Below are 57671 nucleotides of genomic sequence, written 5' to 3' on the forward strand. Positions count from 1 at the left end.
TCGATTTGCTGCATAAAAATTCCAGAGAAATATACGCACTGAATTTATGGAATCGGCAACAAAAATATATCTATCCAATAAACACAAATTATTAACTCAATACAGATAGATTATGAAAACATCAGCAATCGGATTGATTATTTTATCAGGTATATTTATGTTCTCGTGTAATACGAAGACTAAAACAGAATCTCCAAATGAGCAATACACTGTAATAGAAACACAACCCGAACAGTTAACAGAATTAACTCCACCGTCACCACCGATGACAGTCCAACAAAAGTTTGTCCCTCCTACGATAAGTAAGGACGAAGCAGTAAGTAATGATTATATGCTTAGCCAAAACGAAATTCAGGAATCTCAAATGCAAATTTCAGTAGCTGATGTAAAAGGTTCAGACGATAAGCAAGCTGCTGATATTGCCGAACTAAGGGAACACAAAGCGATCGTTGCAGAGGTCCCGGTCGCAAAACCCTTTATTATGGCTGAATCACCTCGCTACGACAGACAGCGCAACGAAGAATACAGCCAGTTTACGGAAAATAAGTTCAAGATGGCAAGAGAAGAACCTCTCTCTACCTTCTCCGTAGACGTAGATGCCGCATCGTACAGTAATATGCGGAGGTTTATAAACAGGGGGGAATTGCCTTATAAAGACGCAGTCCGCATTGAGGAACTTATCAACTATTTTAGTTATGATTATGCCGAACCTGCCGGAAATGATCCTGTAAGAATAACTACCGAAGTGGGTTCTTGCCCGTGGAATTCTCAAAACCGTCTGGTGAAAGTGGGTTTAAAAGCCAAGAGTCTGGCTTCGGACAATCTGCCTGCATCCAACTTTGTATTCCTGATAGATGTTTCTGGCTCGATGAGCGGCCCTACCCGCCTCGACCTGGTGAAATCGTCCCTGAAGCTGTTGGTGAATAACCTCCGGAAGAAAGACCGTGTAGCCATTGTTGTCTACGCAAGTTCTACGGGTGAAGTACTGCCATCCACATCGGGAGAGAATAAGCAAAAGATAAAAGAAGCGCTTAATAACCTTTCGGCAGGAGGCTCTACCGCCGGAGGCGCAGGTATTCAGCTTGCTTATAAAATAGCAAAGCAGAACTTTATAAAAGGAGGGAACAATCGCATCATCCTTTGTACCGACGGCGACTTCAATGTAGGTGTGTCAAGTAACGAGGGATTACAGAGGCTGATAGAAAACGAACGAAAAACGGGTGTATTCCTTTCTATCCTCGGTTATGGCATGGGTAACTATAAAGACAGCAAAATGCAGACACTGGCACAGGCCGGGAACGGAAACCATGCTTATATTGACAATCTACAGGAAGCTAATAAAGTATTGGTAAATGAATTCGGGGCAACAATGTACACTGTAGCCAAAGATGTAAAACTACAAATAGAATTCAATCCGAACAGAGTGCAGGCATACCGTCTTGTTGGCTATGAAACCCGGATGCTGAACAAAGAGGATTTCAATGACGATACAAAGGATGCAGGAGAAATGGGTGCGGGACATACCGTAACGGCTTTCTACGAAGTGGTACCGGTGGGTGTAAAAATGAATATGCAGGGAAACGTAGACCCGTTGAAATATCAAACCGAAGCGAAAAATCCGATACAGAAACGGCTTGGAGAAAGTATGCATCCCGATTTGCTGACTGTGAAACTAAGGTATAAGCAACCGAACGGCAGTACCAGCAAGAAGATTGAAGTACCGCTAATAGATAGTAATACAAATGAAGTATCTGATGATTTCCGTTTTGCGGCGGCTGTTGCGATGTTCGGGCAGGTAATGAAAGGCTCGGAATATAAAGGAGAAGGAACATTTGACAAAGCCATTGAATTAGCACAATCTGGCTATGGAAACGATTCGCAAGGGTATAGGCGGGAATTTGTGCGGCTGATGGAAACTGCAAAAGGCTTAACTAGAAATTAAGGAGGAGGATGTCCTCGCTAAACTACTTATTACTAACTGAAAGCAAGAGAGGATGCAACCACATGGAAGCATCCTCTCTCTTATATATTCTATACCGGATTACCAGATATCCGCGCGTTTTTCTTTTGGTATAAACAACGAATCTTTCTCTGTGATACCGAATGCATCATACCATGCATTGATATGAGGAAGAGTACCGTTTACACGCCATTTTCCCAATGAGTGAGGGTCCATTTTGGTGCGGCGGAGAATTTCCTCGTCACGGATATTGCCAGCCCATACACCTGCATAAGAAAGGAAGAAACGCTGGGCCGGAGTGAAACCGTCAATATCTTTACCAGCTTTGGCTTCATCTGTTTTCTCAAATGCGTTGTATGCAATCTGAAGACCACCGAAGTCACCGATATTTTCACCCAGAGTAAATTCTCCATTGGCAAATACACCCGGTAGAACTTCTATCTTATTGAAATGCTGAACAAGCACTTGTGCTCTTTCAGTAAACTTCTTGGAGTCGTCTGCTGTCCACCAGTTAGCGAGATTACCGACTTTATCGTACTGGCTACCCTGATCGTCGAAGCCGTGAGACATCTCGTGACCGATAACAACGCCGATTGCCCCGTAGTTTACCGCATCATCAGCACCCAGATAGAAGAACGGTGGTTGCAGGATACCCGCAGGGAAACAGATTTCGTTAGTTGTAGGATTATAGTATGCATTGACCATTTGCGGCGGCATATGCCATTCTTCCTTATCCACAGGCTTATTGATTTTCTTAATCATCTCGTTGTAAGAGAACTGTTCAGCCCTGACCATATTGGCCCAATAGCTTTCGTCTTTCCTGATTTCGAGGGATGTATAATCCTTCCATTTGTCAGGATAGCCGATCTTCACATTGAAGGCATTCAGTTTTTCCTGAGCTTTCTCCTTGGTTTCAGGGCTCATCCATGTGAGGTTGTTGATACGCTCACCCAAAGTCACTTGCAGGTTTTTCACCAGTTTCACCATTCTCTCTTTGGCTTCGGCAGGGAAATACTTCGCTACATACATTTGTCCTACAGCTTCGCTCAATGCACCGTCGACAGTACTTACAGTACGTTTCCAGCGGGGTTGTAATGCCTTACGGCCACTTAGTTGCTTACCATAGAAGTCAAAATTGGCATTTACGAAGCTATCGCTCAGATACGAAGCCGCAGCATCGATCACACACCAAGAAAGATATGCTTTCGACTCTTCAAGAGGCAGTGTCTGAATAAGTTTTACGGCTGTAGCAACCGGTTTTACCTGAGCCACATTGATCTCAGTAAAGTCTTTCGCGTCGGCAGCGTCGAAAAATGCTTTCCAGTCGAAGTTGGCAACGGATTTGTTCAGTTCATCAACTTTCATCTTATGATAGTTCAGTTCAGGCTTCCGGGTATCCTCTTTCTTGAAGTGGTCCTGAGCCAAAGCCGTTTCTATTTTAAGAACTGCATCGGCAGCTTTCACCGCATCGGCTTCTGCATACCCTGCATTTACAAACTGTATCCGGATCAGATCGCTATATCCTTTACGGATAGCAACAGAAGTAGAATCGGTAGCAACATAATATTCACGTTCGCCAAGACCAAGTCCACCCTGATATAGCTGAACGATATTCATCGCACTGTTCTTATCGTCAGCACCCACATAAAGAGCAAGGAAAGGGGAGCTTGCATATTTCCTCAATTCGCCGGATAATTTAATGATATCCGCTGTGCTGGCTGCTTTGTTGATCGCATCAAGCTGCTGTTGAATAGGTTTTGCCCCATCTGCATTGAGTTTTGCACTATCCATACCGATAGCGAACAAGTCTCCGATCTTTTGCTCTACAAAACCTTGTTTATGCTCTGTCTTTCCCAGGTCTTCAATCAGACCTTTTACTTGTTTCTGATTCTCTTCTGCCAGCTGGTCGAAAGAGCCGTAACGGGCATATTCATCCTTCATCGGATTGGCTTTTGCCCATCCGCCTGTAGCATACTGATAAAAATCATTGCCGGGGATAGCTGTAGTATCCAGATTGGCAATGTCAAAGTTTTTCACTTCCACGTTCGTCTGAGTATTTGTCTTGTCTTTGCAACTGACGGAAGCAAAGGCGAGAACAGCAATTGGTAAATAGTAGATTGTTCTCATTTGTTATAAATTAATAGATATATGATTCTAATTGTTCTTTCCAAACGGCATAGCCTGCATCATTCAGATGAAGCCCGTCGCCCGTATATCCGGCATTCAGCAATCGTTTCTTTGTAAGAAAAAAGGGGTACAGGTCTATAAATGGGATGGATTCCTCTTTGCAAAACCTGCGTATCTCTTTATTCAGGTCTTCGATTTGTTTTTCCTTTCCCTTCATCCGTTCATATATACACACATCCTTATTCATCGGCAGCACACTCTGTACAAATATCTGTGTATCGGGACTTCCGCTTTTTATCTGATAAATGAGGGATTTGATGCCGACCATTATCTTTTCATTTGGGCGGCCTAACGAAATATCATTGATACCTGCCATTAGAAAGAGTTTCATGGGTTTGGCATCGATTATCTCGCGGAGACGTCCCAGCATACCGAATATATTATCCCCTGCGATACCCCGGTTTGCAACGTTCATTCCGGGAAAGTATTCTTCCCATTTCCCTGCTTGGGTAAGGCTGTTTCCAAGAAAAACGATCTGTCCTTCTTTCAGGGGATTCGCCTTAAACACAGCCATCCGGTCTATATAAATCTGATTATCCAAAATATTCTCTTTTATTTCCTGCCCCATAGCGTGGAACGAAAGTAATAACAAGGATGCCAGTAATATGGTTCTCATATTTGAAGAATTTGTATAGGGTTAGTTATTATTCATATTCTCCAATTCCACTGTCAGTTCCTCCCAGTGTTTCATATCATCCTGTAACTCCTTTGTCAGTTGTCCATGCTTTTCGAATAGCGATGCATCGGCAGCGCCTTCCGGAGAGGTTAACTTAACCTCTATTTCAGCTATATGGCTTTCCTTTTTTTCGATAAGTTGCTCTAACTCCGATATCTGTTTCTCCACCCGTTTAATCTGCCGACTCAGTTCCTTACGTTCTTCATAAGATAGTTTATTGACAGGTTCAGACTCTGGCATACTTTCTGTCTTCGCTGTAGACGGCACAGCAGTTGACACTTCCAGTTCTTTAAGGCTATCCATCTTTTTTCGTTGCAGGAATTCATAAATTCCTCCAAGATGCTCTTTCACCTGCTGATTGCCAAACTCATATACCTTATCCACCAAGCCATTCAGGAAATCACGGTCATGCGATACAACAATCACAGTACCCTCAAATTCCCTCAATGCGTCTTTCAGTACATCTTTCGATTTCATATCGAGGTGGTTGGTAGGCTCATCCAGAATTAGCAGGTTTACAGGTTCGAGCAGCAAGCGGATCATTGCCAGACGGCTACGTTCTCCTCCCGAAAGGACTTTCACCTTCTTATCAGAGGCTTCGCCGCCAAACATAAAAGCGCCAAGTATATCCCGTATTTTAGTACGAATATCGCCGACAGCGACATAGTCTATTGTTTCAAAGACAGTTCTTTCTTCATCCAGCAATTGCGCCTGATTCTGTGCGAAGTATCCGATCTTTACATTATGTCCCAACTCTAATTTTCCTTTAAAGTCGGTTTCACCCATGATACACTTTACGAGTGTAGATTTACCTTCACCGTTCTTACCTACAAAAGCGACTTTGTCTCCCCTGTTGATAGTAAAGGTCACGTCCTTGAATATAAGATGGTTGCCATAGCTTTTCTCCACAGTTTCAGTTATCACGGGATATGAACCGGAACGTGGGGCCGGGGGAAACTTCAGATTCAGCATAGCATTATCTTCATCATCCACCTCGAGCCGCTCTATTTTGTCGAGCTGCTTGATACGCGATTGTACCTGCACGGCTTTCGTAGCCTTATAACGGAAACGTTCGATAAATTCTTCAGTCTTCTGTATCTGTTTCTGCTGATTTTCGAAAGCACGCATCTGATGTTCACGGTGCTCTTTTCGTAATTCTACATATTTGGAATAAGGCGCTTTATAATCATAAATCCTACCAAGGGATATTTCAACAGTCCGCAAAGTAACAGCATCCAGAAAAGCCCTGTCATGCGAAACAAGAATCACTGCATTAGCCCGGGTTGCCAGAAAATTTTCGAGCCATTGGATAGATTCAATATCCAGATGGTTGGTCGGCTCATCGAGGAGTAAAACATCGGGACGCAAAAGTAGTATTTTAGCCAATTCTATACGCATACGCCATCCTCCGCTGAATTCGCTGGTGGGACGGGTAAAATCCGTACGGCTAAAACCTAAGCCCGTCAGAGTCTTCTCTATTTCAGCCTGAAAGTTATTTCCGCCCGACATAAGAAACTGTTCGTTCAGATGGGCTGATTTTTCTATCAAATTGTGATATGCTTCCGATTCGTAATCGGTTCTTTCGGCAAGTTGTTGGTTAACATACTCCAGCTCGGCTTCCATTTTCTGAATATGTTCGAAAGCCAGAGATGCTTCTTCAAAAACCGTATTCCCTTCTTTGAGGGTCATATGCTGTGGCAAATAGCCGATTGTTATATCTTTAGGATATGAGATATTGCCTCGTGTAGGCGGTTGCAATCCTGCAAATATTTTGAGCATGGTAGATTTACCTGCTCCATTTTTTCCTACAAGGGCAATCCTGTCTTTTTTATTCACTACGAACGATATATCGTCAAAGAGGGTAAATCCTCCGAATTCTACCGTAAGTCCTTCTACTGAAATCACAATTAATATATTTTAAATCTATGCAAAAGTAGGGAATTTTGTTGATAGCTAAATAGAAACAAGGCTAAATAAGCAATTTGGGAAAATAAAATTATCTTTGACAAGATAAACATTTATAATATTATGGACTTCAAATTAAGGGAATGGCATAACGATGACTTAGATAGTATGGTCAAGCATGCCAACAATTACAACATAGCCAAATTTCTTACAGATAGGTTTCCGCATCCCTATACCTATGATGATGCAAAAGAATATTTTTCCTCTATTTCAAGGCAATACCCCACTCAGGTCTTTGCAATTTCTATTGACGGCGAAGCTGTGGGGTCAATCGGATTATTCCCTCAAACTGATATCCATGCCAAGAATGCAGAAATGGGCTATTGGTTATCAGAAGAATATTGGGGAAATGGGATAATGCCTGAGGCAATAAAGCAGATTGTGGATTACGGCTTTAAAACATTTGACATAACACGTATCTTCGCTCGTCCATTCGGTACAAATCTTCAATCCCAACGCGTATTGGAAAAAGCCGGCTTTACACTTGAAGCCAGATTTGAAAAAGCCCTATTCAAAAACGGAGTGTTCATTGATGAATTAATATACGCAATAAGAAAAATTTGAAAATAACTCTGAAATAGATTCTCCAATATAAGATTAAGCACCTCCCTTTTCGATAGGACTGATCTGTATTTTCTTATTCATTGTAGAAAACTTCCAACCATATCTTTTATAGAGAAATAATATAAGCAAGGTCCCGGCAATAACCACTTCGATAAGCCCGCCAACCGGATCAACCTCTTTTATACTGAATATCGCATCCGTCTGAAAAGCTGACGAAGCATGCGTTACAAACAGGCTGGCAAATATATTATTTGCAGCATGTATTCCCATAGCCACTTCAATACCATCATCGAGAATACTTACCAGACCTAGTATCAAACCCATAGATAAATAATTAGCCATCATGATGAAAAAGCCAAACTCTTTTACTTCCGGATTAGCTACATGAAGTAAAGCAAAGATTAAAGATGGGATAATCAGCGCAGTCCAACGGTTTTTAGTCAGATTACCTAATCCCTGAGCCAGATATCCGCGAAAGGCAAGTTCTTCGAAACTCGTCTGAAAAGGAATCAATATAAACGATATAAAGACTAATGGTATAAATGAAGTTATATCCAATTGAAAAGTAAAAACCGACGGAGATATAAAATACTGGATGACCAAGGGAATTAACATCAATAATGACCAACAAGCAGCTCCTGTAAAAAAACGGGGCCAGCGAACTTTGGGTGTTCCGTTTATAACTTCCTGAAAACTTTGACCGTTTAATAGTTTTATGAAAAACAATAGAATAAAGAATCCTAATACCAGCGGAAATAGCAGTAATACAAATGCAAAGTTGGATGATATCCCCAAGGCTGTGGGGTCAGACATCATAGCCATCCCCGAAACCATATCCCCTCCGTTCTGAATTATTTTGATTACTGCTACAATCATCAAGGGTACAACACCAACAAAACTAGCGAGTATAAAGGAAATAAACAAAACAACAATATATTTCCAAAAACTGTTCCTTTTGTTTAATGCACTTTCAAGATGTTTCATAATATATAGACTTTTTAGTTTACTTATTCTTATTTACATAAGTCGCAATTACCCTGACAGAATCACAAACTTAAATAGTTTTATCTGTATTCTCGCATACCTTCATTCATTTTTGTCATAGATAAAGGAAAGGCTGCATAATGATATAATCACTATGCAGCCTTTCTAACCACTTACATACAGAACTGAATATTATTTAATAAACAGCCCAACCTAAAACAACCTTACCTTAAAAATAACCAAACCAATCTTTTATTTTTTATGCTTAAACAGCCAGGGAACCAATCCTTCTTCAGCGAAAGCATTCACCCAACTGCCATGATTTACGCCTTTATATTCAGTATATTCTACGTCACACCCGAGAGCCTTTAGCCGTGCATAAATATTTCTGGAATTGTCTACCGGAACCACCGAATCGTCATCCCCGTGAAAAAGCCATACTGCTGTATGCCTGGCATATAACGGCAATTTACTCAAATCAGTACCTCCACATATAGGGAACGCAGCAGCAAAAGTCCCGGGCATGCGCCACAACATTTCCAGCGTACCCATACCACCCATAGACAGGCCCCCGATATACACTCTGCTCACATCTACTTTACCGGACGACAACCAATCCTGAATAAGCCACATAGCCGTCTTCATCGATTGTGTAGGTTCGTCAGACAGTCCGAAAGTCAGGGTCATCTTATCATCGATCTGATGACGGGCTACATTAGACCAATAATTATTGGCAGGACATTGCGGCACAATAACGATAGCCGGATAGGCTGACTGAAAATGTTCTGATAAGAACTGCTTGCCATGCGTCAGTTGCTTTTGGTTATCATCGCCCCGTTCACCTGCACCATGCAACATTACTACCAATGGATATTGTTTAGTTGCATCATAATTTTCCGGGTACATCACCAGATAAGGCAAGGCATATCCGTTTACCATATACGACGCATTCTTAAACTGGGCAAAGCCATACACAGTACATACAAACAAGATAAAAATGAAGATACTTCTTTTCATACTTATATATTTAATATTAGACTTACAAAGATAACTATAATGCCTCTACCCTAACCCATTGTGAAGTCCCGTTTTCATCAATCGCTTCAATCGCGAAATAATAAGGCTTCGTCTTATCCATTCCGGGATAAAAGATATGATCGCGGATCTGTTTACATTCATGTATTTACTTTTTTGTAAGAAAAACTAAAAGGCCGTACCTGAATACAGCCCCTTAGCTAAAAAAAGAGTATTTATTTTAATGCGGATGATTCAAAACCTAATTTTTTCAATCCTCTTTGCACATCAGGATGACTCATAAAGAGATTCCACAACAGTTGTGAACGGTAATTCTCGATCATAACCGCTATAGGCCCCTGATCGATAGCCAGATAACGTTGCGGATACCAATTATCAGTTTCACTATATGCATCATAAAACCCATATTGTCCCCATACTTTATCTCCCATATTATACAGATTCCTCATTACGTTCATCGATTCTTCCGGTGTGTAAACAATAGAAGATAATGCTGCGGTAGGGGATATTACACCACGATCACCGGCTTCATCCGGTTCGTGGGCAGCATATCCTTTTACGGAATAACTGGCGGTCAATCCCCATGCATCTTCACCATATCCCTTATATCCTTTCGGATTGCGGATACAGTAAGCCCGGTTTATCAGTGTATAGTTCTTCATTTCCTGAAAGTAATCGGCATATTCATCTTTCAATCCGGTAGGATTAAGTCCAAGAAAAGAATAATGTGCCCAGAACAAAGGTCCCACTCCACTATTGCTTTGATAACGCATGTTTAATGTATAGCCTTCCAGTTCATGCGGCCCGATGATTTTACCACCTTCGGCCCATCCTTCATGATATACTTCGGCTGGTACGCCATGTGTGGGAGAACAGGCAGCCAGTACATATGTAATCAGACATTCGTTATATCCACGTATAGGAAAGTTCATTTCCCATGAGTGATTGGGACTCCAATGCCAGTATAATACATTTTTACTGTTGCGATGCCAGTTCCAGTCCACATTCTTCCATATTTTATCAATCCGTGCAGCTAATGCCCTTTCGGCATCAGAACCGTCAACATAGTATTGATGCAAGGCTAGTAGTCCTTGTAGCAGGAAAGATGTCTCTACTAAATCACCTCCATTGTCCTTATCACTAAATCCCTGAACTTTTCCGGTCTTACCATTCCACCAATGAGGATAAACCCCGTGGAAGGAATCTGCTTTTTCCAAAAAATCTATAATCCGGGTCATTCGTTCCAGACCTTGTTCACGAGTAACATACCCCCGGTCAATACCTGCAATTATAGCCATTATGCCAAAGCCGCTACCACCGGATGTTACCACATCCTTATCGTGCCTTCCATAATCTCCATCTACATGGAAACGCTCGCGCGCCATCCCGCTGTTTTGCTCGGCTCCATCCCAAAAATACAGGAATGTCCTGCGTTGAACACTATCTAACAACGCCTCATCCGATATCTCTGTTGTATCACTGCCATTAGCAGTTTGATTCGCTGATGGCTTCTGTTTACAACTAACAATACCTGATAAAAGGGCTAATAAGATAAAAGCAAAAAGATGTATCTTTTTCATATTTTTTTCTGTTTAATGACTTAATTCAACGTAAATCGAGCCGATTTAACATCATGACTATTTCCACCGATCATTACATCGAAATCTCCGGGTTCGAATACATAATCAAGATCGTAATTGTAGAACTTCAATAACTCGGGAGTGATCTTAAAACTTACCGTCTTAGACTCTCCTGCCTTGATAAATACTTTTTCGAAACCTTTCAGTTCTTTCACCGGACGGGTAACACTGCCTACGAGGTCGCGAATATACAGCTGTACAACTTCCGCTCCATCTGCTTTCCCTTTATTGGTTACCGTTACACTGGCTGTCAGTTCTCCTTTGGCATCAATAGATGCAGAACTTAATTTCACATCGCTATATTCGAATGTTGTATAACTAAGACCATATCCGAACGGATAAAGCGGATCATTATCTATATCGAGATAGTTGCTACGGAATTTTTCAAACCATTTACCTTCCTGAAGCGGACGACCTGTATTCTTATGATTATAAAATAATGGTATTTGTCCTACATTTTTAGGAAAAGTAGCCACCAGTTTACCGCTTGGGTTTGCATCACCGAATAATACATCGCCTATGGCTTCTGCAGCTTCTGTCCCGCCAAACCAAACATTCAGGATAGCATGCACATTCTCATTCTCCCATGTCAGGGTCAAAGGACGTCCTGTGAATAATACCAGTACGACCGGTTTTCCTGTTTTTAGTAATTCCTTCAAAAGAGTTTTTTGTACATCCGGAATATCCAGATTGGTACGGCTGCTTGCCTCACCACTCATCTCCGACGATTCACCGAGAGCAGCAATAATTACATCTGCACTCTTAGCTACATCCAATGCCTCTTTCAGCATTTCTTCATCCGAACGGGTTTCCTTATCTCTATGTAAAGTACGTCCAAACATAGTGGCATTATTCTCATAAACAGGATCGCTTATAAGATGGCTGCCTTTCGCATACACCACTTTTACATTCCCTCCGGCGACAGCCTGTACTCCTTCTACAACTGTTTTGGCTGTATCCAGATTCACAGCCACACTCCATGTACCTGGCATATTGGAACGGGTGTTTGCCAATGGACCTACTACAGCAATAGTGCCTTGTTTTTTTAATGGCAGTGTATTATTAGCGTTTTTAAGCAGAACGAAACTTTCCGATGCTATTTTACGGGCAACTGCACGATGTTCGGGAGTATATATTTCTGTTTTTGCCCGATTTACATCACAGTATTTGTAAGGATTGGAAAATAAACCCAGTTTGTATTTGGCCTCCAATACACGGCGGCATGCCTGATCTATTTCGGCCTGAGTAACTTTTCCTTCTCTGAGCGATTTACCTACGGTAGCCAGTCCTTCACTTACCATATCCATGTCTATGCCTGCCTTTAATGCACGAGCCGAAACGGTTTGCAAATCACCTATACCGTGGTCTATCATTTCGCTGATACCTGTATAGTCGGTTACTACAAATCCTTTGAAACCCCATTTGTCGCGCAAAACATCTGTCATCAGCCATTTATTTGCAGTAGCGGGAACCCCGTCCACTTCATTAAATGAAGCCATCACACTACCTACACCTGCATCCACAGCAGCCTGATAAGGATAAAGATATTCATTGAACATACGAATGCGGCTCATATCCACTGTATTATAATCGCGTCCGGCTTCGCCTGCACCATACAAAGCATAGTGCTTCACACAAGCCATGATATTGGAGTTAAGTGTATAAGCCTTATCTCCTACTCCCTGATAACCATGAATCATCGCTTTTGCAATCTGTCCTCCCAGGTAAGGGTCTTCACCGCTCCCTTCCGAGAAACGTCCCCAGCGAGGATCGCGGGAAATATCCACCATCGGGCTGAAAGTCCAGCTGATACCATCCGCACTGGCTTCAATCGCCGCAATGCGGGCCGATTGTTCTATGGCAGCCATATTCCATGTAGCAGCGAGACCTAACGGAATAGGGAAAACAGTCTCGTATCCGTGGATAACATCCATCCCAAAAATCAACGGAATTTTAAGGCGGCTTTCTTCTACGGCTATACGTTGTACATCCCTGATTTTTTCAACACCTTTTATATTGAACAATCCCCCGACTTCTCCTTTCTTGATCTTCTCGGCAATGTTGCTGCTTTTTGCCTGTCCGGTAGTAATATCTCCCGAACTTGGCAGATTGAGCTGTCCGATCTTTTCTTCCAGCGTCATTTTGCCCATCAAGTCATTTATAAACTTATCCATCTTAGGATCCTTAGTCTGCGCCTGTATGCAACCCACAACAGCCATACACGCCAGAAACACCTTTAAAAGTTGTTTCGTCTTCATTTTCCTTAATATATTAATTATAACCTAAACCTTTTACCTAAAATCTCTTATATATCAGGGCTTTGAAAGCCCAGTTTTTTCAGTCCGTCCTTTATTTCAGGGTCTGCCATGAACAGAGACCATAACAAGCCTGTCCTGTAATTTTCAATCATCACAACGATTGGCCCCTGGTCTATTGCTATATTCTGATTATCGTACCACTGTTCCGAAAGATTAAATGCATCCACAAATCCATAATCGGACCATAATTTATCCCCCAGTTTGTAATAGAAGAAGTGTAAAGCCCTCATTGATTCCTCAGGTGTATACGGCATAGATGATAATGCAGCAGTAGGAGCAATCACCCCTTTATCATTCGTTGGGGAATGCGCACTATAGCCATTATTACCATCGCTGGCAGTAAGCCCCCAGCAATCAGCGCTATATCCACCATATCCTTTCGGATTGGTAACGCAATAAGTGTAATTTATCAATGTATGATTTCTGTTCTGAGTCCAGTAATCCGTATATTGGTCTTTCAGATCCTTAGGGTTAATTCCTAAGAATGAATAATGACTGAAAAATAACGGGCCTCCATACTCTGTACCCAGAGGCAGAGTATATCCATAATATGATTTGCCATTAGCAAAGGCTCCATTCCTCACCCATCCTTGTTTATATACCTCTGCTGAAATGGGATAAGTAGGTGAAGCTGCAGCTAGAGCATACACAATTAATGATTCATTCCATCCTGTTATCTTCAGATTCATCTGCCATCCGTAATCAGGACTCCAATGCCAGTACAAGACATTCTCTCCTCCTTTTTGAAACCAAGTCCATTCTATAGCTTCCCAAAGACGGGTTATATCAGCCCTTAACTGAATTTCTACGGCATCATTCGACTTATAATATTGCCTTGCTGTAAGTAATCCCTGAAACAAGAGGGCGGTTTCCACCAAATCGGCCCCATTATCATATTGGCTAAAAGGATAGGTAGCACCTGTCGCTCCATTGACCCAGTGTGCAAATGCTCCATGATAACTTGTACATTTAGTATCTAAGAATGTTACAATCTTCTGAATACGGGATAATGCATCATTTTTAGATATAAAACCTCTTTCTGCCGCCGCTATCATAGCCATTACACCAAAACCGGTTCCACCGGTGGTCACTACGTCTCCTGACGTTGTCCTTTCGCGTGCCATGCCCGATGTCGGGTGTCCGAAATCCCAAAAATATCTGAATGTCTGGCTTTGTACTTTATCTAACAGTTCTTCATCTGATATGCGCGGAAATTTATCAGTCAGATCAATTGTTGTAGATATACTAATTGTTTTGCCTGTCAAAATTTTGCTTCCCGATTTTGATTTTAAATTAGGATATATAAGAAGTTCATACTTAGTGTATGATTTTAAAGCCAATTCACCTTTTATCTCAATAGTATAATGTCCATCATAAACCGGAGTAATTGCCAAAAATTGCCCTGATTGTTCTCTTATTTTTATATTATCAATTATTGTAGCCTGATCTATCTGATCCGAAAACTTGAGATAAATAGAAGAAGTTGGATTTACATCTACATACAAATCTTGATTTGTTTTCCCATCTATTGTAATCCCGTCCAACTTAAACTCTTGAACCGGAGTCCCATCTTCATTATCACTACTACATGAGATAGATGAAAGAAGAAATATGAAGAATAAAGAATTGAGTAAAATTTTCATAATGTATTAATTTAATAATGAGAGGGAGTGACTCCCTCTCATTATTTGTCTGATCAGGTAATTATTTAACGAACTCCATCAATGGAATCCCATTAATTCTTACTGTTATAAAGCTCTTTTACTTCGTCTCCGGTTAATGGCTCACTATAAAAATGGAACTGATCCAAAGCGCCTTTATACCATCCTGCCCAACTCTGATTAGTTGCCCCACTAGTTAAACTAGGGTTGGCCTGATATGGAAAAGTTCCGATTATCATTGGGCCAACATCTTTAAATTGTAATTCTCCCAAACCGGTTATAACCGATTGAAATACGCTATTACCATCTTTATATATATTCATTGTAGAGGTAGTACCATCATAAACAAAAGCCATATGTACCCAGTCTCCAAATACATTATCAACTCTGGCTTCCACCCATTTCTCTACCCTGCTTCCGGTACGTTCATTGTAGATATGTACCTTGAAAAAGGCTTGAGTCTCACTGCCGGTATTTTCCAGAAAAATATCAAGATTGGACCAGAATGTTTTAGTATTTGTAATTGAGAACAAACCTGTTGCTGCTGTATTCCGGGAAGATTTCATCCAAAATGAAACTGTAAAGCTACCAAGATTTGTAATTTCACTCTCTACAATTTTAGATATTGCAGGATGGTTATTGATTAGAACATAAGTCGTATCTGCATCTCCTTTATAAGCTTTACCCTTTACTCCATCTATAAATGAGTATACGCCCACTCCACTATTTACAAACTGATAGGTGCTTTGGTCATAAACATCACCTTCAAAAGGAAGATTTAACTTCTCAGGCTTGTATTCGCCTGTGGGATCAGGGAATCCCTGAGGATAATCGAATGCAGGATCATTCTCTAAATCCTGAAAGCAAGATTGAGCTCCAAACAATAATACAGTTAAAACTATTATTGCAGATATATATTTTTTAATTTTCATAGTCATTAATTATTTAGTTGGAATAATTTGGATTCTGAACTAAAACGCCATTCGATTTATCAATCTCAGCTTGAGGCAGAGGTAGTAAAGCATGCCTGTTTTGGTAATTGGTTTTACCTGCTGCATGAAGTACCTGCTGCGCTGTACCCCAACGTACAAGATCATAGAAACGATCCCATTCCATACCTAATTCCACGCGTCTCTCATGTCTTACGGCATTTCTAAATGCAACCTGATCTGTTGTAGTAACCTTCGGTAATATAGCACTGTTTCCAGCTCTTGCGCGGGCACGTACCCTTTCGAGCAGTTCGATAGCCTCATCAGCTTTTCCGCCCATTTCATTTGCAGCCTCGGCAGCCATCAATATGACATCCGATAATCTGATAAGGCGAATATTAAACCAGAAGCCACCCTTTGTATAGAGAGTTCTTAATGCAGGATTTGTATACGCTTTTTTGTTATAATATTTATTTAAAACATCTCCATTTGCCACAGGCTTTTCTCCCCACGGTTTATTTGCCGGAATAGTAGCCGGATCTTCTCCTGTTTTTACAAAATATAATAATGTTTCGTCTTTGCGAGGGTCTCCCGGTTCAAAAGCATCGGCAAGTAGTTGTGTTGGCGTATGCCATCCCCAACCCATATTCCAGTCACCTGCACCTCTTACTCCCTGAACCTGACAAAATTGGCTGCCAATATCGTTAGATCCGGGTAATGCTGATGTGGCTGTACATTGCAATTCGAGTATCGATTCACTACAATTTTCACCAGTTTCTCTGAATATTTGATCGTAAGGCGTATCTAAATTATATATATTTGAATTAATAACTTCCATAGCTAAGCTATAAGTATTGGCCCAATCGTTTCTCATTAAATAAGTTTTGGCATGTAATGATTTAGCCGCACCCCAAGTGAGACGTCCTACAAACCTGCTTTCCCACATAGGAGGAAGACTATTTTCGGCTTCGGTCAAATCTTTATCGATAAGTTCATATATTTTAGTTGCAGGAGACTTAGGTAGAATAGCTTCTGCCGCATCTTCTATTTTGAAATCAATATATGGAACTTCACCAAAGGCTCTGACAAGATTGAAGTAGGCAAACGCCCTGAAGAAATGTGCTTCTCCTCTACAGATAATATCCCCTTCGGTAAGAGTTTCTCCATTCTTTTCGGCTGTACTCATCTTGTCCAATACACGGTTTACAATATGAATCATATCAAAATTACTTGCATAATAGCTTTGGATAAGTCCATTTGATGCATTATACTCAAAATCGTCGTACATTGGTCTCTGAGCCGATCCATCCGAAGCTGTCGTTCCTGTTTCCACGTCTTCACTTCTAAAGTTATGAATAGCTAAAGCCGGAGAACCTGATGTTACATTAAAACCTCTCATCTTAGCATATAATGTAAATATATCCGTCTGATAAGATCCCCCTTTATTATCGTCTTCTGTCCATTGACCTTGTGGGGCTTGATCTAAAAGGTCTCCGCATCCGGTCAATACAAATGCAAACACTATTAATGCAGATGTACTAATTGCTTTTAATATATATTTTTTCATGTTATTTCTCTGTTTGGATTAAAATGTAAGATTTGCACCGAAAGTATAAATCACAGGCATAGGGTAAGTACCGCTATCTATACCGAACGAAAGTGCACTACCTCCGATTTCGGGAGTATATCCTGAATTCTTCGACCATGTCTTGAGATTCTGAATATTTCCATAGATACGAAGTGACTTCATGTATATCTTATCCAGGATAGACTTAGGGAAAGTATAACCCAACTGAACATTCCGAATACGGAAGAAGCTTCCATCTTCGATAAAATAGCTTGAAGCCATCTGATTCATTGCTCTGGATGGATCCAATATCGGTTCCCAATTTGAAGTACCTTCACCATGCCATCTGTTCATTCTTTCTGTTCTGTAATTGAATTGAGCGAAAGAAGAAGCATCCCAATTGCGGTAGATATCATTTCCATAAACGCCCATCATGTCTATACCAAGATCAAAGTTCTTATATGATAAGTTTAGATTGATACCATAAGTAAAATCAGGTGTTGGATTACCTATTTTGGTTCTGTCCTTGTCTGTTATTTTACCATCCCCGTCAATATCTGCAAATATCAAATCACCGGGTCTGACAGTTCCAAGGGCATTAGGCGTAGAATTTTTTATATGTTCATAGTTTTGATATACACCGATTACCTTATATCCGTAGAAATAGCCGATCGGCTCTCCTTTGATAGTACGCGATACACCGTTCTCCAATTTAGCCGCAGTATCTTCAACATCTATTTTATTCACCTTATTGCTTATAGTAGTGAGATTACCTGCGATGGTGTAATTGAAACCCGATTCTCCGATTTTATCAGACCAGGAACCAGCCAATTCAACTCCTCTGTTTTGTACCTCGCCCAAGTTTTGCATTTCATTTTGTACCCCGGCAATAGCTTCTGTTACCACAAGAATATCTTTTGTGTTCTTACTGTAGTAAACCGGTTCTATTCTCAAACGGTTATTCAAAAATTGAGCCTCAAATCCGGCTTCCCATGAATATGTCTTTTCCCAGCCAACATTCTGGAGAAGATACGCTGTACTATATCCAGTCAGTATATTATCTCCGAAAACAGCACTGCCTGAAGAGTTTAACCCCGGATAAGAAGGATAATTACGTCCTCCCGTATTCTCAGAACCTAGAACACCCCAAGAACCTTTTACCTTCAGGTAATCAATAGCACTCTGATTCTCCATAAAAGATTCGCTACTCACGATCCAACCTCCACCAAAAGAGTAAAAGTCATCCCATGTATTTCCTACATTACGGAATACCGAAGATCCATCCCTTCTGTACGAAGCATTAAACAAGTAACGGTTGTCATAGTTGTAAAGACCCCTCAAGAGATAAGACATCGTAAATCGTCTAAATTGGCTACCAGTATTCGTCATCGATGAATTGGAGATTGATGTCAACCACCACTTGTCAGGATCATCATTTGGTATCGAGAAATCAAAATCTCCATATTTTTGGCTACGACCACCACCCAAGCTGGAAGATTCCCTATAATTAGTTGTAATACCAGCAGTCGCTGTTACACCATGTTTATTAAATTGATTGCTATAAGTCAGAATATAATCCTGTTGAGCAACCAAACTATGATTCTTACTTTGGTTGATAGTTTCATATTCGCTTATCATCTCCTTATTCTTTATATCCGGATTATATACATTTACTAACGGGGAATAACTTCTTGAGTCGCCTGTAGAATAGTCTAAAGAGAAGGTTGCTTTAAACGTCAGAGATTTCATAAGATCTACCTCTCCGTATATATTTCCTGCAACCCTATAGTTCGTCGCTTTGTTATGATCACCTTGCAGCTGAGTTGCAATCAAAGGATTCCATACCTGCGAACGTTGAAAATCGGGCATCGTATGCAGTAGAGTTTCTTCTTTACCGGTAAGCGGATCAGTATATACGCCATAGACAGGAGCTATAGGTGCTGCTCTGACTGCTCCTGCCACGCCTTTTGCATCGGGTGGTAAAGATCTGGATCCATTAACCTGAAATCCGAATCTCAAGAAGTTAGTAACATTGTAATCACTGCTCAGATTAACGGTTGCTTTAGTATATTTCTCTGACTTTATAGATCCCTCTTCCGAAGTATATCCCAATCCTAAATAGAATTTATTCTTCTCGCTGGAACCGGTAATACTAACATTATTATTGGTCACAAATCCTGTTTGAAAAATCTCATCCTGCCAGTCTGTATCAGCTTGCCATGCAGTATAATCAAACGGAGTAGTTACCCCCTGATTAAGTCTTTGTTCATTATACAACTCTTTAAATTGGGCTGCATTAGTCACACTTATCCTGTCGGCGATATGCTTAAATCCTACCGAAGCGTTTATGTTAACTATTGTTTGTCCGTCTTTAGCCCTCTTTGTAGTAATTATAATAACACCATTTGCTCCCCGCACACCGAATATAGCCAATGAAGAAGGGTCTTTAAGGATTTCCATAGACTCTATATCTGCCGGATTCAAGTAATTAATATTATCGGAAAACAATCCATCCACTATATACAAAGGTGTATAACCATTAAGAGAGTTTGTTCCACGAACACGTATCTCCGGATCCTGTCCGGCACGTCCTGTATTTACAATCTGCACACCTGCAACTTTACCTTGCAAGCTAGCCAATGGGTTAGCAGATGGCCTGTTCGCAATTTCGCCAGCCTTAATACTAACAATAGAGCCTGTCAAGTCGCGTTTTTTCGCTGAACCATATCCAATCACAACCGTTTCGGTAAGCAGTTGGGCATCGTCTTCCAGGGTTATGTTTATAGTAGACTGAGAACTTACTGTAACCAATTGTGTTTTCATCCCCACATAAGAGAATTCCAAAACATCACCTGATTTGGCCGACAGGGAATATACACCATCTATATCTGTAACAGTGCCAGTAGTGGTATTTTGTATCTTAATGCTCACACCAATCAGAGGTTCGCCAGTCACATCTGTCACTTTACCTGTGATAGTCTTTGTCTGAGCATAAATACTTACTGTACTCACCAGTAAAAGGCAAGCAAGGAACATAAATCCCCTCATAAGGAAGGAACTGGCTCCAGACGTAATAAATGTTCTTTTAGGTTTAATTTTCATAGTTTTACTTTTTATTTAAACACACATTATCAAACAAAAATCTACTATGAACGACTGAAAAGGAAATGGTAATTATTCTTAAGATATTTTTAAGGCATTATTTCTGGTTGCGAATGAGATACTGGATTACCATATCGTATCGGGGTCGTGATATTAGATTTTATGTCAAATGTAGATAATCTGACAAAAGTGTTTCGAAAAGTTAATACATCGCAATTACTTACCACCCGATTTTAACAGTACCACTACCTCATTATTACCTCTCAAATAAAAATAAGCATCTTATTACAAACACATTAAATCAATCAGTCTATTTCTAAAAAAAACTCATTTAAATTCTGGGAAGGCTGAATATTTAACTTTTTTCGTAGTCTGTAGCGGCTGTTTTCTACGGCTCTTATAGAAAGATTCATTAATGAAGCTATTTCTTTTGTCTCCAAATTTAGTTTAAGACAAGCACAAAGCCGGAGGTCATTATTTGTCAATTGAGGGTATAAAGCTTTCATTTTTTTAAAAAATCCGGTATGTTTCTCTTCAAATTTTATAAGGAACATTTTCCAGTCATCTTCCGAATTCATATTATTATTGAGTAGTGAATTTATCTTATGATATAAAGGTAATAAAGCATTAATCTTGTTCTTTGAATAAAAATCGTCTACAATATCCTTAATTCTCAGAATCAGCTCATTCTTCTGTATAATAAATGAAGTCTGTGTAAGTAACTCCGCACTTTTTTGTTCCACTTCCTGCTGAAGTTCCCCTGCTAATACTCTTAAACGTCTTGTTTCACGATGTCTGATCTTCTGCAAATGCAGATTGCGATAGCGGCGAAGGATAAGTAGCCATGTAATATATAATATCCCGACTATCATTAATACATAAAACATATATGCCCAGATAGTCTGATACCAGGGAGACAGGATCTCAAATCCGTAGGATACCGGCTCGGAATAATTTCCTAAATTATCTATAGTACGTACCATAAACTTATATTTTCCTTCCGGAAGCCGCGCATAAGAAATACTATTTATCTTTTGTGGAACAGACCAATCCTTATCTACATCCTCCAGCATATACTGAAACGATAAATTGGAAGCGAATGCATTATTTGATGAAAAACCAAATGTAACAGTATTGAAAGTATAAGAGACTTCTGCACTTTCTGTTAAATCCTTATATTCTATGCGATCGTCGATATTTACAGTCCGCATAAACTCAATATACGGAGCGGATAATTCTTTATAGAGATTTCGTTTTGTCTCTTGCGTTTTATTGTATAGTAAAAAACCATTATCAAGGCATATGAGGCTGGTAATATCGTTTAGTATGGAAACATTCTCATAGGCATTCACTAAGGACAGATTCATTCCTAAGTTGTAATTCTCCAATATAGATATTTCATAACCATCGTAAAAGAATTTGTAAATGGCGGCATCTGTCAATGCCCAAAACTGATTTTCTCTTATAGGAATTATCTGCCTTATATTATGCACGGTGCTGAAAGATTCATTCAGCAATGAACTGGGCACAATCTCATTCTCTATATCGTCATATGTATAAAACCGGTTGTCTCCAAGCAAAACGATACGCCCTCCAACCTTAAACATTTTTAGTTTATAGGGAAGTCCATCCTTATTATTACCTCCATAGTATGAAAAGGACCTGAATCCCGAAAAATTATCATCCAGTTTACAGCGGTACACTCCTCTGTTGAAATGTTCCAGCCATATATTACCTAAATGATCAAACTCTGCATTTATGATTGGTTCGGATATCTGACCGGGAGTAAAGACACGGTTTGTTTTCTTATCTACTATTCTTATTGAGCTATATGTGGATAGTACTAATAAATCATGATCCCTTACTTTAGCCTCAGACAAATTATATACACCTGTACCTATAGCAAATGCGTCTGTAACCGACAGGTTTTTATGGATTTCCTTCAATCCTTTGTTGTGACAACAATACAGGACACCATCAACCACCTTGAGAGCCCAAACCTGGCCTTGTGTTCCATCTATCAGTTTCATATCGGAAAGAGCATTCGGCTTATTCAAACCCTCTGTTGTAATGTAAAATACACCCTGATTGGTTCCGATAAATAGCTTATTATCCCAAAGTACAGCACAATACACAGCTCCTGTCTTTCCACCGGGATCTGTATAACAACTCATATTTTCGATATATTGAATGTATGCTATTCCACGGTCAAGAGCAGCCCAGATATTGCCCAGATTATCCTCATACAAAGAAAGCACCGTATTATTCTGGAGCGTGCTTTCGGATGATATATGATCTACAATACGGCCGTTAATATCAACCTCGTAAATTCCATCCAAAATAGTGCCCAGATAATATGACCCTTTTGAAGACACCACACCACAGTTCAGCTCCTTCAAGTTCATTATACCCGAAAGTACAGGACTCCACTCCTTAAAGCTTTCACCGTCATAAATATAAATACCTTTGGATGTAGTACCTATAAGATACTGATCTTCCTTATAAGGTAAAATAACACGAACATCTGTACCTTGAAAGACCTCACTGCCCTCTATTTTTTCAAGTTTATCTCCCTTAAGCCGGAAAAGTGAGCCCAGCATTTGCTGTACAAGAAATTCATCCCTGACTTTAGTAAGGAATAGAAAAGCTTTCTCGGATGGAATCCGTTTTACCGTATTATAATCATAGATATATATAGAATTAAATGACTGAAAATAGACGCAATCACGCGCAATCCAGATTTTCCAAAAATCATCATTTTTGAAAAGAGCCTTGTCCAGATTATCGCTCAGGGAAGTATAAACGAGCTTTCCGGAAATATCCCTGTCCCAGCGGCCAAACTCTTCATAGCTCCCCGTAAATATGGTTTTGTGCGACAGTACCGACACAGACCGGACAACCAATGAATTTGGTATCCGGTTAAGATTCCATTCTATACCATCGAATTCGAGCAGCCCTATATCATTACCAAAATACATAGTCCCTCTTTCATCCTGTCCTATCGCCCAGTTCTTGTTATCTGCCTGATATTTTTCCCTATACAAGTTTATAATATGCGGCTTATTGGAAAAAGCAGAGATGGTAGTTAAAAACAGTATGATTAAGATAATATATCCGGATAATCGCTTCATAGGATCTACAGTTTTAAGGAGGGTTCAATTATATTAGTCGTTTTTCGTGACTCGGCATAATCAAAATAAACTTTGCTTCTGCTCTCGCTACTTAAAACGTTCTATTTCGACATTCAAAAATAACACAATTTTATTAAAATAACATTCTTAAACCATCTTGGTTCACCTGATACAGACAAAGTGAAGGCATCCGTTGACAATAACGGATGCCTTCCATATATAATTAATAATTTAAATTATCTTTCCCACTGCTGCAACTCGCTTACAGCAAGCTGATAGTCCCGTTCCGTTTCATAATACTTGTCTATCGTTTCATAATATACAGAAAGCTCCAACAAATAGTTTATGAGAGACAACTGACCTTTATCCAATGCCTTTTTCAACAAGTCGCGATTGTTCGTAACTTTCAGCGTTTCCTGATATTCATTCAGCAATACAGAAAGCTTAGAAGCCTTATCATATTGATTCTTTAATGTATTCTGAAACTGCAATTTGGTGTCAGCATGCTGCATCTGCAAAGCTACAGTCTGCGCTTTCTGATGTTTTACAGTATTCTTTCCTTCCCACAAAGGGATGGAAACACCTACTGTAAAACCTTGCAATGTAGTACCGAGAATGCGCTCACTTGTATATCCGGCTGTAATCTTCGGCAAATTCAGAGCACGGGTCAGTTGTTCCTGTTTTTTGCTTAACTCAACTTCCTGTTCGGCCAGACGCAAAGAGGGATTATTTTCTTTTACTCTTTCAAACCATTCTGTAAAGTTAAGCGGAAAAAGATAATCCGGATAATTACCGAACGGATATACGAGTGGCTCCCCGCCATTCAGCCGTTGTAATTCAGCCCTCAGCGTATTTATTTCAACCATATTTATCTGATATAGCTTTTCTGTATTGAGTAAATCCAGTTTGGTTTTATTTCTCTCCAGGATATCGATATCTCCCTGGTTGAACCGTTTCTGGTAAGCATCAGATAACTCCCGTGCAGATTCCAGACGTTGGGTTAGTTGCTCATTCAACTTTGTCTGGTAAGTAAGTTCGACACACAAAGCACGCGCCTGTTGCATAATTTCCCTGTGCTGTTGGTCATAGGTCAAATCAACCTGCTTATTCTTACCTGCCGCTAACTGTGATTTGTAACGGTAAGCAGTAGGAAAATCGAAAGACTGCGTAACATTCAGGTCCGTGCGGTTACCTTCTCCGGCAGGACTCCCCCACAGATAACCGAACTCAACTTCAGGATTAGCCATATTTATCCCGGTCTTGTTGCCGATCTTATCGGCATTAGCTTGCTCCCGGTACGCCTTCAGTGTTGTATTGTTCGCTTCTATACTTTCCAACACCTTACTGAATGTATCCTGTGCCTCAACGCTAACAACACATAGCAGCGATAATAAAAGTATATATATTACTCTTCTCATAATTTGATTCTTTTTTGTCAAACAACCTCTTGTTTTACCTCTTTACGGTTTTTCAACATCCTGTAGATAATGGGTACGACATACATATTTAATAAAGTAGATGTCAATAGCCCCCCGAGTATAACTTTTGCCATCGGGCTTTGTATCTCATTCCCCGGAAGGTCTCCCTGAATAGCCAATGGAATAAGGGCTAAGCCCGAACATAGAGCAGTCATCAATATTGGGTTCAGACGATCGAGAGATCCTTGCAGGATACTCTTATTCACAGAATATCCATGATTACCCAAATCATTATAATGCGCCATCAGCAGAATACCATTTCGTGTCGCAATGCCAAACAACGCTATAAATCCGATAATGGCAGGAATACTAATTTCACCCGAAGTGAATAAAATGGCATATACTCCTCCAATGAGAGCCAATGGCAGATTAAGAAGTATTACTGCCGATTGAGTTACATTCCTAAATTGATTGAACAACAATAAGAATATAATCATAATAGCAAAGACAGACACAATAAGCAATATCCTCGATGCAGCCTGCTCACTCTCAAACTGTCCGCCGTACTCGATATGATAACCCTCCGGCAACGTAATTTCTCCGTCGATCTTTTCCCTGATATCATTAACTACACTACGTAAATCGCGATCGGCAACATTGGCAGAAACAACAATCTTACGCTGTGCATTTTCACGGTTTACCGTGTTGGGGCCTGTGGATGAAGTTATCACCGCGACATACTCGAAAGGTATTTTCTTATCACCGGCATCTATCATCAGGTTCCGGATTTTGTCCGCCTGATCTTTGTAATTATCCGATGCTTTTAATGTCAGGTCGAAGCTTTTACCATCCCTGTAAACTTGCGATACAACTTCCCCGGACAACATCACTGTTACAAAATCGGAGAATTGGGGCAATGTAATTCCGTATTTTGCCAGCATCTCCCGCTTTGGGGTTATCTTCAATTGCGGACGCTCTACCTGTTGTTCTACATTCAGGTCGGCAACCCCCTCGATACTTTCTATCGAAGATTTGATTTCATTGCCTAAGGAGTATAGTTTATTCAGGTCCGTACCAAACAACTTAATCGCAATATTGGCTTTAGTACCCGAAAGCATATGATCGATACGGTGCGATATAGGCTGCCCTATTTCGACACTGATACCCGGAATAGCATTCAGTTTTTCGCGAAGTTCGGCTAACATATCCTCCTGAGAACGGTCTTTGAGCATAAACGGGGCTTCTATCTCGGATGTATTTACACCGAATGAATGTTCGTCAAGTTCTGCCCGGCCTGTCTTACGGCCTACTGTCTGTATCTCGGGAACGCTAAGCATAGCCTGTTCGGCCATAATTCCTACTTTATTCGATTCTTCGAGCGATATACCCGGTAAGGTATTTATCGTAACTGTAAACGAACCTTCATTGAACGGAGGTAAAAAGTTACGTCCGAATGTAAAGAATATGATAATGGCAGAGACTAATAATACTCCTGTCACACCAAGAACGATCTTCTGTTTTTCCAAAGCCCAATGCAGACTTTTTTCATATACAGCTTTTAATTTAACCACAAAGACAGGTTCTTTCTCTTCCTTATTCTTCTTGTTGTTACCCAACAGATAACTACATAATACGGGAGTCACTGTAAGGGCGACAACGGTAGAGGCAAACAAGGCCACAATAAAGGCAATACCCAGTGGAACAAGCATACGCCCTTCCATCCCGCTAAGGAAAAACAACGGGATAAAACTGGTAACAATAATCAGTGTGGAATTCAATATCGGCATGCGGACTTCTTTCGAGGCCTCGAAAACAACCGTTAGTACAGAAAGTTGTTCCTCTTTCGGTTTCTGCCTGTTTTCGCGCAGATGTTTGAATACATTTTCCACATCGATAATAGCATCATCTACCAGAGAACCGATAGCAATAGCCATCCCTCCCAGACTCATCGTATTTATTGTCAGTCCCATTAGTTTCAGGGCTAGAATAGACGTGAGTAGCGACAAAGGCAAAGCCATCAGGGAGATGAATGTAGTACGACCGTTCATCAGGAATATAAACAAAATAATAACTACAAATATCGCTCCTTCATACAGCGATTTCTGTACATTATTTATCGAGTTGTTTATAAATCGTTCCTGACGAAATATATCTGTGGATATCTTTATATCAGCAGGAATATTCTTCTGTAATTCGGCAAGTGAAACATCCAGTTTTTCAGACAGTTCTATTGTATTAGTATTCGGCTGTTTAGTGACAGTTATCAATACGGCAGGTTTTGTCTTTTCCGAAGCTATCCCTAATTTTGGGGTCTTCGCTCCTATCTTTATTTCGGCCACATCACTGATCAGAATAGGGCTTTCACCGACCTTTTTCACTACAGCCTTCCCTAATTCCCCTACATCTGCGCTTTGCAGTACACCCCTTACAATATATTCATTTCCATATTCATACAAGATGCCTCCGGACGCATTCTGATTCATATTGCGTGTTACCTGCAATACTTCATCCAGTGTTATGCCATAGTGCTTCATTCGTCCCGGATCGATGAGTATCTGATACTCTTCTATATCGCCGCCTATTACTGTAACCTGAGCTACACCACCTGTAGATAAAAGCCGTGGGCGGATTGTCCAGTCAGCGATAGTACGTAAATCGAGTAATGAAGTAGAGTCGGAAGTAAGGCCGATAATCATTACTTCCCCAAGTATTGAAGATTGGGGCCCCAAAGTAGGTTGGCCTATATTTTCGGGCAGGGCATCGCCCAAAGCTGTCAGTTTTTCGGTAACGATCTGACGGGCCTTATATATATCGGTCCCCCAATCAAACTCAACCCAGACCACTGAAAATCCGGTAGTAGAAGACGACCGTACACGACGCACATCTGTAGCTCCGTTTACAGCCGTTTCTATAGGAAAAGAAACCAGGCGTTCCACTTCTTCGGGAGCCATTCCGTTTGCTTCGGTCATTATCACCACGGTAGGCGCATTCAGATCGGGAAATACATCTATTTCCATATTCTTTGCGGTATAGAACCCGCCGATAAGCAGGAGCACCGCGCCAATCAACACCACAAGACGGTTGTTGAGAGAGAATTGTATTATTTTATTCAACATTGTCTATTCCTCCCATCTTTAGTGTTCATGGGCATGAGGTATAGCCGCTGAAGCCGATGCCAGTTTAATATGATATGCACCTTTACTTACAACCTTATCTCCCGCCTTTAATCCCGAAAGTATTTCTACAAGACTTCCGTCATTTGTTCCTATCCTGACTTCCTGCTTTTTGTAAGCATCGGGATGAGTCTGCAAATAGACGAAATAAACACCTTGTTCCTCTGTAAGAGAGGAAACCGGGATTGCCAGAACATTTTCCCTCGGCTGTCCCAGCAGATAAACTTCCACATAAGAGCCGGAAACAACCTGCCCTACATTATCAAACTCAAAATTAGCCGGTAGATAATACTCCTGACTGTTTGTCGAGCGACCATACGAGACAATGCGACCGTTCAGATCTGAAAGACGGTAAACGGTATTATCATACGAAGTTTTGAAATTAGCGGATGTTATGCTTCCCAGATCTTTATAATAGCGCTCCGACACATCGGCCCGAAGTTGCAACTTCCTGTTTTGGGTAACAGTCATTAATAGTTGGCCTACATCCACATATTGACCCTCAGTTACCAGTTTGCTTTTTACAAACCCGTTGATAGGCGAAGATATACTAATACCTCTTGCTGTAGAACGCTGACCTATGGCCTGATATGATACTTTTGCATTCTCATAATTCAGCTTTATCTCGTTGTATTCTTTTTGCGAAATCAGTTTATCTCCGATCAGGGATTCTGCCCGTTGATACTCGCGTTGAGCTATATCATATGCTGTTTTCGCTTTTATGGAAGGGTCTCCATCGACAAGGTTTTTCGAAGAGATGCTAACCAGAGATTCGCCTCCTTTTACAGCTGCACCCTCATTCAACGATGCTTTATTAAAAGATACGATACCGCTCGATGTAGCAGAAACAGTAACTTCATCGCCTTGTGCCGATAATATCTGTCCGCTGGTCTTTATCACCTGATGAAACCTGTCTGGCTTTACATTAAGCACTTCCAAGCCGGCTTGCTTCGCCTGTTCGGGTGTAAATAATATTTCATCACCATGAGACTGTTCTTCTTTTCCATGATCGTGATCGCATTCTTCACCCTCGGCATGCTTATGATCTGCCTCTTGTTCATGGTCATGATCGCACTCCTCGCCTTCTGCATGGTTATGTCCCTCTTGCGATTCGGATGTATGATTATGTCCTGCGTGATCGTCTGTTTTAGGTTTGGAATTGCAACTCCATGATATCGCCAACAGACAGGCGAAATAAATAATATATTTTTTCATTATTCTTATTTCTTAGATTTTTTGCCACAACAAAGAGTGAGGAAATCCCGCCCTCTTCACAATGACATAGATAAAGTTTCTATAAAATATTAACCTAAAAAATAAGATACGGGAGGGGCACGCAGGCTTTTTATTGAACCTACGAACGGTGGAATATAGTTTTCTAAATAAGGTTTTTGTTCTAATCGTTGTCCGAATTCGGGAGCTTCAAGATAAAGCTCACTCAGTGGATTTATTGTAAACAGTAACGACAGACAATTAGCGCAAGGTAGTATATCGTCATGAAGATCATTATTCTGTCGAAGGACAATTTCCTTCAGATTACAATCTTCTGATGCCGAATGGTGGTGACGTTTATGTTCACAACAAGTGTTCCCCACATTATCATGTTGACCAGAACAATTATGTTGGTGAACGATTTCCTCCAGAGAGAAACAAACAGCACCATCGTGATGGGAATGAGGTAAAACTGTATGCGCCAATAAAAATATATTGGCAAGCATCAATAAAGACAAAGTGATCAGTCGTTTTACCTTTTTCATATCACAAAGATATGATTTTTTCTTAAAAAGCCCGGCACTTATCCGCTTCATTAATCGGAAAATAGCATCGGATTATGATCTTTCAGATAAAATTCGATTTTCTGAGCTGTTGCATCCTTCAGTAATACCCGCTTCTCCTTATCCAAAAGATAAAGTGTAGGTATGGCTTTCAGGTCATAGACCTTTTTATTCAATACAGTCTGGTTCTTATCATAACCATTTACCCATGATACAGGAATATCTTTCAGATGATTTTGCCAAATACTTAAGTCTGCATCAGGATAGAAAGTCAATACTTTAAGCCCGCCCGATTCGTGTATCTTATTTATAATGGGGGATTGCTTCAAATAAGCTATATTTTCGGCACAGGTATGGCAATCGGGATTGTAGAACATCAACAATGTATATCCTGCTTCTAATCTGTGGAGTGTTCCCGTTTTCCCCGAACCCAGGGTATAGGTAATATCAGCAGCTATCTGCCCAGGCCTGTTTTTCTCCATCATTTCCAGTTTGAATCTGACTTTCTCTTTTTCGACATCCCCTGTTGCCGAATCAGCCATTACGTATTTAGCCACCGGAATATAATATTCTTCGTTACGCATGAAGGAATTAGGATCATGCAGATACTTCTCGAAGTTTTTAGTAAAGAAAAAATACATCTCCGGTGTTTTCTGATGTTCAGCCTTATCTAATAAAGCCGCTATAGATTGCTCGGCAATATTCTTATCTGCTATCGGAAGAATCTGGACATAGTTTGCCAGAGCCTGTTCGGTAATGTCAGGCAGATGAATATATGTTGTATCCGAAAAATCGAAGTTATCCCAGTAATGGGTAATTAGAAAATTGGCTCTGTCGACAGGCGTCGTCAGCTCTTTCGGTACCTCCGGTAGTTCCAGTGCCGTTCTCTCCTCTACCCCCGTTTCCTGTGCAGATACGTTATTCTGAAAAGGCTTACTGTTACTACATGAATAAAGCCCGAGTGCGGCGACAACCACTATCCGTATAAAGTATTTCATATTCTATATCAATTAAATATCAGCAAAGATAACATTTTAACATTTTATATTAAAACAAAAAAGAACAGCAATAGTTTCATTCTCTTCGTTTTTCGTATTATGTCAGACACCTTCAAAATAACAGGATATAAAGACAAAATGGACAGGGAATAAACTCCGGGAATATAATGAGTATTGAGTAGAGAGCAGTATTTACTTCACCGAATTTGAAACAGTTTCTTAACCGGTTCTAGATAATCTCCAGACAAATAATCCCTATCTTTGATTCAAAAATACGACCTAATAAAAAACAATATGAAAAAAATCTTAGTCCTATTATTATCTGTTATAATACTCACTCCATCCTGTAGCAACGAATCGGAAAATGAGTTCTCGCCATTGGTAGACGGCCAAGATGAGCAGAAGACAGAAACTTATGTATTTAGCGGTATCAAGTATTCCTTCCGGGAAGGCGACGGAGTAGAGGAATCTCTATATACAGCTCCTTCTGTGGTATTTACAAATAAGACTGCCTCTGAAATGACTGTTTCCTCTGTAAATCCGGTTTGTGAAGACCTGAAACAGAAGTCCCAATTTATACCTGAGAACAAGCCAGAACAGAATATAGAGATAAACGATTCTATAACAATCGGAATACCATACAGCGTAGATTCTGACACGTTTGAGAAAGAGAAATGGTTTACTGTCAGCGGCAATACCGAATGGAAATATTCGGAGTTACCGGAGGAATCGGCAGATACAACTAAGATTGCAGATAAACTGACAGTACCATCATTCAAAAGCCTGAAAGTGGACAGGACTTTCAAGAAGCGTGTAGTACAGACATCTTACATCGCTACGTTCGTAGGCAAAGAGACAGGCAAAGTAGTTGAAGTCTATGGAAAATGGAAAGGTGTTGGATATTCCACATTCTCAGTAAAACTTAATGAATTGGAGATTGAATAAAGCCGCACGATATTGATGTGCCAGATAAAAAAGAGTACCACCAACGTGGCACTCTTTTCTTCTTTATTATATTCAGATTGATCAATCTTCCTCTTTCTGACTTGACTCGTACTCTTTCAACAGCTTGTCCTGAACATCAGACGGCACAAGTTCATAACTTGCAAACTTCATTGTAAACGAAGCCCGGCCTCCGGTCAGTGAACTAAGCGAAATGGAATAGTTAGCCATTTCTTTCAGCGGCACTTTAGCATTCAGTATCTCTATACCCCTGTCACTTTCCATTCCCATAATCATGGCACGGCGGTTCTGGAGGTCTCCCATCACATCCCCCATCCTATCCGATGGAACAGTTACTGTCACATCATAGATAGGTTCAAGGATCTTCGGGCCTGCATTCTTAAATGCTTCGCTAAACGCATTTCGTCCGGCAAGCATGAATGAAATTTCATTCGAATCTACCGGGTGCATCTTTCCATCATAAACAATCACACGAACATCACGCGCGTATGAGCCGGTAAGAGGCCCCTGCTCCAGACGCGACATCACACCTTTCAATATAGCCGGCAGGAAGCGCGCGTCGATAGCGCCTCCGACAATACTACTGACAAAGACAAGCTTGCCACCCCAATCGAGATCGTAAGTCTGCACATCTCGTGACTGCACCTTAAATTCCTGTCCGTTAAACTTATACGTTTCCGGCAATGGCATACCATCCACATATGGTTCTACGATCAAATGCACTTCTCCGAACTGCCCGGCACCTCCCGACTGCTTCTTATGACGGTAATCCGCGCGTGCGGACTTTGTTATGGTTTCACGATACGGAATCTTAGGTTCGGAATAAACAATGCCTATCTTATCGTTATTTTCTATTCTCCATTTCAATGTTTTCAGATGGAATTCACCTTGTCCGGATACGATAAGCTGCTTCAACTCCTTCGAGTTTTCAATCATCCATGTAGGGTCTTCCTCATGCATACGTTGCAACACCTCGTTCATCTTCTCCGTATCTTTCTCATTTTCAGCCTTTATAGCGCGACGATATTTAGGGTCCGGATATTTTATGAAATTGAACTTGTTATCTGTGCCTTTTGCATTTAAAGTATTACCTGTACGTACATCTTTGAGCTTCACTGCTGCCCCGATATCTCCGGCTACCAGCTCTTCTATTTTTGTACGCTGCTGTCCGGCCGGACAGAAAATCTGGCCGATACGTTCTTTCGAACCTCTGTCGGCATTTATCAGGTCGTCTCCTTCATGTACTTTACCGCTCATTACCTTAAAGTAAGAAACTTCTCCTACATGCGGCTCAACCATTGTTTTAAAGAAGAACAGGCTGGCCGGTGCTTCCGAATCGGGCTTCACTTCCACTCCTTCGGTATTCACAGGGGCAGGCTGGTCGCGCACGTAAGGTACTACATTACCAAGGAATTCCATTGTACGGCGCACACACATATCTTTTTCTGCAGATACGCAGAATACCGGGAACAAATCCCTGTTTACCAACCCCCAACGTATACCCATACGCATCTCGTCTTCGGTCAGCGTGCCTTGTTCAAAGAATTTCTCCATCAGGGACTCTTCGTTTTCCGCAGCTGCCTCTATCAGTTTTTGCTGCAATTCGGCTGCCTTATCTAATTCTTCGGCAGGTATATCGAGAACCTCCGGAACACCACCTTCAGGCTTCCATCGGAACATTTTAAATTTCAAAACATCAACAACAGCATTGAAACCTTCCCCACAATTGATCGGGTATTGTACCAATACAGCCTTTTCGCCATAATCGGCTTTAAGTTGAGAAACCACATTTTCAAAGTCTGCCTTTGGATGATCTAGTTGGTTGACAATAAAAATCACCGGTTTCTTAAATTTTTGAGTATATCTCAATTGGTTTATGGTACCTACTTCCATACCATACTGGGCATTCAGCACCATCAGTGCTGTATCTGTAACATTTAACGAAGTAACTACATTTCCGACAAAATCATCTGATCCCGGACAATCAATAAAGTTAAGTTTTCTATTCATCCATTCCACAGAGAAAATGCTGGAAAAAACGGAATATCCGTATTCTTTTTCCACGGGGAAATAGTCCGAGACAGTATTTCCGTCCTTAACACTTCCTCTGCGTTTTATGACACCCGCTTCGTAGAGCATGGCTTCGGCGAGAGTGGTTTTGCCCGCTCCCGAACTACCAAGAATAGCTATGTTCTTGATTTCTTGTGTTTGGTAAGTTCTCATGGCTAAAAATGTTTTACATGGTTAATATTATTATACCTTTTACCAAAATAGCCTCATTTTGAGGCGATATTTCCAAAATTAGTGAAATGTTTTGAGGATATTATCATTTTTAGTATGCTAAATATCATAACATGTTAAAAAATATCTATTCTTCATCCCGTTTTCATATCTATGCTTACTACTATCCAAGATAAAAAGATGAAAATCAATATAAATAACTACTCTTCGAGATGATTTTATGCCCTTAAAAGGTAACAAAGGTTACACTATTTCACTCATTTGCTAATATGCTAATCTACAAATTTACGAATCAATCTTTCAAAGAACTACAAGCTAACAGCTAAAGGCTACCAACTCCAACTATATAGATAAAACTTTTCTTATGAATCACTCTCTATAAAGCATTATTTGCAAGGAATCACAGAAAAGGCAGCTATCATCTGGCAGAACAATTAAAAATATTTTTTAAAATAATTATTTAATCATTTGATTAAATCAAAAATTCAATCTACATTTGCATCACAACAATAATAATTTACTTATGGAAAAAGATATATCGACAGAAGAAAAAATAAAGGAAGCTGCCCGAAAAGTGTTTCAGGAAAAAGGATACTGACAAGCCCGAACACGTGATATAGCCGACGAAGCAGGTATAAATCTGGCATTACTTAATTATTATTTCCGCAGCAAAGAGAAACTGTTCGATATAATAATGGAAGAAAGTATGCAACAAATGTTCGGACTGATAGTTGGCGTTGTCAATAATGAAAGCATCGGACTCTCTCAGAAAATAGACTTGATTGCAAACCGTTATGTAGATTCTCTTTTAGAAAATCCCAATTTACCATTATTTGTATTAAGTGAAATACAAGCCAATCCAAAGAAGCTGATAGAAAAAATCGGGATTTCAGAGAATCTCATAAAAAATAATTACTTCTACAAGCAGATACAGGAACAGATGGATAAGAAAGGAATAAAAGGGATTGCTCCGCTTCAAATCTTTATAAACATCGTATCAATGACTGTGTTCCCAATTGTAGGCAAACCCTTATTGATAAGTATACATAGTCCGATGACTGAAGATGATTATACCAACTTTATCAATGAGCGCCGGAAACTTGTTCCACAATGGATAAAAATGATGTTGAAAATAGACGAATAATTACTGGAATTATGAAAAAATACCTGTTACTTTTTTTATTTTCAATCCCATCCCTGGCTTTCCCTCAGGCAACTCTCCCGCTTGAGGTTTGTCATCAGAAAGCAAAAGCAAACTACCCGCTTATCAGACGGTACGAGCTGATAGAGAAATCGAAAGAGTATAATCTATCGAATGCAGGGAAGGGATATCTGCCTCAGTTCTCATTGTCGGCAAAAGCATCTTATCAGTCGGAAGTAACCAAAATACCAATTTCCGTTCCGAGGATAGATATCAAAGGGTTAAGCAAAGACCAGTATTCTGCAACGATAGATATTACCCAGACTATCTGGGACGGAGGAGCAATAGGCTCAAAAAAAGAGATAGCCAATGCAAATGCCGATGTAGAGAAAAAGCAACTGGATGTAGACCTTTATACAATAAACGACAGGGTCAATCAATTGTATTTCGGTATTTTATTACTCGATGCCAGATTAAAGCAAAATGACCTTTTACAGGATGAATTGCAGCGAAATTACAACCTGGTTTCGTCCTATATTCAAAATGGGATAGCCAATCAGGCCGATCTGGATGCTATTAAAGTAGAGCAGTTGAAAACTGTGCAAAACAAAACACAATTGCTGTCGAACAGAAAGTCTTATCTGGATATGTTAGCGCTGTTAATAGGAGAGAATCTGGATAAAAGTACCACATTACAAAAACCGGAGGGGGAAGACCTGATAATTTCATCACAAGTGAATCGCCCTGAACTGGAGCTTTTCGATGCACAACTCAACAGCCTTGAAACACAAAAAAGATCAATTAAAACAAGCTATATGCCAAAGTTGGGTTTATTCCTTACGGGAGGTTATGGCAAGCCGGGATTGAATATGCTGGATAATGATTTCTCTCCCTATTATATCGGGGGAGTCCGTTTGTCATGGAACTTCGGAAGCCTTTACACTCAAAAAAACGATAAAAAGCTGATAGAAATTAATCAGGATAACGTTCTTACTCAGCGTGAGACTTTTCTTTTCAATACAAATCTGGAAACTACCCAAGAACGACAGGAGATAGAAAAGAACCGGGATTTATTGAAGTACGATGATGAAATAATCTCGCTCCGCAACAGTGTAAAACGTGCAGCAGAGGCTAAGGTCGCCAATGGAACACTGACTGTTACCGACCTGATGCGCGAAGTAAATAATGAAGATATGGCTAAGCAGGATAAAATACAACACGAAATAGAACTGCTGTTATCTATATATAATCTGAAATATACAACAAATAACTAATCGCATGAATACAATAAAAAATATACTTTACTTCAGTTTTGTCATCCTTTTATCAGCTTGTGGCAGGGGTAATGGCGACTATGATGCATCGGGCGTATTTGAAACAACCGAAGTAATTGTCTCTGCCGAAGCAAACGGAAAGATAATGCAATTGGATATTACAGAAGGCCAGCTCCTTGATGCAGGAAGGGAAATAGGTTATATAGACACTGTACAGCTATATCTGAAAAAGATGCAGCTGCTGGCCAATATGAAATCGGTAAAAACCCGTTATACAGATGTACCCCGCCAGATAGCAGCCACAAAACAACAAATAGCAACTCAAAGAAATGAACTCAAACGTTTCGAAAATCTGGTAAAGTCCAATGCCGCCAATCAGAAACAAGTAGATGACATCAATGCTCAGATACTGGTATTGGAAAGGCAGCTGGCTGCACAAACCGAGACTTTGGAAAACTCTAACAGAGGAGTATCCGAAGAAAGTACAGGGCTGGATATACAGGTTGCCCAATTGAACGACCAATTACAGAAATCCATTGTTACAAGCCCGATAAAAGGGACTGTACTATCCAAATACGCAGAACAGGGAGAACTGGCAACCCAAGGCAGAGTCCTATTCAAGATTGCCGATATGGATAATATGTTTCTGCGGGCATATATCACCTCCGGTCAGCTTACCGAAGTAAAAATAGGGCAACAGGTCAGGGTATTCGCCGACTTCGGAGAAAAAGACATGAAAGAGTACGCAGGCACAATTACATGGATATCGGATAAATCAGAATTCACTCCAAAAACCATTCAGACCAGGGACGAACGCGCCAATCTGGTCTATGCGGTAAAAATAGCCGTAAAGAACGATGGTTACCTCAAAAAAGGAATGTATGGAGAGCTGAAACTGAACTGAAATCAGCATAATCCTGAGATCCTGAATTGACATATAAGGATACCGGTTTCATCGGGAAATAGCATCTGTTTGTCGATTTTTCATTGCCTGTAAACTATAGCGGACATATTTTTATATCGGGAACTAATAAAACATATTCTTACGGAAAGATGCTTTAAAGATAAGCATCCGTTTAAAAGAAGAAGTTGTGGAATCTTGAAATTTTATTGCATATGTTGAATAATCTTATTGGTGCTGATGCCGGATTAGTATGGCAATTACTCTGCGAAAGGGGTATGATGACAATTGATGACATAGAAAAAATAACAGGTTACAGGCAGATGTATGTATATCTCACCCTCGGCTGGCTTTCGAGGGAAAATAAGATTCATTATCTGGAAAAGAATGACATTCTGTATGTCGAGTTAGTAACTGTTTAAATTTTAGAGGTATTCTACTATGCGTTATTTTGAGATAGCTTTTTAGAAGCAGTTTGAGTTATAACGGAGTAATTTGACTATTATGAGCGTAGTGTTTCGGTGTAGCCGACGGAAGGAGGCAGCCGCAACGCGAAGCTTCTGCTACTTACCTCTAAACTGTTAAAATTCTGCATAAATAGAAATCCTGTTTATCTATATTGCAAAAACATTATGGCAAAGTACAACACAGAATTGACAGAAAAGATTGTAAGCCTGCTTGAAGACGAGTTTTTCACCGTGTCGCAGGTATGTAAGGCAACAGGCATCAGCCGTGAGACATATTATTGCTGGATGAATACCAGAGGCGATTTCCGCAGCGAAGTGGAACAGGCGGTAGCGCGCCGCGAAGCCGAACTGATGACGATGGTGCATGCTTCGCTGAAAAAGAAACTTGAAGGCTATTACACCACGGTAGAAAAAGACATCTATGTCCCCGATGGGCATACAGGTGAACTTGTTTTCAAGCAAAAGACTGTTACAAAGAAGGAATGCCCGCCCGACCTTCGCACAATAAAGATGTTGCTTGACAGGCAGGATAAGAATAGCCCCTCCCGATCTCCCCGGGGGGATGAGAAAGCCGCTAAAGAATGCACAATGAAGGATGAAGCCGGAACTCTGGAAAAAATAGAAGAAGCAGATAATAGTATAGAGCAAAAACAGGTGGAAGAAATATTGGAAACCTGCGCGGAGGCCCTCACAGAATTTCCCCCGAAAAACGAACATATAAAAAAGGATATGCAAATACTTACATCTTCACAAAAAAGAAAAGCCGAACACAAAAAGAAGAAAAATAAGGCCCTGCGGGCAGTTATAAGTGATGAGTTTTAAGTAATAAGCGCTAACGCGCCACGACTGTTAACTGATGACTGCTAACTGACAAAACTGTCAGATGTGTCAGGTTTTAACAAAAACAGATAAGTAATATAATTCAAACAGCTACTAAACAGTTACTTAAATAAATGAAAGCTATCTCTGTACAAAATATAAGTAAAAAATACCGTGATATTCAGGCCCTGAACGATATCAGTTTCGATGTGGAACAAGGCGAGATATACGGTATTATCGGCCCCGACGGAGCCGGAAAGACAAGCCTTTTCCGTATCCTTACCACTTTACTTCTGGCTGATGGCGGTACAGCTACAGTCGACGGACTTGATGTAGTGAGGGACTATAAGGAGATACGCAATCATATTGGCTACATGCCGGGTAGATTTTCACTCTATCAGGATTTGACGGTGGAAGAGAATCTCGAATTCTTCGCTACCGTATTCAATACGACCATTCAGGAAAACTACCATCTGATAAAAGATATTTACCAACAAATAGAACCATTCAAAAACAGGAGAGCAGGCAAGTTATCGGGTGGTATGAAACAAAAGCTGGCACTGAGTTGCGCCCTTATACATAAACCCGCCGTATTGTTCCTTGATGAGCCTACAACCGGAGTAGACCCGGTTTCTCGAAAGGAATTCTGGGAGATGCTCAGGAAACTGAAAGAACAGAATATCACCATTCTTGTATCTACTCCTTATATGGACGAGGCTACGCTTTGCGACCGTATCGCACTTATTCAGCAAGGCAGCTTTTTGCAGGTAGATACACCACAAAATATTATAGGCCGGTTTTCGGAGCCGTTATGGTCGGTAAAGAGTAATCAGATGTATCAGTTATTAAAAGATTTACGGCAATACGATAAGGTGAAGACCTGCTTCACATTTGGAGAAACACATCATATCACAGTCAACAATAATCTGACTGAGGCCGAACTGAAAGCCTTTTTGGCCGAAAAGCAACATAAGGATATAGAAATACATACCATTCAGGCAACTATTGAAGATTGTTACATGCAATTGGCTCAAAATAACGAATAATGACAGAAAAAGTAATACATACGGAAAACCTCACAAAGAAATTCGGCAATTTCACGGCCGTAGATAATATTTCTTTCAGTGTAGACAGAGGTGAGATATTCGGCTTTCTGGGGGCAAACGGCGCAGGAAAAACAACCGCTATGCGGATGCTCTGCGGATTGAGCTACCCAAGCTCAGGAAAAGGCATGGTTGCAGGATTCGATATTGCCCGACAACAGGAAGACGTAAAGAGAAACATAGGCTATATGAGTCAGAAATTCTCATTATACGAAGACCTGAAGGTATGGGAAAACATGCGCCTGTTTGGAGGAATATACGGAATGAAAGACAAAGAGATATCAAGCAAAACGGATGAAATACTGACCGAACTGGGTTTTATAAATGAACGTAATACACTTGTAAAAGAATTACCTCTCGGTTGGAAACAGAAGCTGGCTTTCTCGGTCTCTATCTTTCACGAACCGAAAGTCGTTTTTCTCGATGAACCGACCGGAGGTGTCGATCCTGCTACCCGCCGTCAGTTTTGGGAGCTGATATATCAGGCTGCCGATAGAGGGATCACTGTATTTGTAACTACTCATTATATGGATGAAGCCGAATATTGCCGCAGGGTATCTATTATGGTCGATGGCAAGATAGAGGCTCTGGACACTCCTGCCAATCTCCGCCACCGGTTTAATGCGGAGAGTATGGATGGAGTATTTCAGCAGTTGGCGAGGAAAGCTCTTAGAGTTGACAATTGAAAATGGACAATTGACAGTGAATAGCAAAACCTATTTACTACTAACTTCTGTTAAATCGTTCTTTTGTTGTTTTTACAATACTTATAAGAAGTTTTATTAATTCTTGACAATCTAAATGAATGGAAACAAATTCTTTCTCCGATAAAAAAGCTGCATCTTTCAAAAGCATAAGCCAATATTCGGTTTCGTTGGCTTCTTTTAAAGCGATATTCATTTTGTTTAGAAAATCAGCTTTAGACTGGGCATGTTCACCTTCTTTTATCAAGGCCCCAATAGCTGTTCCACTACGAAGTAATTGTTTTGACAAAACATATTCGTTATGTTCTGCCACAAGCCACTTATACAGATTTATTATTCTTAGAGCAAAGTTATACGATTTTTCAGCAACCATTGGTAAATTAATAATTAACGAAAATAATCATAAACTTTGAAATATCCATTGTCAACTGTCCATTATCAACTGTCAACTATTAATTAGATGAAACAATTCATAAGCTTCGTCAAAAAAGAATTCTTCCACATATTTCGCGACAGGCGTACTATGCTTATCCTGCTTGGCATGCCCATCGTGCAGATTATACTTTTCGGGTTCGCTATCACAACAGAAGTGAAAAATACGCAGATTGCGATATTTGACCCCTCAAAAGATATTTCAACACAGCGCATCACGGAACAATTACAGGCCAGTGAATATTTTACTGTTACGGAAGTACTAAATAATCCCGATGATATAGACAGAGTATTCAAAGAAGGGAAAGTTAATCTGGTAGTCGTATTCGGAGAGAATTTCAGTGATAACATGCTGCATACCGGGGAAGCGTCTGTACAACTTATATCTGATGCCACCGACCCAAATCAGGCAAGCATGCTTTCCGGTTACGCGACCAGTATTATCACCTCCTATCAACAAGAACTAATGCAGGAATATAAAGTTCCGTTTCAGATTATACCTGAGATAAGAATGCTATACAATCCTCAGCTTAAAAGCGCCTATAACTTCGTTCCCGGAGTAATGGGACTTATACTGATGCTTATATGCGCCATGATGACATCCATAGCTATTGTTCGCGAAAAAGAACAGGGTACTATGGAAATACTATTAGCATCGCCGATTAAGCCGATATACATCATTCTCGCAAAGATGGTTCCATACTTCACCCTATCTTTTGTCAATCTGTCTACTATACTCCTTTTGTCGGTCTTTGTATTGCAGGTGCCCATCGCAGGTAGTCTGTTCTGGCTGACAATCGTGTCCGTCCTGTTCATTATGGTGGCATTGGCTTTAGGCTTGCTTATCTCTACTATTGTAGATACACAGGTCGCAGCCATGCTGGTCTCCGGTATGGGATTGATGATGCCTGTGATGCTGCTTTCGGGAATGATATTCCCTATAGAAAGTATGCCTGCGGTTCTCCAATGGTTTTCTGATATCATACCGGCAAAATGGTATGTATCATCTGTAAGAAAGCTTATGATAGAGGGGGTGGATGTAGTATTTGTATTAAAAGAGATGATAATACTATTAGTTATGGCAGTATCCCTGATAGTGGTAAGTTTAAAGAAGTTCAAAACAAGGCTCACTTAATAAATAAGCTGTTAGCTTATGGCCTTTAACTGTTAGAAAATACAGAAAAGGCTATAGGCTAATGGCTGACAGCTAAAAGCTAACAATATGATAAAGTTTCTTATCGAAAAAGAATTCAAGCAGATTCTGAGGAATAAGTTCCTTCCGAAATTGATAATGGTATGGCCTGTTATGATGATGCTTATCATGCCCTGGGCAGCGAATCAGGAGATAAAAGACATCCGCCTGAGTATTGTCGACAATGACCATAGTTCCTATTCGGAGCGTCTTGTTAATAAAATAACTTCTTCCGGATATTTTCTTCTTACAGACGTATCTGCATCGAATAATAAAGCCTTGGAAAGTATAGAATCCGGCAAAGCGGATATTATACTGGAAATACAACCTGACTTTGAAAAAAATCTTGTAAGGGACGGCCTGGCCAATGTAATGATTTCAGCCAATGCGGTAAATGGAGTCAAAGGTGGGCTGAGCTCATCTTATATGACTTCTATTCTTAGCAACTTTGGAAGTGAAATACGTGGCGAATGGGTGCAAACAAGCTCAAAGGCTATTCAGCCTGTTATCAACATAGTACCCTTGAATAAGTTCAATCCGCATCTGGACTACAAAGTGTTTATGGTGCCGGCACTGATGGTAATGTTACTTACCTTACTAGCCGGATTCCTTCCTGCCCTGAACATTGTAGGGGAAAAAGAGACCGGAACTATCGAACAGATGAATGTGACTCCTGTTAATAAATTTACCTTTATTCTGGCAAAATTGATCCCATACTGGATTATCGGAGGTATTGTACTCACGGTTTGCTTCTTGCTTTCCGCTTTAGTGTATGGGCTGACTCCTTCGGGAAGCCTTCTCACTATCGGACTCTTTGCCGGGGTTTACACGCTTGTAGTTTCGGGACTGGGATTAGTTATATCAAACTATTCGAACACTACACAGCAGGCCATGTTTGTCATGTTCTTTTTCCTTATTGTTTTGATTCTGATGAGTGGTATGTTCACTCCCATAAACAGTATGCCGGAGTGGGCAAAAATCATTACTATGGCTAATCCTTTGAGATACTTTATAGAAGTTATGCGTATGGTATTTCTGAAAGGGAGCGCATTAGCAGATATGACAACACATATAGTTGTCCTCATAGGGTTTGCCCTCTTCTTTAATATATGGGCGGTTATAAGTTACAAGAAGACGAATTGAATACATATTATAAAAATAAGAAAGGATATCTTGCTTAAGATATCCTTTCTTCATATTCTATATAAGAGAGTCTCTATTTTTCCAACTCATTCAGATTTTCATCGATGGCCTCTATTTTCTTAACAAGCAAGTCCATCTCATTTTTCAGATTCTCTATTTTATGAGTAATATCTTTCAGAAGGCCGCCGCCCCCCTTCGATGAAACGGAAAGGAAATTCATATTATTCTCATAAGTTTGAAGATCTGTTTTCACCTTATTATATTGGTGCATCAGATGATCCCTTTCTTTGTATAATACCCGCTTTGGATTGTCTTGTTTCGACATATCCTTCATATTCGATTTGAAAGCCTCGAAACGACGTTCCGTCTTATCCACTTTCAAGCGATCATAATGGGCATCCACAGCCTGATGGAATTCTTTATAAATCCTGTCTTTTTCTTTAAACGGAACAAATCCTATTTTATGGAATTCATCCGCTAAAGCACGCACCTGAGCGATTGCTTCCGATGCTTCTAAAGATTCGTCTATATTATTTATCTTCTCTATAATTTCTTTCTTAGCTGTAAGATTTTCAAGCTCCTCACCTTTTTGTGAAGATTCGTTCTTCTTTTTCTGCTCGAAGAAATAATCACAGGCTGTAACAAATTCTTTCCAGATAGCATCCGAATATTTACGGGGAACCGGACCGATGGTTTTCCACTCTTTCTGTATACCGATGAGTTTATCTGCTGTAGATTTCCATTCGGTGCTGTCTTTCAACATTTTTGCCTGTTCGCACAAAGAACGTTTTTTCTCGAGGTTGATATCCATCTCGTCCCTCACCCCTCTGAAAAATTCGCTTTTACGTTCGAAGAATGTATCGCACAATGCCCTGAACTCTTCAAATATCTGTGTGTTCACCTTTTTAGGCACAAACCCAATGGTTTTCCATTTAGCCTGCAATTCAATTACTTCCTTGCTTTTTTCATCCCAATCTTTGAATGAATTAAGCGTAGAATAATCAATTGTTTTGAGGGTTTCGCAAATTGCAGTCTTTTCTGCCAGATTCTCCTCTTCTTTTCCTTTCAGAGATTCGAAATGTGTCTGATATTTTTTATTTATAGCAGTAGATGCATCTTTGAAGCGTGTCCAGGTTTCTTCTCTGAGTTCTCTGGCTACAGGACCTATCTCACGCCATTGTTGATGGAAATTCTGAAGCTGATGGAATGCTGACACTGCATCTGCGTCATCTATTAGTTTTTCTACAGCATCAATTATAGATGTTTTCAGTTCCAGATTCTTCTTAAAGTCATAATCACGGAACTCGTTGTTTATCTTAATCAGGTCATAGAATTTTTCCGTATAAATCTGATATGATTTCCACAACTCCTTAACTTTAGCCTGAGGAACCAATGCGATATCGCTCCACTGTTGCTGTAAATCTTTGAACTCTTTATATAACTTATTAAAGTCGTCTGAACTTTCAGTCAGATTCTTAATCGAATCTATTATTTGAAGTTTTTTATTATAGTTATCTTCCTTAAGTCTTTCTTCTGCAATGGCGTTGCTTGCCCGCTTCTCTTTTATTTCATTTAAGAAAGTTTTTACCACATCCTCACTAGGGTCGGGTGTAGGCGTGAAAGTTTCAGCATCATTGCCTGCTTCGGCAAATGCTGCTTTCTCCGCTTCCACACTTGCAGAACGAAGTTTATAATATGCCTGTTTCAAAGCTTCCACCTCTGCACGCGAAGGTAATTCGGATTGTGATGCCAGATTTTTTAAGTTCTCTATTATCTCATCCTTTGTCAAAGATGCGTGCTTTGTCACATGAGCCTCTGTAGTTGCCTCAGGTTGCTCTGTATCGTCTTCCGACTCATTATTTTCTGCTGACACAGTTGGCTCTTCCGGGTCTTCCGCAATTTCAGCCACTGCCTCTATTTCAGGAGTAGTCTCTGCTGCGGGCTCAACTTCTTTTGCTGACTCCGGTTCTTCAACTGTTTCTTCCTCTTTTACTGGCTCAACATTTTCAGCCGGGGTTTCTTTTTCAGCAGATTCATTCTCTACCGCTTCAACGTTAGCTTCTATAGGCTTTGTTTCTTCGGCTTTGTTCTCGTCAGAAGGGTCTCCCACAGGCAATTTGGGCTCTAGGTTCTCGTTCATATAGTTAGTTTTTAATGGATGAAGGTAATACCTTATGTTTTTCGCTCGGCAAATTAATCATTTTTTTTTGTCATATCAACTAATAATATAAAGTTTTTTAACTAACGTAGCTAAAATAGAGTATTATCATCGATCTTTCTCTTGTTGTTTCCGCTTTTCTTCGGCTTGTTTTTCCTTTTCTTTACGTTCAGCTTCGCGGGCTTTTTCTTTTTCATCGCGCTCTTTTTCACGTTGACCAAGACGTTCTTTCTGTATGCGTTCTTTCTCCTTACGTTCTTCTTCGCGGGCTTTCTCTTTTTCTTTTCGTTCCCGCTCCTGTTGTCGTTGCCGTTCTTCCTGCTGACGGATCCGCTCTTTGCGCTCGTCCTCTTTCTGTTTGCGTTCGTCCTCTCTGGCCTTAATCGCCGCACGTTCAGCATCTTTCTTCTGCTGTTGTTCCTGTTGTATTTGTTGCTGACGTTGTTTTTCCACAGCTTTTATAGAATCCTGAGTTGCCTTTTCAGCTTTGGCAATGGCATCGACTTTGGCCTTTTCAGTCTTGTTGATAGAATCCTGCCGGGCTTTTTCTATTGCTTTCAATTCTTTCTGACGCTGTTTTTCCTTACGTTGCTGTTCTTTCAGTTCCGCTTTTTCTTCTTTAGTCAGGCTTTCCCTGTTTTTATATTTATTAAACAAATTCTTAATACCATCCACCGGATTATTTACAATATCTTCTACAGATTCTATTACATCATTTACTTTTCCGGCTTTCTCCAATTGTTCTTTAGTTAGCAGATCGTCTGCATTTATTTGCTTGTCATTTACAGGTTTTTCGGGTTGTTTAGCAACCTCATCATCCCTCTTTATTTCAACAGGTGGAATTTCTTTTTCTGTTTCCGGTCGAATAATATCATCCTCTGGCTGTTCTGGCAACTCCGGCAATGTCACATCCTGATCATCGGTAGCCGGTTGTACTGTCAGCCTGTCAATTATTCCTTTATTATTCCAGTATGCAATTAGCTGAGGCATTTGTTTTTCGTAATGTTCAGCAAAGAAAGTCATATATTGCTCCAATCCCAAGCGAGGAAGCATACCTGTATAGTTGTCTACCGAAATAGGCAGTACAAGAATAGACGTATCCACCTTGTGCATCAATCCGTCTTCGCCGAAGGCCTTATTCATATATGATCTGATATTGGCAAACGATTCGAATCCTTTGATTTGTAGCATATCATAAGGCGGTTCGGTATCGAAGTTCAGGTCGAATGTTTGGATTACATAATTGGAAAAATTATAATCAGCTACCTGATAGAGTAATTCATTTCTGTCTATCGTATTCGATTTATACATTAATAAGAGCAAATACTCTGTATCCAGACTGTCGCTATACGCTAAAACCTTTCCGTTTTCACCCACCGAAGCACTATCTCCGAGGTAAGCCTTACTCCAGTCAAATTCCGTAATAGGTGTACCATCTGACAATATAATCCGGCCTTCTTTTATTCTTTCCAGAATCTCTGTAGCCAATGGGGTGACATCAGCTTTCGGAAACTTTTGCACTACTTCGGCCAGATTATCACCCAATGCCTTTACATCGCGGGTCTGAGCATAAGACAGTGCATTCAGGAAAGCAAACTTAGGCATCATATCCGTAAATGGATATTTGGCTTTCATTGCCTGATAATTGTTTCTTACAATCTGCACATCTGCCCTTTGATAAGCAGCGTAGGCTTCATTATACAACGAATCCTGCAAAAGTGGCATATGCCTGAAATTCCACTCAAAATCAGGTTCGGACAATGGTATGGCATATTGCCCCTGAGGAAATTCTGTCAATAACTTATTCCGGTAAACAGCCAACATATCCTGATCCCCAAGTTGCATATAAATCAGCAATAACTGGTAATATATTTCTTCCAGATTAGGTGTAGCTGGGTAACGGCTTATATCGGCATTAAAAGTCTCTATGGCCAGAGGCAAGTCTTCCAGTTTGTCTTTATATATTTTCCCCATATTGAATAGGGCATTCTCTATTAATTCGTTCGACTCTTTCATAGCCTCCTCGGTAAGGGGCAATTGCTGCAAATAATAATCGACAGAATATTTATCTTCGATAGCACTCATCTCTCCCGGCTCCGTTACATTTCCTTGTCCTAAACCCGTTTGTCCCGAACTGATCGAATCTGACATGCTTATTTCATCCAGTTTATCAAAAGAGGAAATACCCGACTTGCTACGTCTTCGCCAGTCATCTTCGAGTTTGCGATTGCCCCATTGCTTCTGAAAAGCAACTTTCCCCTGGGCTACAGTCTGATCATTATAAAAATAGAATTGAGTATCTGCATCTTGCTGACCAGCCGTTCCTGGCTGAAATGTTTGATTTTGGGGAATATTATGAGACAAACTTGTTTCCAGTTGGTCCCAACTTGTGATTCTGTTCCCCTGTTCTTCTACCCGCTTTAGTCTTTCCTCTTCTCTAAGGCGTTCCTCCTCTTCTTTTTTTAGTTCGTCTATTTTTTTATGAATAATCTCAAGACGTTGTTCTTCGGGAAGGCTCGCCAAATGCTGCAAGCTATCCTGCTCATATACGACGATCGCATGTACAACCAACTCGTCCAAGACCTCGGAACGAAAAGAAACACGCGGATAACTTGCATCGTTTTTTTTCAACTGAGGTAAAGCCTCGGAATAACATGGCTGGGCCGGAATAAAATCTCTCCTGCCAAAATAAATATCCCCCAGCGATACCTGCGCCATAGCTTTGTCATATCCGTTACGGACACTTTCTTTTATCGCGGTACGGTAATTTTCTATCGCTTTAGCTGTATCTTGCTGTTGCAGGTATATATTCCCGATGGTATTGTATACCTGATCCTTATAATCCTTATTCTTCGAACTTTTAGCCATACCTCTAAGAGAAGATATCACATCGGAAGTCTTCCTGGAGGTATCGAGCTGTAATTCCTGCAATTTGGAATTAAATGTGAACTTATAAGGAGTATTCATCCCGTATACATTCGAGAAAGCCTTGGCGGCGGCGGTTTTATTTCCCGTTTCGATATATAATTGTCCCAGCAGATATTTCAGGCGGAGCTTTTGATTCTTATCTTTTTCTTTCTTTATAGCATATTCCAGATGAGGAATAGCTTCCGCGTATTCTTTATTTCTTATCAAAAAATTGGCTTTTACAGCCGAATACAACGCTTTCTGGCTTTCGGGAGCTCCTCCTGCAATTTCCATCTTATGCAATATATTGCCGGCCTCGTACATCCATCCCATCTCGGTGTATGCTCTGCTGATCCACAATTGACATTCGGCTACAATATCGGGATCAGAACTGTATATCTTGGTAATATACATAAAAGTGGTTATCGCCCGCAGGTAATTGGCTTCATAAAATTCGGCCTTAGCCAGCAGAAGCCATACCTGATCCATAAAAGGAGTATATTCCTTTTGCTGAAGCCATGCCTGATATTTCGCGTCATTCCTGCGTTTAGGGTCACGGCGGGGCTTGGCTTTTATGGAATGCAATTTTATAGCCTTCGTCGTTTTATCTATCGTAGTTGTAAAACTTCCGCCGGGAGCCTGCATAGTGGCAGAATCCGAATTGTCAGGAAAAATATACAACATCTGAGAAAAATTATCTTCCTGCCCCTGACTCCTCGTCTTCAGGGTTTCCTTATATGCTTCATTCGCATTGAAATGGATATTGTACCGGGTATTTACTGAATGGTAGAAACGTGTCAAACCGGTGTTCTTCTGGTTAGAACACGACATGAAAAAGAATACTAACAGTACACTTAGTCCGAGACATAGTGCACATACCGTTTTATTTTGTGACACGTATAGTTCGACGGCTGATTGTTACATATAATAAAACACAAAAATAAGCAATTTATTGTTTGGCCCGCACTTTGCTCCGAAAAAGCCAATTAGGAGAAAGAGTGTCAGATAAAAATTCCAATCACGTATCAGTATTATTGGAATTATACAATACTTTATACTTTGCCTATGGAAAAATAGATATATTTGCCTCTAAATTATAAAACAATCAATATACAACGGGTATGACAATATTCCAGAATCAATTTGATGACATCAAGAAACTCATTGGCTTTGAAGATTTCGTATTACTCACTAAACGCATAATCGATCTTACTTTAGACACCGGAAATATCAGTTTCTATAAAAAAACCTTGGACTTACTCGACTGGCTTGACCAGAATGCTGATAGTACCGAACAAAAGACAGAACGATTTTCATCCATACTGGACGATCTCTATCAGGAACTGGCTAATAAACCGACAGCGACTGATGCAGATAAACTTTTGCTTTCGACATATAATCTTATCAAATCCTATAAAAACTCTTCTTTTGCACTTGGCCCTGTTTCCTTTGATATAAAAGCAGGAGAAATTATCGGACTTGTCGGAGAAAATGGAAATGGTAAGACAACACTTCTGCGTTCGTTATGTGGAGAACTTCAACCTACAAGCGGCCATATAAAGTATCTCTTTTCGCATGTCAGTGGCTATGATCTGCGTTCAAAGCTGATTTATATTCCGCAACGGACAACTTCGTGGCAAGGCTCGTTATTATCTAATCTGCGCTTTACGGCTTCATCATACGGTATTATAGGTGAAGAAAACATCCTCACGGTTGAGTTAATCGTGGCACGTATGGGATTACGCAAATACCGTACTTACAAATGGAAGAATCTTTCATCGGGCTATAAAATGCGTTTCGAACTTGCACGTGCATTATTACGGAAACCCAAGTTGCTGTTAATAGACGAACCCCTAGCCAATCTGGATATATTAGCACAACAAATCGTACTCGACGATTTCCGTGATATAGCATGTTCCCCTTTTCGTCCGTTAGGTATCGTCCTCAGTTCGCAACAATTATACGAAGTAGAAAAAGCCTCTGACAGAGTTATTTTTCTTAAAAACGGTACACCCCGAAATCTGGATCAGGAGACGGATATAGCATATGCCGAAATACCGAAACTAATTATAGAGTTCGAATCGGGCTGGAAGCAGGACCAATTATATGCTGCATTTGCTGCCATTGGAATAGAAAAACTACAGATAAACGGAGGAACATATGTCGCCAGTTTTCCCGCTTGGGTTACGCAGGACGAATTTCTCAGGCTGATACTCGAACAGCAGTTGCCACTGACATACTTCCGCAATATCTCCAACTCTACACGTAGATTCTTCCTCTCTTAAAAAAACATTATCATGACAAAAAACATACAAAAATATCTACTGCTACACTACCCTAATATATGGAATATAAGGATAGTCCCAATGCTGTTTATAATGGTAGTCGTCCATCTCATTTTTTTCGGAATCGGTTATTTATCAACCGATATTTCGTTCGGAAAAACTCATTATTACTCTCCAGCGTCCGACTTAGGAATACTCTATCCTACATCAATCCTCATTAGCCTATTAATCCTCATTGGGTGGCTAGTTTTATTTAACAGAAACAACGGATTCAAGATATTCTACCCTAAAAAAACAGGACAATTATATGGAGAATGGTTAATGATCTTCCTTATCACCACATGCATTTCATGTATTCCACTTACACTTACTCAAGGTTATATCTTTAAATGGAATTCTGTATCAAGTTATGATGAAGCCACCAAAGCGATGGAACTTCTGGATAAGGTTCGTGTGCTGATACCAGACGAAACAGAGAGTTTTTCATACAGCAGTGACTACGACAGTCCGATCCCCATCCCTCATAACATAATGCTAGATCCTGACACGCTCGACCTAAGCCTGTATGCAGTTGATTATAACCGTAACGATGGTATCAGGATAGAAGGATATACTGGACCATCTCTTCTTTTTTATAAAGACTACAAATTTAACAATTATTACTACTACCATAAGGATATACAGAACATAGAAGTTTCCGAAAGGCAAAAGATAAACCGCCAGAAACAGGTAAAAGAATGGCTTATCAATGGTCAAAAAGATAGTATATATACCATTATGCTCGCTTTTGAGAAACTTCAAAAGAAACATGGTTTACCTATAAAACTCACACCCGACAAGTGGATGGAAAGAATATACAATCCTCCGTTTTTTCCGGTGAATCGTTCTACATTGATAGCTAATTATCAGCTCGGTGAAGATGAAGTATACTATACAGATGAATATCCGGTTGCTGCCGCCGACTCAGATTCGGATGTCATTGCAGGCTATCCGGAATATTATCATACACAAACAACGCCCTCTCTCCCCTCTGAGGACTTGTCAGCCGGATACAGCCATATATTGGATTATTACGATTATAACTATAATAACGAACTTCAGACAATAGTCTTTATATGCCTGTATATGTCACTGGCTGCATCCAGCTTTATATTTTCATTCAGGGTTACAGGAAGAAAGGAATGGTTGACAATGCTCATCTCTATGGGGATACTTATATTTATATCAGTACTTTTGGCTGCCGGTTTTTATGAAATAACAAGATGGGCAGATTCCGAAGTTATATCTATATTCATGATATCACTCTGGTTAATATTATTCCTGATTTTGGTAACGAAAATCATATTTAAAATTGTTACTAAAGGAAAAAAAGGTCGCTCAGGTATTTATATAAATCTCCTGATATGGATGATTCCATGCCTTATCCCATTAATTTACGCTATCTTAATTGCTTTCGAAGAACTAACCCGAAACTACGAAGATCGTTATTACGGAGAAGACGAGCAGTTTATGACAATGCTGTGGATAAATATTCCTTTTATTATTCTTGCCATGTGTCTTGTTTCAGTATTAGTACGCAGGTGGAAAAGTATTGCTGAAGAATAATCTTTGCCAGAGGCGACGAATCGAAATACTAAAAAACAAGAAGGGATTGCTTCATCTGAAACAATCCCTTCTTATATGTTTAGAATATTTTATCCCTGCAATGCCGAAGCTCCGCCGATAATATCCAGCAACTGGTTAGTCACAGCCTGCTGACGGGACTTGTTGTATTGGATTATCAAATCCTGAACCAGTTCATCCGCATTATCCGAGGCTATCTGCATAGCCATTGTACGGGCAGCGTGTTCCGACGCATTGGCATCCAGCAATGCTGCATACAGGCGTGAATAAAGAACAGTAGGGATCAGACTCTCCAATATTTCTTCTTTCGAAGGTTCCAGGATGTAATCGGTCTGAACAGCATTTTTGTTTTCAATGTCATCCGACTGTGCATGGCTAAGGTCGAAAGGTAAGAAATCTGCATTTATCAGTTTTTGAGAACCTGTGGATATAAAATGGTGGTATATCAAAACCACTTCGTCTATCTCCTTGTCAATATACTTCTTTATCAGATCTTTTGCCAAATCCTGTACCATCACATATGATGGTTTATCAGCCATTTCCTTATAATCTCCCTGAGATACCAGCCCCTGCTTTTTCACAGCATCAGCTATTTTTTTACCTATAGGATATATGAGGATATTATCCTTTCCCAACGCTTTATACTTATTGTAGGTAGCATTAAACTCCTTCACAACATTGGCATTATAAGCTCCACACAGCGAAGAGTTGGACGCAAAAGCTACTATTGCAACCCTTTTCACATCCCTCGTCTGAGTAAAAGGTGAATCGTAACTTGTATCCGAAGAAAGCAGATTAGTCAGAATGGCATCCAACTTTGCCTGATACGGTAGAAAGTTGCTGATGGCAGCCTGAGCTTTGTGAAGCTTGGACGACGCTATCATCTTCATCGCAGAAGTAATCTTCTTCGTGCTTTTTACCGAAGTAATCCTGGTTTTTATTTCTTTAAGAGATGCCATAATTCAATCATTTTCTATATTGAGCGGCTGTATCTTTTGCAACCTGCTTAATAATATTCTCTATATCTGCGTTGATAACACCTTTTTTCAGTTGGTCCAATACATCTGCCTGATGCTGCATTTCCAATGTTCTCAGAAATTCAGTTTCAAAGTCATGAACTTTATCCTCAGGCACATGCCTCAACAGCCCGTTTGTTCCACAATATAATATTGCGATCTGGCGTTCTACAGACATTGGCGCATATTGCGGCTGAACAAGCAGTTGGGTATTCTTCTTACCTTTGTCGATGGTCATTGCCGTAACGGCATCCAAGTCTCCACCAAATTGGGTAAATGCTTCCAGTTCACGATACTGAGCCTGGTCTATCTTCAATGTTCCGGCCACTTTTTTCATCGCCTTCACCTGAGCCGAACCACCCACACGGGATACTGATATACCAACGTTAATAGCAGGACGCAAACCTGAGTTAAACAAGTCAACATCGAGGAATATCTGGCCATCGGTAATAGAAATCACATTGGTAGGGATATATGCCGATACGTCACCCGCCTGAGTCTCGATGATAGGCAATGCAGTAAGCGAACCTCCCGCTTTTACTCTACCTTTAAGGCTTTCGGGCAAGTCGTTCATTTGCTCGGCAACTTCCTGCTGGCTGATAATCTTAGCCGCACGCTCCAATAAACGTGAGTGCAAGTAGAATACGTCTCCCGGATAAGCTTCACGGCCCGGAGGACGGCGAAGGATCAGGGATACTTCACGGTAAGCTACCGCTTGTTTTGACAAGTCATCATAAACCACAAGGGCATGACGGCCTGTATCACGGAAGTATTCTCCGATAGCAGCTCCCGCAAATGCACCGAAATACTGCAAAGCCGCAGGTTCGGCTGCCGTAGCAGAAACAACAACGGTATATTTCATAGCGCCTTTTTCGCGAAGCGTTTCAACGATATTGGCTACTGTCGACGCTTTCTGACCGATAGCTACATAGATACAATATACAGGGTCTCCGGCTTCATAGTTCGATTTCTGATTGATAATCGTATCTATGGCGATTGCTGTTTTTCCGGTCTGGCGGTCACCGATGATAAGTTCACGCTGGCCTCTCCCTATCGGAATCATAGCATCCACTGCTTTCAGTCCTGTTTGCAACGGCTGCGCAACAGGCTGACGATAAATAACCCCCGGGGCTTTACGCTCCAGCGGCATTTCGAGTAGTTCGCCTGTAATAGGACCTTTTCCATCCAACGGCTGACCAAGCGGGGTGATAACACGTCCGAGCATCCCATCCCCCACATTGATGGAGGCGATTCTCTTTGTACGTTTTACCGAAAAACCTTCTTTGATCTGATCGGACGGGCCAAGTAATACGGCTCCCACATTGTCTTCTTCGAGGTTCATCACAACAGCCATAATGCCATTGTCGAACTCAAGAAGCTCATTGGCTTCCGCATTCTTTAGTCCATATATGCGAACAACACCGTCCCCTACTTCAAGAACAGTACCCACCTCGTCGAATTGTACGCGGTTGCTAATGTTCTCAAGCTGCATTTTCAGCACTTCAGAGACTTCACTTGCTTTTATATTTTCAGACATATTTTTTAATTTGTAAATTTCAAAATTTGAAAATCAGCAAATAACATTTTCGAATTTGCTAATCTACTAATTTGCTAATTAGCTATTTGGCACATTAATTCATCTTACTGTTTTCGGCGACAAACTGTTGTTTAATCCGCTTCAGCTGAGTCCTCACGCTGGCATCGAGCCGGTATGTATCGACATAGAGGACAAATCCTCCCTCAATATCAGGGTCTACACTTGTTTCAAAATCAAGGGTTCCGGGTTTGATCGTTTGCAGCAAACTCTTCATCTTCTCTATTACAGCAGCGTCTACAGGTGTAGCTGTCACCAGTTTTCCCGTATTGATATGTTTCGACTCACAATACAAGTCCACATAACTCAATGCTATATTCCGAAGATATACTTCCCTTTTATTTTTCACAACAAGATCGACAAACCGGACAAACACATCGCTGCCTTTTCCCCCTATGGAGGCTTTTATCAGCGCGAGCTTATCATCAGCGTTCAACGTAGGGTTATCCATTGCCATACGCAACCGGGGCTCGGCTGCAAATGCAGCTGCAAGCACCTTCATCTCCGAAAAGATAATATCTTCGGATTTATTGTCGATAGCAAATTGCAACAACGCTTTAGCATATCGCTTAGAGATCATCCCTTCATTCATAACAGTTAAGATTTAGATACCATAGCCTCATCAACCAGGCGATCAATCATTGACATCTGAGCTTTAGGGTCTTTCAGTGATTCGCGAAGAACTTTTTCGGCCACATCGACGGAAAGCTCAGCTACCTGGCGACGAATGTCGCGGATAGCCTGCTCTTTTTCCGCTTGTATCTGTTTCCTTATTTCTTCGAGTTCTTTAGCCCCTGCCACTTTTGCTTGTTCACGCGCTTCGTTTACAATACGATCGCGGGTGTCGGCAGCATCTTTCAAGATCTTCACCTGTTCTGCTTTGGCCGAGTTAAGAAGTTCATCACTTTTTTCTTTTATCTTGGCCAACTGCTCGTTCGCTTTATGGGCTGCATCCAATGAGTCCTGTATATAGTTTTTGCGTTCATCCACCATTTTGGTAATCACAGGGAAACCAAATTTAGCCAGGATAAAGAAAACGATACCGAACGAAAGGAGCATCCAAAAGAGAAGCCCAGATTCAGGTAATAGTAAATTCATATTTTATTTACTTTTAAGGTCTCAGACCTATTTGTTATTTTCTTTCTTATATTGTATTAAAGGATAAATCCGCATACAACAACAGCAAACAAGGCAACCCCCTCTACTAACGCTGCCGCAATGATCATAGATGTACGGATATCTCCGGCTGCATCCGGTTGACGGGCAATACCTTCCATAGCAGAACTACCGATTTTACCGATACCGATGCCTGCTCCGATTACAGCTAATCCTGCTCCAAGTGCAGCACCAAAACCTGTTAAGCTTGCAGCTTCTGCTGCTTGTAATAAAGTTGATAATAACATAACCTTTTAATTTTAAATTATTTAATTATTTATTTTGATTCAATTATTTCTAATCAATGTTTTTCTTCCGCATGATGATGCGGTTCGGCTTGTGCCAGACCGATAAATACAGCCGACAACATAGTAAACACATAAGCCTGAATGTATGCAACCAGAATTTCTACCAGACTGATAAATACAGTCAGCAATACGGAAACTACAGTCATCGAACCAAGGATTACATTGCCCAAATTGACCGTAACAAATATGAGACATGTCAATCCCAATACAATGGAGTGTCCGGCAAGTATATTTGCAAAAAGACGAATCATCAATGCAAACGGCTTGGTAAAAACACCTACCAACTCAATAGCAGGCATGATCGGAATCGGAACTTTCAACCATGTAGGCACATCTGGCCAGAATACTTCTTTCCAATATTCCTTTGTTCCGAAAAGATTCACAGTGAAGAATGTAAACAGTGCCAATATCAGCGTGATGGCAATATTTCCGGTCACATTCGCCCCTCCCGGAAATATAGGAATCAATCCCATTATATTGTTGAAGAAGATGAAAAAGAATACAGTGAGCAGATAAGGTGAAAACTTTCTGTAATTCTTACCCACGCAAGGTTTAATAATATCATCCTGAACGCTCATTATGAACATTTCCATAAAACCGACAAAACCCTTCGGAGCTTTCTTTTCCCCACTTTTCGCCTGTTTTTTATACCAGCCGGCTACGCTCATCACTATGACAAGCAACAAGATAGAACTTATTATCAGACTGGTCGCATTTTTCGTTAGTGAAAAATCCCATGGGCGGACTTCTTCTCCGGCAGCATTCTTTTCTACTATCTTGCCTTTATAGTTACCTTCGGGGGCAATATAAAAACCTTCGTATGCTTCGTGCCCGTGATGGAATTTAGTTGACATAAATATGTGCCACCCGCTTGTTTCCCCTTTTACGATGATCGGTAAAGGTATAGTCAGATGGAAATCGCCAAAAGTAGCCATATGCCATTCATAGGAGTCGGCCAAGTGGTCGAGAATCAATTCTTTTACGTTCAATTCGCCTTCCCCCTGCTCTACCTTAGCTTCATGTCCTTCTTCTGCAGCTACAGGCTGTATACCTGCCACTGTGAACAGAAAAGCCAGGGCTATAACATATTTCAAATAGTGTTTCATATACTATTGTTGTTTTTTCTTTATCCGTTTTTCTATCCTGGTGAACAAATAGGCTT

Annotated in this window: 41 protein-coding genes and 2 pseudogenes (1 of these 43 running past the window's edge); 15 read left to right on the top strand and 28 right to left on the bottom strand. The window is 40.4% G+C overall.

Going from position 1 to position 57671, the window contains the following annotated elements; genetic code table 11:
* Positions 1–112: 112 nt before the first annotated feature.
* On the top strand, positions 113–1942 hold the full coding sequence (locus tag HMPREF9455_RS10390) for a vWA domain-containing protein (protein ID WP_006799642.1): 1830 nt from the start codon (positions 113–115) through the stop codon (positions 1940–1942).
* A 99-nt stretch (positions 1943–2041) separates the two neighbouring features.
* Here HMPREF9455_RS10390 and HMPREF9455_RS10395 read toward each other — a convergent pair whose 3' ends face one another.
* From HMPREF9455_RS10395 to HMPREF9455_RS10405, 3 genes are read right to left on the bottom strand one after another with little or no spacing between them, the layout of a single operon-like run.
* Positions 2042–4087: a M13 family metallopeptidase gene (locus HMPREF9455_RS10395; RefSeq protein ID WP_006799643.1), complete on the bottom strand. Its 2046-nt coding sequence runs from the start codon at positions 4085–4087 to the stop codon at positions 2042–2044.
* 10 nt (positions 4088–4097) lie between these two features.
* Positions 4098–4763 (bottom strand): GDSL-type esterase/lipase family protein, encoded by a 666-nt coding sequence (locus tag HMPREF9455_RS10400; protein ID WP_006799644.1) that lies wholly within the window; start codon positions 4761–4763, stop codon positions 4098–4100.
* A gap of 21 nt (positions 4764–4784) precedes the next feature.
* Positions 4785–6728, bottom strand: a complete 1944-nt coding sequence (locus HMPREF9455_RS10405; RefSeq protein ID WP_006799645.1) for an ABC-F family ATP-binding cassette domain-containing protein — start codon at positions 6726–6728, stop codon at positions 4785–4787.
* Between the two features lie 123 nt (positions 6729–6851).
* Between HMPREF9455_RS10405 and HMPREF9455_RS10410 the strand changes: the two genes are divergently transcribed.
* Positions 6852–7352 (top strand): GNAT family N-acetyltransferase, encoded by a 501-nt coding sequence (locus HMPREF9455_RS10410; protein ID WP_006799646.1) that lies wholly within the window; start codon positions 6852–6854, stop codon positions 7350–7352.
* A 33-nt stretch (positions 7353–7385) separates the two neighbouring features.
* Here HMPREF9455_RS10410 and HMPREF9455_RS10415 read toward each other — a convergent pair whose 3' ends face one another.
* From HMPREF9455_RS10415 to HMPREF9455_RS10480, 14 genes are all read right to left on the bottom strand, one after another.
* Positions 7386–8336 carry a CPBP family intramembrane glutamic endopeptidase gene (locus HMPREF9455_RS10415; RefSeq protein WP_006799647.1) on the bottom strand — a complete coding sequence of 317 codons (951 nt, stop codon included), beginning with the start codon at positions 8334–8336 and terminating at the stop codon, positions 7386–7388.
* A gap of 252 nt (positions 8337–8588) precedes the next feature.
* Positions 8589–9353: a carboxylesterase family protein gene (locus HMPREF9455_RS10420; RefSeq protein WP_006799648.1), complete on the bottom strand. Its 765-nt coding sequence runs from the start codon at positions 9351–9353 to the stop codon at positions 8589–8591.
* Between the two features lie 233 nt (positions 9354–9586).
* Positions 9587–10951 carry a glucoamylase family protein gene (locus HMPREF9455_RS10425; protein WP_006799649.1) on the bottom strand — a complete coding sequence of 455 codons (1365 nt, stop codon included), beginning with the start codon at positions 10949–10951 and terminating at the stop codon, positions 9587–9589.
* Positions 10952–10971: 20 nt separating this feature from the next.
* Positions 10972–13269 carry a beta-glucosidase BglX gene (gene bglX, locus HMPREF9455_RS10430; protein WP_006799650.1) on the bottom strand — a complete coding sequence of 766 codons (2298 nt, stop codon included), beginning with the start codon at positions 13267–13269 and terminating at the stop codon, positions 10972–10974.
* 47 nt (positions 13270–13316) lie between these two features.
* Positions 13317–14972, bottom strand: a complete 1656-nt coding sequence (locus HMPREF9455_RS10435; protein ID WP_006799651.1) for a glucoamylase family protein — start codon at positions 14970–14972, stop codon at positions 13317–13319.
* A 92-nt stretch (positions 14973–15064) separates the two neighbouring features.
* The gene (locus HMPREF9455_RS10440) at positions 15065–15922 is read right to left on the bottom strand and encodes a LamG domain-containing protein (RefSeq protein WP_006799652.1); all 858 of its coding nucleotides are present in this window, start codon (positions 15920–15922) and stop codon (positions 15065–15067) included.
* 13 nt (positions 15923–15935) lie between these two features.
* Positions 15936–17486: a RagB/SusD family nutrient uptake outer membrane protein gene (locus HMPREF9455_RS21250; protein WP_006799653.1), complete on the bottom strand. Its 1551-nt coding sequence runs from the start codon at positions 17484–17486 to the stop codon at positions 15936–15938.
* Between the two features lie 18 nt (positions 17487–17504).
* A complete protein-coding gene (locus HMPREF9455_RS21060) occupies positions 17505–20588 on the bottom strand; it encodes a SusC/RagA family TonB-linked outer membrane protein (protein WP_006799654.1) in 3084 nt (1027 codons plus the stop codon).
* A gap of 305 nt (positions 20589–20893) precedes the next feature.
* The gene (locus HMPREF9455_RS10455) at positions 20894–23719 is read right to left on the bottom strand and encodes a triple tyrosine motif-containing protein (RefSeq protein WP_006799655.1); all 2826 of its coding nucleotides are present in this window, start codon (positions 23717–23719) and stop codon (positions 20894–20896) included.
* Positions 23720–23955: 236 nt separating this feature from the next.
* Positions 23956–25137: a TolC family protein gene (locus HMPREF9455_RS10460; protein ID WP_006799656.1), complete on the bottom strand. Its 1182-nt coding sequence runs from the start codon at positions 25135–25137 to the stop codon at positions 23956–23958.
* Positions 25138–25154: 17 nt separating this feature from the next.
* Positions 25155–28253 carry an efflux RND transporter permease subunit gene (locus tag HMPREF9455_RS10465; protein WP_006799657.1) on the bottom strand — a complete coding sequence of 1033 codons (3099 nt, stop codon included), beginning with the start codon at positions 28251–28253 and terminating at the stop codon, positions 25155–25157.
* An 18-nt stretch (positions 28254–28271) separates the two neighbouring features.
* Positions 28272–29525, bottom strand: coding sequence for an efflux RND transporter periplasmic adaptor subunit (locus tag HMPREF9455_RS10470; protein WP_006799658.1), 1254 nt, complete (start codon positions 29523–29525; stop codon positions 28272–28274).
* Positions 29526–29614: 89 nt separating this feature from the next.
* Complete coding sequence (locus tag HMPREF9455_RS10475; RefSeq protein WP_044216044.1) at positions 29615–30067, bottom strand: DUF6769 family protein; 453 nt, start codon at positions 30065–30067, stop codon at positions 29615–29617.
* A gap of 50 nt (positions 30068–30117) precedes the next feature.
* Positions 30118–31083: a DUF5106 domain-containing protein gene (locus HMPREF9455_RS10480; protein WP_006799660.1), complete on the bottom strand. Its 966-nt coding sequence runs from the start codon at positions 31081–31083 to the stop codon at positions 30118–30120.
* Between the two features lie 294 nt (positions 31084–31377).
* On the opposite strand from HMPREF9455_RS10480, the gene HMPREF9455_RS10485 reads away from it, so the two are divergent.
* Positions 31378–32028 (top strand): hypothetical protein, encoded by a 651-nt coding sequence (locus HMPREF9455_RS10485; protein ID WP_006799661.1) that lies wholly within the window; start codon positions 31378–31380, stop codon positions 32026–32028.
* An 81-nt stretch (positions 32029–32109) separates the two neighbouring features.
* On the opposite strand, the gene HMPREF9455_RS10490 is transcribed toward HMPREF9455_RS10485, so the two are convergent.
* The gene (locus tag HMPREF9455_RS10490; protein WP_006799662.1) at positions 32110–34269 is read right to left on the bottom strand and encodes an elongation factor G; all 2160 of its coding nucleotides are present in this window, start codon (positions 34267–34269) and stop codon (positions 32110–32112) included.
* A gap of 634 nt (positions 34270–34903) precedes the next feature.
* Here HMPREF9455_RS10490 and HMPREF9455_RS21870 point away from each other — a divergent pair.
* The 8 genes and pseudogenes from HMPREF9455_RS21870 to HMPREF9455_RS10525 form a co-directional block, all read left to right on the top strand.
* Positions 34904–34963 (top strand): annotated as a pseudogene (locus HMPREF9455_RS21870) (hypothetical protein); the annotation flags it as partial.
* Positions 34964–34981: 18 nt separating this feature from the next.
* Positions 34982–35431: a TetR/AcrR family transcriptional regulator gene (locus HMPREF9455_RS10495; RefSeq protein ID WP_245532182.1), complete on the top strand. Its 450-nt coding sequence runs from the start codon at positions 34982–34984 to the stop codon at positions 35429–35431.
* Between the two features lie 11 nt (positions 35432–35442).
* Positions 35443–36702 (top strand): TolC family protein, encoded by a 1260-nt coding sequence (locus HMPREF9455_RS10500; RefSeq protein WP_006799664.1) that lies wholly within the window; start codon positions 35443–35445, stop codon positions 36700–36702.
* 4 nt (positions 36703–36706) lie between these two features.
* Positions 36707–37606 carry an HlyD family secretion protein gene (locus tag HMPREF9455_RS10505; RefSeq protein WP_006799665.1) on the top strand — a complete coding sequence of 300 codons (900 nt, stop codon included), beginning with the start codon at positions 36707–36709 and terminating at the stop codon, positions 37604–37606.
* A gap of 212 nt (positions 37607–37818) precedes the next feature.
* On the top strand, positions 37819–38025 hold the full coding sequence (locus HMPREF9455_RS10510) for a winged helix-turn-helix domain-containing protein (RefSeq protein ID WP_006799666.1): 207 nt from the start codon (positions 37819–37821) through the stop codon (positions 38023–38025).
* A 210-nt stretch (positions 38026–38235) separates the two neighbouring features.
* Positions 38236–38892, top strand: coding sequence for a helix-turn-helix transcriptional regulator (locus tag HMPREF9455_RS20715; protein ID WP_006799667.1), 657 nt, complete (start codon positions 38236–38238; stop codon positions 38890–38892).
* A gap of 131 nt (positions 38893–39023) precedes the next feature.
* Positions 39024–39935 (top strand): ABC transporter ATP-binding protein, encoded by a 912-nt coding sequence (locus HMPREF9455_RS10520; protein WP_006799668.1) that lies wholly within the window; start codon positions 39024–39026, stop codon positions 39933–39935.
* A 14-nt stretch (positions 39936–39949) separates the two neighbouring features.
* Positions 39950–40678 (top strand): annotated as a pseudogene (locus tag HMPREF9455_RS10525) (ABC transporter ATP-binding protein); the annotation flags it as partial.
* A 40-nt stretch (positions 40679–40718) separates the two neighbouring features.
* Here HMPREF9455_RS10525 and HMPREF9455_RS10530 read toward each other — a convergent pair.
* Positions 40719–41069, bottom strand: a complete 351-nt coding sequence (locus HMPREF9455_RS10530; protein WP_006799670.1) for a four helix bundle protein — start codon at positions 41067–41069, stop codon at positions 40719–40721.
* 87 nt (positions 41070–41156) lie between these two features.
* Here HMPREF9455_RS10530 and HMPREF9455_RS10535 point away from each other — a divergent pair, with 87 nt between their 5' ends.
* A complete protein-coding gene (locus HMPREF9455_RS10535; RefSeq protein WP_006799671.1) occupies positions 41157–42263 on the top strand; it encodes an ABC transporter permease in 1107 nt (368 codons plus the stop codon).
* An 87-nt stretch (positions 42264–42350) separates the two neighbouring features.
* Positions 42351–43463 carry an ABC transporter permease gene (locus tag HMPREF9455_RS10540; RefSeq protein WP_006799672.1) on the top strand — a complete coding sequence of 371 codons (1113 nt, stop codon included), beginning with the start codon at positions 42351–42353 and terminating at the stop codon, positions 43461–43463.
* A gap of 73 nt (positions 43464–43536) precedes the next feature.
* Here HMPREF9455_RS10540 and HMPREF9455_RS10545 read toward each other — a convergent pair whose 3' ends face one another.
* Together HMPREF9455_RS10545 and porW are read right to left on the bottom strand one after the other, a co-directional pair.
* Positions 43537–45603, bottom strand: coding sequence for a DUF349 domain-containing protein (locus HMPREF9455_RS10545; protein WP_006799673.1), 2067 nt, complete (start codon positions 45601–45603; stop codon positions 43537–43539).
* Positions 45604–45729: 126 nt separating this feature from the next.
* Complete coding sequence (gene porW, locus HMPREF9455_RS10550; RefSeq protein ID WP_006799674.1) at positions 45730–49359, bottom strand: type IX secretion system periplasmic lipoprotein PorW/SprE; 3630 nt, start codon at positions 49357–49359, stop codon at positions 45730–45732.
* A gap of 290 nt (positions 49360–49649) precedes the next feature.
* Between porW and HMPREF9455_RS10555 the strand changes: the two genes are divergently transcribed.
* Positions 49650–50813, top strand: a complete 1164-nt coding sequence (locus tag HMPREF9455_RS10555; RefSeq protein ID WP_006799675.1) for an ABC transporter ATP-binding protein — start codon at positions 49650–49652, stop codon at positions 50811–50813.
* A 12-nt stretch (positions 50814–50825) separates the two neighbouring features.
* Complete coding sequence (locus HMPREF9455_RS10560; protein WP_006799676.1) at positions 50826–52418, top strand: hypothetical protein; 1593 nt, start codon at positions 50826–50828, stop codon at positions 52416–52418.
* A gap of 89 nt (positions 52419–52507) precedes the next feature.
* On the opposite strand, the gene HMPREF9455_RS10565 is transcribed toward HMPREF9455_RS10560, so the two are convergent.
* The 7 genes from HMPREF9455_RS10565 to HMPREF9455_RS10595 form a co-directional block, all read right to left on the bottom strand.
* A complete protein-coding gene (locus HMPREF9455_RS10565) occupies positions 52508–53395 on the bottom strand; it encodes a F0F1 ATP synthase subunit gamma (RefSeq protein WP_006799677.1) in 888 nt (295 codons plus the stop codon).
* A gap of 7 nt (positions 53396–53402) precedes the next feature.
* On the bottom strand, positions 53403–54989 hold the full coding sequence (atpA, locus tag HMPREF9455_RS10570; protein ID WP_006799678.1) for a F0F1 ATP synthase subunit alpha: 1587 nt from the start codon (positions 54987–54989) through the stop codon (positions 53403–53405).
* A 94-nt stretch (positions 54990–55083) separates the two neighbouring features.
* Positions 55084–55638 (bottom strand): F0F1 ATP synthase subunit delta, encoded by a 555-nt coding sequence (locus HMPREF9455_RS10575; RefSeq protein ID WP_006799679.1) that lies wholly within the window; start codon positions 55636–55638, stop codon positions 55084–55086.
* A 5-nt stretch (positions 55639–55643) separates the two neighbouring features.
* A complete protein-coding gene (gene atpF, locus HMPREF9455_RS10580; RefSeq protein WP_006799680.1) occupies positions 55644–56144 on the bottom strand; it encodes a F0F1 ATP synthase subunit B in 501 nt (166 codons plus the stop codon).
* 56 nt (positions 56145–56200) lie between these two features.
* On the bottom strand, positions 56201–56449 hold the full coding sequence (gene atpE, locus HMPREF9455_RS10585) for an ATP synthase F0 subunit C (RefSeq protein ID WP_006799681.1): 249 nt from the start codon (positions 56447–56449) through the stop codon (positions 56201–56203).
* A gap of 53 nt (positions 56450–56502) precedes the next feature.
* Positions 56503–57615 carry a F0F1 ATP synthase subunit A gene (atpB, locus tag HMPREF9455_RS10590; RefSeq protein WP_006799682.1) on the bottom strand — a complete coding sequence of 371 codons (1113 nt, stop codon included), beginning with the start codon at positions 57613–57615 and terminating at the stop codon, positions 56503–56505.
* 3 nt (positions 57616–57618) lie between these two features.
* Positions 57619–57671: the 3' end of a hypothetical protein gene (locus tag HMPREF9455_RS10595; protein ID WP_006799683.1), read on the bottom strand. 349 nt of this gene lie beyond the right edge of the window; the window shows 53 of its 402 coding nt (coding positions 350–402); its start codon lies off the right edge, out of view; the stop codon is at positions 57619–57621.

The sequence above is a fragment of the Dysgonomonas gadei ATCC BAA-286 genome (genome assembly GCF_000213555.1).
Lineage (GTDB): Bacteria > Bacteroidota > Bacteroidia > Bacteroidales > Dysgonomonadaceae > Dysgonomonas > Dysgonomonas gadei.

Coding starts and splice junctions, on each gene's coding strand:
- atpB (WP_006799682.1), bottom strand. CDS start 57,615: ATGAAACACTATTTGAAATATGTTATAGCCCTGGCTTTTCTGTTCACA.
- HMPREF9455_RS10535 (WP_006799671.1), top strand. CDS start 41,157: ATGAAACAATTCATAAGCTTCGTCAAAAAAGAATTCTTCCACATATTT.
- HMPREF9455_RS10390 (WP_006799642.1), top strand. CDS start 113: ATGAAAACATCAGCAATCGGATTGATTATTTTATCAGGTATATTTATG.
- HMPREF9455_RS10400 (WP_006799644.1), bottom strand. CDS start 4,763: ATGAGAACCATATTACTGGCATCCTTGTTATTACTTTCGTTCCACGCT.
- HMPREF9455_RS10500 (WP_006799664.1), top strand. CDS start 35,443: ATGAAAAAATACCTGTTACTTTTTTTATTTTCAATCCCATCCCTGGCT.
- HMPREF9455_RS10565 (WP_006799677.1), bottom strand. CDS start 53,395: ATGGCATCTCTTAAAGAAATAAAAACCAGGATTACTTCGGTAAAAAGC.
- HMPREF9455_RS10490 (WP_006799662.1), bottom strand. CDS start 34,269: ATGAGAACTTACCAAACACAAGAAATCAAGAACATAGCTATTCTTGGT.
- HMPREF9455_RS10455 (WP_006799655.1), bottom strand. CDS start 23,719: ATGAAGCGATTATCCGGATATATTATCTTAATCATACTGTTTTTAACT.
- HMPREF9455_RS10505 (WP_006799665.1), top strand. CDS start 36,707: ATGAATACAATAAAAAATATACTTTACTTCAGTTTTGTCATCCTTTTA.
- HMPREF9455_RS10425 (WP_006799649.1), bottom strand. CDS start 10,951: ATGAAAAAGATACATCTTTTTGCTTTTATCTTATTAGCCCTTTTATCA.
- HMPREF9455_RS10520 (WP_006799668.1), top strand. CDS start 39,024: ATGAAAGCTATCTCTGTACAAAATATAAGTAAAAAATACCGTGATATT.
- HMPREF9455_RS10410 (WP_006799646.1), top strand. CDS start 6,852: ATGGACTTCAAATTAAGGGAATGGCATAACGATGACTTAGATAGTATG.
- HMPREF9455_RS10575 (WP_006799679.1), bottom strand. CDS start 55,638: ATGAATGAAGGGATGATCTCTAAGCGATATGCTAAAGCGTTGTTGCAA.
- HMPREF9455_RS10485 (WP_006799661.1), top strand. CDS start 31,378: ATGAAAAAAATCTTAGTCCTATTATTATCTGTTATAATACTCACTCCA.
- HMPREF9455_RS10495 (WP_245532182.1), top strand. CDS start 34,982: ATGGAAGAAAGTATGCAACAAATGTTCGGACTGATAGTTGGCGTTGTC.
- HMPREF9455_RS21060 (WP_006799654.1), bottom strand. CDS start 20,588: ATGAAAATTAAACCTAAAAGAACATTTATTACGTCTGGAGCCAGTTCC.
- HMPREF9455_RS10420 (WP_006799648.1), bottom strand. CDS start 9,353: ATGAAAAGAAGTATCTTCATTTTTATCTTGTTTGTATGTACTGTGTAT.
- HMPREF9455_RS10435 (WP_006799651.1), bottom strand. CDS start 14,972: ATGAAAATTTTACTCAATTCTTTATTCTTCATATTTCTTCTTTCATCT.
- HMPREF9455_RS20715 (WP_006799667.1), top strand. CDS start 38,236: ATGGCAAAGTACAACACAGAATTGACAGAAAAGATTGTAAGCCTGCTT.
- porW (WP_006799674.1), bottom strand. CDS start 49,359: ATGTCGTGTTCTAACCAGAAGAACACCGGTTTGACACGTTTCTACCAT.
- HMPREF9455_RS10540 (WP_006799672.1), top strand. CDS start 42,351: ATGATAAAGTTTCTTATCGAAAAAGAATTCAAGCAGATTCTGAGGAAT.
- HMPREF9455_RS10530 (WP_006799670.1), bottom strand. CDS start 41,069: ATGGTTGCTGAAAAATCGTATAACTTTGCTCTAAGAATAATAAATCTG.
- HMPREF9455_RS10555 (WP_006799675.1), top strand. CDS start 49,650: ATGACAATATTCCAGAATCAATTTGATGACATCAAGAAACTCATTGGC.
- HMPREF9455_RS10510 (WP_006799666.1), top strand. CDS start 37,819: ATGTTGAATAATCTTATTGGTGCTGATGCCGGATTAGTATGGCAATTA.
- atpE (WP_006799681.1), bottom strand. CDS start 56,449: ATGTTATTATCAACTTTATTACAAGCAGCAGAAGCTGCAAGCTTAACA.
- atpF (WP_006799680.1), bottom strand. CDS start 56,144: ATGAATTTACTATTACCTGAATCTGGGCTTCTCTTTTGGATGCTCCTT.
- HMPREF9455_RS10560 (WP_006799676.1), top strand. CDS start 50,826: ATGACAAAAAACATACAAAAATATCTACTGCTACACTACCCTAATATA.
- HMPREF9455_RS10460 (WP_006799656.1), bottom strand. CDS start 25,137: ATGAGAAGAGTAATATATATACTTTTATTATCGCTGCTATGTGTTGTT.
- HMPREF9455_RS10440 (WP_006799652.1), bottom strand. CDS start 15,922: ATGAAAATTAAAAAATATATATCTGCAATAATAGTTTTAACTGTATTA.
- HMPREF9455_RS10415 (WP_006799647.1), bottom strand. CDS start 8,336: ATGAAACATCTTGAAAGTGCATTAAACAAAAGGAACAGTTTTTGGAAA.
- HMPREF9455_RS10545 (WP_006799673.1), bottom strand. CDS start 45,603: ATGAACGAGAACCTAGAGCCCAAATTGCCTGTGGGAGACCCTTCTGAC.
- HMPREF9455_RS10480 (WP_006799660.1), bottom strand. CDS start 31,083: ATGAAATACTTTATACGGATAGTGGTTGTCGCCGCACTCGGGCTTTAT.
- HMPREF9455_RS10475 (WP_044216044.1), bottom strand. CDS start 30,067: ATGAAAAAGGTAAAACGACTGATCACTTTGTCTTTATTGATGCTTGCC.
- HMPREF9455_RS10470 (WP_006799658.1), bottom strand. CDS start 29,525: ATGAAAAAATATATTATTTATTTCGCCTGTCTGTTGGCGATATCATGG.
- HMPREF9455_RS21250 (WP_006799653.1), bottom strand. CDS start 17,486: ATGAAAAAATATATATTAAAAGCAATTAGTACATCTGCATTAATAGTG.
- HMPREF9455_RS10465 (WP_006799657.1), bottom strand. CDS start 28,253: ATGTTGAATAAAATAATACAATTCTCTCTCAACAACCGTCTTGTGGTG.
- bglX (WP_006799650.1), bottom strand. CDS start 13,269: ATGAAGACGAAACAACTTTTAAAGGTGTTTCTGGCGTGTATGGCTGTT.
- atpA (WP_006799678.1), bottom strand. CDS start 54,989: ATGTCTGAAAATATAAAAGCAAGTGAAGTCTCTGAAGTGCTGAAAATG.
- HMPREF9455_RS10395 (WP_006799643.1), bottom strand. CDS start 4,087: ATGAGAACAATCTACTATTTACCAATTGCTGTTCTCGCCTTTGCTTCC.